This is a genomic window from Microbacterium sp. Soil_N32 (assembly GCF_057655505.1).
On record NZ_JBDGME010000019.1, the window covers coordinates 55,949 to 112,474 of the forward strand.

The 56,526-nt window shown below is 68.9% G+C and carries 54 protein-coding genes (2 of these 54 only partly in view); 41 read left to right on the forward strand and 13 right to left on the reverse strand.

The features are described from left to right. Both AC3A3J_RS08315 and AC3A3J_RS08320 read left to right on the forward strand, forming a co-directional pair. Positions 1–133 carry the 3' portion of a MinD/ParA family ATP-binding protein gene (locus tag AC3A3J_RS08315; protein WP_487671833.1) on the forward strand. Its footprint begins 1,883 nt before the window's first position, so 133 of the gene's 2,016 nt are visible here — the last part of the coding sequence; its start codon lies off the left edge, out of view; the stop codon is at positions 131–133. Further along, the gene (locus AC3A3J_RS08320; RefSeq protein WP_487671834.1) at positions 130–621 is read left to right on the forward strand and encodes a peptide deformylase; all 492 of its coding nucleotides are present in this window, start codon (positions 130–132) and stop codon (positions 619–621) included. Before AC3A3J_RS08315 ends, AC3A3J_RS08320 begins: the two co-directional genes overlap by 4 nt. 63 nt (positions 622–684) lie before the next feature. Here AC3A3J_RS08320 and AC3A3J_RS08325 read toward each other — a convergent pair whose 3' ends face one another. Beyond that, positions 685–2,517 carry an AMP-dependent synthetase/ligase gene (locus AC3A3J_RS08325; protein WP_487671835.1) on the reverse strand — a complete coding sequence of 611 codons (1,833 nt, stop codon included), beginning with the start codon at positions 2,515–2,517 and terminating at the stop codon, positions 685–687. A gap of 150 nt (positions 2,518–2,667) precedes the next feature. On the opposite strand from AC3A3J_RS08325, the gene AC3A3J_RS08330 reads away from it, so the two are divergent. From AC3A3J_RS08330 to AC3A3J_RS08340, 3 genes are all read left to right on the forward strand, one after another. After that, positions 2,668–3,366, forward strand: coding sequence for a lysophospholipid acyltransferase family protein (locus tag AC3A3J_RS08330; protein ID WP_487671836.1), 699 nt, complete (start codon positions 2,668–2,670; stop codon positions 3,364–3,366). 37 nt (positions 3,367–3,403) lie between these two features. Further along, positions 3,404–4,744: a class II 3-deoxy-7-phosphoheptulonate synthase gene (locus AC3A3J_RS08335; protein WP_487671837.1), complete on the forward strand. Its 1,341-nt coding sequence runs from the start codon at positions 3,404–3,406 to the stop codon at positions 4,742–4,744. A 580-nt stretch (positions 4,745–5,324) separates the two neighbouring features. Next, complete coding sequence (locus tag AC3A3J_RS08340; RefSeq protein WP_487671838.1) at positions 5,325–5,693, forward strand: hypothetical protein; 369 nt, start codon at positions 5,325–5,327, stop codon at positions 5,691–5,693. A 71-nt stretch (positions 5,694–5,764) separates the two neighbouring features. Here AC3A3J_RS08340 and pknB read toward each other — a convergent pair whose 3' ends face one another. Next, a complete protein-coding gene (gene pknB / locus AC3A3J_RS08345) occupies positions 5,765–7,714 on the reverse strand; it encodes a Stk1 family PASTA domain-containing Ser/Thr kinase (RefSeq protein WP_487671839.1) in 1,950 nt (649 codons plus the stop codon). A gap of 79 nt (positions 7,715–7,793) precedes the next feature. Beyond that, a complete protein-coding gene (locus AC3A3J_RS08350; RefSeq protein ID WP_487671840.1) occupies positions 7,794–8,996 on the reverse strand; it encodes a LysM peptidoglycan-binding domain-containing protein in 1,203 nt (400 codons plus the stop codon). Positions 8,997–9,137: 141 nt separating this feature from the next. Between AC3A3J_RS08350 and AC3A3J_RS08355 the strand changes: the two genes are divergently transcribed. After that, positions 9,138–9,488: an Rv2175c family DNA-binding protein gene (locus AC3A3J_RS08355; protein WP_487671841.1), complete on the forward strand. Its 351-nt coding sequence runs from the start codon at positions 9,138–9,140 to the stop codon at positions 9,486–9,488. A 26-nt stretch (positions 9,489–9,514) separates the two neighbouring features. Here the strand turns inward: AC3A3J_RS08355 and AC3A3J_RS08360 are convergent, their stop codons facing one another. Then, positions 9,515–10,615 carry a polyprenyl synthetase family protein gene (locus AC3A3J_RS08360; RefSeq protein WP_487671842.1) on the reverse strand — a complete coding sequence of 367 codons (1,101 nt, stop codon included), beginning with the start codon at positions 10,613–10,615 and terminating at the stop codon, positions 9,515–9,517. An 85-nt stretch (positions 10,616–10,700) separates the two neighbouring features. Between AC3A3J_RS08360 and AC3A3J_RS08365 the strand changes: the two genes are divergently transcribed. The 25 genes from AC3A3J_RS08365 (at position 10,701) to AC3A3J_RS08485 (ending at position 37,310) form a co-directional block, all read left to right on the forward strand. Beyond that, the gene (locus tag AC3A3J_RS08365) at positions 10,701–11,081 is read left to right on the forward strand and encodes a DUF3040 domain-containing protein (RefSeq protein ID WP_487671843.1); all 381 of its coding nucleotides are present in this window, start codon (positions 10,701–10,703) and stop codon (positions 11,079–11,081) included. A 299-nt stretch (positions 11,082–11,380) separates the two neighbouring features. Next, positions 11,381–11,812 (forward strand): division/cell wall cluster transcriptional repressor MraZ, encoded by a 432-nt coding sequence (gene mraZ, locus AC3A3J_RS08370; RefSeq protein WP_091234647.1) that lies wholly within the window; start codon positions 11,381–11,383, stop codon positions 11,810–11,812. 101 nt (positions 11,813–11,913) lie between these two features. Continuing rightward, positions 11,914–12,852 (forward strand): 16S rRNA (cytosine(1402)-N(4))-methyltransferase RsmH, encoded by a 939-nt coding sequence (rsmH, locus tag AC3A3J_RS08375; protein WP_487671844.1) that lies wholly within the window; start codon positions 11,914–11,916, stop codon positions 12,850–12,852. Further along, a complete protein-coding gene (gene ftsL / locus AC3A3J_RS08380; RefSeq protein ID WP_487671845.1) occupies positions 12,849–13,412 on the forward strand; it encodes a cell division protein FtsL in 564 nt (187 codons plus the stop codon). The genes rsmH and ftsL overlap by 4 nt, the downstream gene beginning before the upstream one ends. Before the next feature lie 32 nt (positions 13,413–13,444). Further along, the gene (locus tag AC3A3J_RS08385; protein ID WP_487671846.1) at positions 13,445–15,211 is read left to right on the forward strand and encodes a peptidoglycan D,D-transpeptidase FtsI family protein; all 1,767 of its coding nucleotides are present in this window, start codon (positions 13,445–13,447) and stop codon (positions 15,209–15,211) included. Between the two features lie 27 nt (positions 15,212–15,238). Next, positions 15,239–16,651, forward strand: a complete 1,413-nt coding sequence (locus AC3A3J_RS08390; protein ID WP_487671847.1) for a UDP-N-acetylmuramoyl-tripeptide--D-alanyl-D-alanine ligase — start codon at positions 15,239–15,241, stop codon at positions 16,649–16,651. Continuing rightward, on the forward strand, positions 16,648–17,754 hold the full coding sequence (mraY, locus tag AC3A3J_RS08395; protein WP_487671848.1) for a phospho-N-acetylmuramoyl-pentapeptide-transferase: 1,107 nt from the start codon (positions 16,648–16,650) through the stop codon (positions 17,752–17,754). The genes AC3A3J_RS08390 and mraY overlap by 4 nt, the downstream gene beginning before the upstream one ends. After that, positions 17,744–19,282 carry a UDP-N-acetylmuramoyl-L-alanine--D-glutamate ligase gene (gene murD, locus AC3A3J_RS08400; RefSeq protein WP_487671849.1) on the forward strand — a complete coding sequence of 513 codons (1,539 nt, stop codon included), beginning with the start codon at positions 17,744–17,746 and terminating at the stop codon, positions 19,280–19,282. The genes mraY and murD overlap by 11 nt, the downstream gene beginning before the upstream one ends. Next, positions 19,251–20,480, forward strand: a complete 1,230-nt coding sequence (gene ftsW / locus AC3A3J_RS08405) for a putative lipid II flippase FtsW (RefSeq protein ID WP_487671850.1) — start codon at positions 19,251–19,253, stop codon at positions 20,478–20,480. Before murD ends, ftsW begins: the two co-directional genes overlap by 32 nt. Continuing rightward, on the forward strand, positions 20,477–21,556 hold the full coding sequence (locus AC3A3J_RS08410; protein WP_487671851.1) for a UDP-N-acetylglucosamine--N-acetylmuramyl-(pentapeptide) pyrophosphoryl-undecaprenol N-acetylglucosamine transferase: 1,080 nt from the start codon (positions 20,477–20,479) through the stop codon (positions 21,554–21,556). The genes ftsW and AC3A3J_RS08410 overlap by 4 nt, the downstream gene beginning before the upstream one ends. Before the next feature lie 12 nt (positions 21,557–21,568). Continuing rightward, positions 21,569–22,969, forward strand: a complete 1,401-nt coding sequence (gene murC / locus AC3A3J_RS08415; RefSeq protein ID WP_487671852.1) for a UDP-N-acetylmuramate--L-alanine ligase — start codon at positions 21,569–21,571, stop codon at positions 22,967–22,969. Between the two features lie 3 nt (positions 22,970–22,972). Further along, complete coding sequence (locus AC3A3J_RS08420) at positions 22,973–23,887, forward strand: cell division protein FtsQ/DivIB (protein WP_487671853.1); 915 nt, start codon at positions 22,973–22,975, stop codon at positions 23,885–23,887. 160 nt (positions 23,888–24,047) lie between these two features. Continuing rightward, positions 24,048–25,202: a cell division protein FtsZ gene (gene ftsZ / locus AC3A3J_RS08425; protein ID WP_487671854.1), complete on the forward strand. Its 1,155-nt coding sequence runs from the start codon at positions 24,048–24,050 to the stop codon at positions 25,200–25,202. Further along, positions 25,199–25,879, forward strand: a complete 681-nt coding sequence (locus tag AC3A3J_RS08430) for a YggS family pyridoxal phosphate-dependent enzyme (protein WP_487671855.1) — start codon at positions 25,199–25,201, stop codon at positions 25,877–25,879. Before ftsZ ends, AC3A3J_RS08430 begins: the two co-directional genes overlap by 4 nt. 43 nt (positions 25,880–25,922) lie before the next feature. Continuing rightward, the gene (locus AC3A3J_RS08435) at positions 25,923–26,399 is read left to right on the forward strand and encodes a cell division protein SepF (RefSeq protein ID WP_487671856.1); all 477 of its coding nucleotides are present in this window, start codon (positions 25,923–25,925) and stop codon (positions 26,397–26,399) included. Positions 26,400–26,405: 6 nt separating this feature from the next. After that, the gene (locus AC3A3J_RS08440) at positions 26,406–26,702 is read left to right on the forward strand and encodes a YggT family protein (protein WP_487671857.1); all 297 of its coding nucleotides are present in this window, start codon (positions 26,406–26,408) and stop codon (positions 26,700–26,702) included. Positions 26,703–26,853: 151 nt separating this feature from the next. Continuing rightward, entirely contained in the window at positions 26,854–27,450 is a 597-nt protein-coding gene (locus AC3A3J_RS08445) for a DivIVA domain-containing protein (protein ID WP_487671858.1), read from the forward strand. 10 nt (positions 27,451–27,460) lie between these two features. Further along, complete coding sequence (lspA, locus tag AC3A3J_RS08450) at positions 27,461–28,048, forward strand: signal peptidase II (protein WP_487671859.1); 588 nt, start codon at positions 27,461–27,463, stop codon at positions 28,046–28,048. Position 28,049: 1 nt separating this feature from the next. Further along, positions 28,050–28,973, forward strand: coding sequence for an RluA family pseudouridine synthase (locus AC3A3J_RS08455; protein ID WP_487671860.1), 924 nt, complete (start codon positions 28,050–28,052; stop codon positions 28,971–28,973). Between the two features lie 66 nt (positions 28,974–29,039). Next, entirely contained in the window at positions 29,040–29,612 is a 573-nt protein-coding gene (locus AC3A3J_RS08460) for an N-acetyltransferase family protein (RefSeq protein WP_487671861.1), read from the forward strand. A 43-nt stretch (positions 29,613–29,655) separates the two neighbouring features. Continuing rightward, positions 29,656–33,174 carry a DNA polymerase III subunit alpha gene (dnaE, locus tag AC3A3J_RS08465; protein ID WP_487671862.1) on the forward strand — a complete coding sequence of 1,173 codons (3,519 nt, stop codon included), beginning with the start codon at positions 29,656–29,658 and terminating at the stop codon, positions 33,172–33,174. A 65-nt stretch (positions 33,175–33,239) separates the two neighbouring features. Next, entirely contained in the window at positions 33,240–34,490 is a 1,251-nt protein-coding gene (locus AC3A3J_RS08470) for a hypothetical protein (protein WP_487671863.1), read from the forward strand. After that, positions 34,490–35,797 carry a histidinol dehydrogenase gene (gene hisD / locus AC3A3J_RS08475; RefSeq protein WP_487671864.1) on the forward strand — a complete coding sequence of 436 codons (1,308 nt, stop codon included), beginning with the start codon at positions 34,490–34,492 and terminating at the stop codon, positions 35,795–35,797. Before AC3A3J_RS08470 ends, hisD begins: the two co-directional genes overlap by 1 nt. A 9-nt stretch (positions 35,798–35,806) precedes the next feature. Continuing rightward, positions 35,807–36,277, forward strand: coding sequence for a transcriptional regulator NrdR (gene nrdR, locus AC3A3J_RS08480; RefSeq protein WP_487671865.1), 471 nt, complete (start codon positions 35,807–35,809; stop codon positions 36,275–36,277). 10 nt (positions 36,278–36,287) lie between these two features. After that, entirely contained in the window at positions 36,288–37,310 is a 1,023-nt protein-coding gene (locus tag AC3A3J_RS08485) for a quinone-dependent dihydroorotate dehydrogenase (RefSeq protein ID WP_487671866.1), read from the forward strand. A gap of 71 nt (positions 37,311–37,381) precedes the next feature. Here the strand turns inward: AC3A3J_RS08485 and AC3A3J_RS08490 are convergent, their stop codons facing one another. Continuing rightward, positions 37,382–37,948, reverse strand: a complete 567-nt coding sequence (locus AC3A3J_RS08490; RefSeq protein WP_487671867.1) for a DUF3043 domain-containing protein — start codon at positions 37,946–37,948, stop codon at positions 37,382–37,384. 47 nt (positions 37,949–37,995) lie between these two features. On the opposite strand from AC3A3J_RS08490, the gene AC3A3J_RS08495 reads away from it, so the two are divergent. From AC3A3J_RS08495 to AC3A3J_RS08515, 5 genes are all read left to right on the forward strand, one after another. Continuing rightward, a complete protein-coding gene (locus tag AC3A3J_RS08495; protein WP_487671868.1) occupies positions 37,996–39,405 on the forward strand; it encodes a M20/M25/M40 family metallo-hydrolase in 1,410 nt (469 codons plus the stop codon). Between the two features lie 109 nt (positions 39,406–39,514). Next, complete coding sequence (gene erpA, locus AC3A3J_RS08500) at positions 39,515–39,877, forward strand: iron-sulfur cluster insertion protein ErpA (RefSeq protein ID WP_314648012.1); 363 nt, start codon at positions 39,515–39,517, stop codon at positions 39,875–39,877. A gap of 97 nt (positions 39,878–39,974) precedes the next feature. Further along, positions 39,975–40,871, forward strand: coding sequence for an aa3-type cytochrome oxidase subunit II (gene ctaC, locus AC3A3J_RS08505; protein WP_487671869.1), 897 nt, complete (start codon positions 39,975–39,977; stop codon positions 40,869–40,871). A gap of 3 nt (positions 40,872–40,874) precedes the next feature. Then, positions 40,875–42,608, forward strand: a complete 1,734-nt coding sequence (ctaD, locus tag AC3A3J_RS08510) for an aa3-type cytochrome oxidase subunit I (protein WP_314648008.1) — start codon at positions 40,875–40,877, stop codon at positions 42,606–42,608. Positions 42,609–42,611: 3 nt separating this feature from the next. After that, a complete protein-coding gene (locus AC3A3J_RS08515) occupies positions 42,612–43,046 on the forward strand; it encodes a cytochrome c oxidase subunit 4 (protein WP_314648007.1) in 435 nt (144 codons plus the stop codon). Between the two features lie 67 nt (positions 43,047–43,113). Here the strand turns inward: AC3A3J_RS08515 and AC3A3J_RS08520 are convergent, their stop codons facing one another. The 7 genes from AC3A3J_RS08520 to ctaE all read right to left on the reverse strand — a co-directional run bounded on the left by AC3A3J_RS08520 (position 43,114) and on the right by ctaE (position 49,012). Next, entirely contained in the window at positions 43,114–43,533 is a 420-nt protein-coding gene (locus AC3A3J_RS08520; protein WP_487671870.1) for a rhodanese-like domain-containing protein, read from the reverse strand. 81 nt (positions 43,534–43,614) lie between these two features. Next, entirely contained in the window at positions 43,615–44,118 is a 504-nt protein-coding gene (locus tag AC3A3J_RS08525; RefSeq protein ID WP_487671871.1) for a GNAT family N-acetyltransferase, read from the reverse strand. Further along, positions 44,115–44,537, reverse strand: coding sequence for a RidA family protein (locus tag AC3A3J_RS08530; protein ID WP_487671872.1), 423 nt, complete (start codon positions 44,535–44,537; stop codon positions 44,115–44,117). Before AC3A3J_RS08530 ends, AC3A3J_RS08525 begins: the two co-directional genes overlap by 4 nt. A 76-nt stretch (positions 44,538–44,613) precedes the next feature. Then, entirely contained in the window at positions 44,614–46,428 is a 1,815-nt protein-coding gene (gene qcrB, locus AC3A3J_RS08535; RefSeq protein WP_487671873.1) for a cytochrome bc1 complex cytochrome b subunit, read from the reverse strand. Next, positions 46,425–47,501, reverse strand: a complete 1,077-nt coding sequence (gene qcrA / locus AC3A3J_RS08540) for a cytochrome bc1 complex Rieske iron-sulfur subunit (protein ID WP_487671874.1) — start codon at positions 47,499–47,501, stop codon at positions 46,425–46,427. The genes qcrB and qcrA overlap by 4 nt, the downstream gene beginning before the upstream one ends. A gap of 36 nt (positions 47,502–47,537) precedes the next feature. Then, positions 47,538–48,338: a cytochrome bc1 complex diheme cytochrome c subunit gene (gene qcrC / locus AC3A3J_RS08545; protein WP_487671875.1), complete on the reverse strand. Its 801-nt coding sequence runs from the start codon at positions 48,336–48,338 to the stop codon at positions 47,538–47,540. A 20-nt stretch (positions 48,339–48,358) separates the two neighbouring features. Beyond that, positions 48,359–49,012: an aa3-type cytochrome oxidase subunit III gene (ctaE, locus tag AC3A3J_RS08550; protein ID WP_487671876.1), complete on the reverse strand. Its 654-nt coding sequence runs from the start codon at positions 49,010–49,012 to the stop codon at positions 48,359–48,361. A gap of 191 nt (positions 49,013–49,203) precedes the next feature. Between ctaE and trpD the strand changes: the two genes are divergently transcribed. Together trpD and AC3A3J_RS08560 are read left to right on the forward strand one after the other, a co-directional pair. Further along, complete coding sequence (trpD, locus tag AC3A3J_RS08555; protein WP_487671877.1) at positions 49,204–50,268, forward strand: anthranilate phosphoribosyltransferase; 1,065 nt, start codon at positions 49,204–49,206, stop codon at positions 50,266–50,268. A gap of 7 nt (positions 50,269–50,275) precedes the next feature. Beyond that, a complete protein-coding gene (locus AC3A3J_RS08560; RefSeq protein ID WP_487671878.1) occupies positions 50,276–51,262 on the forward strand; it encodes a PHP domain-containing protein in 987 nt (328 codons plus the stop codon). Positions 51,263–51,269: 7 nt separating this feature from the next. On the opposite strand, the gene AC3A3J_RS08565 is transcribed toward AC3A3J_RS08560, so the two are convergent. Continuing rightward, entirely contained in the window at positions 51,270–52,202 is a 933-nt protein-coding gene (locus AC3A3J_RS08565) for a 5'-3' exonuclease (RefSeq protein WP_487671879.1), read from the reverse strand. 207 nt (positions 52,203–52,409) lie between these two features. Here AC3A3J_RS08565 and rpsA point away from each other — a divergent pair, with 207 nt between their 5' ends. The 3 genes from rpsA to uvrB all read left to right on the forward strand — a co-directional run. Next, positions 52,410–53,864: a 30S ribosomal protein S1 gene (rpsA, locus tag AC3A3J_RS08570; RefSeq protein WP_314647997.1), complete on the forward strand. Its 1,455-nt coding sequence runs from the start codon at positions 52,410–52,412 to the stop codon at positions 53,862–53,864. 79 nt (positions 53,865–53,943) lie between these two features. After that, positions 53,944–54,543 (forward strand): dephospho-CoA kinase, encoded by a 600-nt coding sequence (gene coaE, locus AC3A3J_RS08575; protein WP_487671880.1) that lies wholly within the window; start codon positions 53,944–53,946, stop codon positions 54,541–54,543. 64 nt (positions 54,544–54,607) lie between these two features. Then, positions 54,608–56,526 carry the 5' portion of an excinuclease ABC subunit UvrB gene (gene uvrB / locus AC3A3J_RS08580; protein ID WP_487671881.1) on the forward strand. 154 nt of this gene lie beyond the right edge of the window, so 1,919 of the gene's 2,073 nt are visible here — the first part of the coding sequence; its start codon is at positions 54,608–54,610; its stop codon lies off the right edge, out of view.

Below are 56,526 nucleotides of genomic sequence, written 5' to 3' on the forward strand. Positions count from 1 at the left end.
GATGCCGTACGACGCGCAGATCGCGGCCGGCGGACCGATCGTGTTCGCCCAGCTGCAGCCCGCGACCCGCGCCGCCGCGCGCGCACTGGCCGCTCTCGTCGTCGAGGGCCTGCGGTCGGAGGCATCCGCATGACCGTTCGTGAGATCCGCGTCTTCGGCGACCCGGTGCTCCGCACCGCGTGCGCACCGATCGAACACATCGACGACGGCGTCCGCGCCCTGGTCGCCGACCTCCTCGACACGGTGGAGGTGCCGGGGCGCGCCGGCGTCGCCGCACCGCAGATCGGCGTCGCGGTGCGGGCTTTCAGCTACAACGTCGACGGCGAGATCGGCTACGTGCTGAACCCCGTGCTCACCGAGGTGCGGGGCGACCCCGTACCGACGGGGGAGGGCTGCCTGTCCGTGCCCGGGCTCTGGCACGACGCGCTGCGCCACCCGTGGGCGCGCGTCGAGGGCATCGACCTCGACGGCGAGCCGGTGGTGCTGGAGGGCGACGGACTGCTCGCCCAGGCGCTGCAGCACGAGACCGATCATCTCGACGGCATGCTGTACCTGTCCCGCCTCGACCCCGAGACGCGTCGCGTGGCGATGCGCGAGGTGCGGGAGAGCAGCTGGTTCTGACCGCATGAACGCCGCAGCCCCCGTCCCGCCGATGCTGCACGGGGCGGGGGCTGCGGCGTCGAGTCAGCCGGTGATCGACACGTTGGTGGTGGCCACCGGCTCGTCGTAGATCGCGGCGATCTCGTCGGCGAAGTCGGCCATGATGACGTTCCGCTTGATCGACAGCTTGGGCGTCAGGTGGCCGGACGCCTCGGTCCACTCCGTCTCGAGGATCGTGAACTTGCGGATCGACTCGGCCCGAGAGACGCGCGTATTGGCGGCGTCGACCGCGCGCTGCACCTCGGCGCGGACGGCGTCGTTGCTCGCGGCCTCGCGCAGCGGCATGTCGGACGGGAGGCCGTTGTTCGCGAGCCATGTCGGCAGCATCTCGGAATCGAGGGTCACGAGCGCCGAGATGAACGGCTTCTGGTCTCCGACCACCACGACCTGACCGACGATCGGGTTCGCGCGGATTGGGTCCTCGAGCGCGGCGGGGGCGACGTTCTTGCCACCCGCCGTGACGATGATCTCCTTCTTCCGTCCGGTGATGGTGAGGAAGCCCTCGCTGTCGAAGCTGCCGATGTCCCCGGTGCGGAACCAGCCGCCCTCGCTGAACGCCGCGGCGGTCGCCTCGGGGTTGTTCCAGTACTCGCGGAAGACGTTGATGCCCCGGACCTCGATCTCTCCGTCGTCCGCCAGTCGCACACCCACACCGGGCAGCGCCGGCCCGACGGTGCCGATCTTCGACTTGTCGGCGAGGTTCACGGTCGCGGGAGCGGTGGTCTCGGTGAGGCCGTAGCCCTCGAGGATGACGACGCCGAGACTGTGGAAGAAGTGCCCGAGGCGCGAGCCGAGCGGCGCGGAGCCCGACACGGCGTGTGCGACGTTCCCGCCCATGGCCGCGCGGAGCTTGCTGTAGACGAGCTTGTTGAAGAGGGCGAACTTCAGCTTCATGCCGAACGGGATCTTCTCGCCGGCCTCAAGGCGCTTCGAGTGCTCGATCGCGACGTCGGCGGCGGCGCGGAAGATCTTGCCCTTGCCGCCCGCCTCGGCCTTCTGCTCGGCGGAGTTGTAGACCTTCTCGAACACGCGGGGCACGGCGAGGAGGAAGGTGGGCTTGAAGGAGCCGAGCGCGGGGAGCAGCTGACGGGTGTCGGGCTGGTGTCCCGTGCGGACGCCCGCGTGGATGTTGAGGATGGAGATGAAGCGGGCGAAGACGTGCGCCGTGGTGATGAACAGCAGCGTCGAGGCTCCGGGCGTCTGCACGACCGCGTCCAGGGCCTTCGCGGAGTTGCGGGACAGTTCGACGAAGTTGCTGTGCGTGAGCACGCATCCCTTCGGGCGCCCGGTCGAGCCGGAGGTGTAGATGAGGGTCGCGATGTCGGAGCCGACGGCGAGACCGCGGCGGCGCTCGATCTCGGCGTCGTCGACTCCGGCACCCTGTGCCGAAAGCGTGGCGATCGCGCCGAGGTGGAGCTGCCACACCTCGCGGAGGAGCGGCAGGTCGCCGCGGATCTCGTCGACCCGCGCGAAGTGGTCGGGCGACTCGACGAGCAGCGCGATGGCGCCGGAGTCCTCCATGATCCACTGGATCTGCGAGGGCGAACTCGTCTCGTAGATCGGGACCATCACGGCGCCGGCGTAGAACAGCGCGAAGTCGACGAGCGTCCAGTCGTACGTCGTGCGGGCGAGGAAGCCCACCTTGTCGCCGGGCTGGATGCCCGCCGCGGCGAAGCCCTTCGCAAGGGCGACGACGGCCTTCTCGAAGTCGGCGGCCGAGATGTCGCGCCAACCGTCGCGTTCGGGGACCGAGAACAAGGGGCGATCGGGAGTCGCGCGCACGCGCTCGACCAGGAGGTCGGTGACGTTCGCGTCAGGGTCGGCGGGGACGACGGCGGGAACTTCAAACTGGACCACGGCAGCTCCTTCGGTACCGGTCGGGCACGGGTTGCCCCCGAGTCTAGAGCATGGCACCCGGTCGCATGCGAGGTGATACTGGGTCGCGCGCGCGGCCATGTCCATCGGATGTTCCCGAAGCGGCGGCGTCGCGGCGATAGACTCGCCTCGATGTTCTACTGGCTGATGAAGTACGTGGTGATCGGCCCCGTGGTCAAGGCGGTCTTCCGCCCCTGGATCGTGGGGCGCGCGAACGTGCCCCGGACCGGTGCCGCCATCCTCGCCAGCAACCACCTCTCGTTCGCCGACTCGATCTTCCTGCCGCTGATGATCGACCGCTCGATGTCGTTCCTCGCCAAGAGCGACTACTTCACCGGCCGCGGCCTCAAGGGGTGGTCGACCAAGTTCTTCATGAAGGCCACCGGCCAGCTGCCCATCGACCGCTCGGGCGGCAAGGCATCCGAAGCGTCGCTCAACACGGGGCTGCAGGTGCTCGGCGGGGGAGACCTCCTCGGCATCTACCCCGAGGGCACGCGCAGCCCCGACGGCAAGCTCTACCGCGGTCGCACCGGTATCGCCCGCATGGCGCTCGAGGCCAAGGTGCCCGTCATCCCCGTGGTGATGGTCGACACCGACACCGCGATGCCGATCGGCCAGCGCATCCCGCGGGTCACCCGCGTCGGCATCGTGATCGGCGAGCCGCTGGACTTCTCGCGGTACGCGGGCATGGAGAACGACCGTTACATCCTCCGATCGGTCACCGACGAGATCATGGTCGCGCTGCAGCGGCTCGGTGCGCAGGAGTACGAAGACGTCTACGCGTCGTCGGTGAAGGACCGCCTTCCGGCCCGCGTCACACGACGCCGCTGAGGCCGGGCGCGCGGTGCGCGACCACTAGGCTGGGGGCATGCTCCCGCACGACATCGACGCCCTGGATGCCTGGCGTTCCCTTCCCATCAAGCAGCAGCCGCAGTGGCCGGACGCCGAGCGCGTGGCCGAGGTCTCGCGCCAGATCGCCGCGCTGCCCCCGCTGGTGTTCGCCGGCGAGGTGGACAACCTCCGCGACCGTCTGGCCCGGGCCGCCTCCGGCCAGGCTTTCCTGCTGCAGGGTGGAGACTGCGCCGAGACGTTCGCCGGCGCGACGGCCGAGCAGATCCGCAACCGGATCAAGACCGTGCTCCAGATGGCCGTCGTGCTCACGTACGGTGCGTCGATGCCGGTCGTCAAGATGGGGCGTATGGCCGGGCAGTTCGCCAAGCCGCGGTCGAGCGACAGCGAGACGCGCGGGGATGTCACGCTCCCGGCTTACCGGGGCGACATCGTCAACGGCTACGACTTCACCGAGGCCTCGCGCCAGGCGGATCCCGGTCGCCTGCTGCAGGGGTACCACACGGCCGCGTCGACGCTGAACCTCATCCGCGCGTTCACGCAGGGAGGGTTCGCCGATCTGCGCGAGGTGCACTCCTGGAACAAGGGCTTCGCGCAGAACCCGGCCAATCAGCGCTACGAGCGCATGGCCGCCGAGATCGACCGCGCCATCAAGTTCATGGAGGCGGCGGGCGCCGACTTCGACGAGCTCAAGCGCGTGGAGTTCTTCACCGGGCACGAGGGTCTGCTCATGGACTACGAGCGGCCCATGACCCGCATCGACTCGCGCACCGACACTCCGTACAACACGTCGGCGCACTTCCTGTGGATCGGTGAGCGCACCCGCGAGCTCGACGGCGCTCACGTCGACTACTTCTCGCGCATCCGCAACCCCATCGGCGTCAAGCTCGGGCCGACCACCACGCCCGAGACCGCGCTGGAGTTGATCGACAAGCTCGACCCGAACCGCGAGCCCGGTCGCCTGACGTTCATCACGCGCATGGGTGCCGGCAAGATCCGCGACGCTCTGCCGCCGCTGCTCGAGGCGGTGCGCGATTCCGGCGCCACCCCCCTGTGGGTGACGGATCCGATGCACGGCAACGGCATCACCACGCCCACCGGCTACAAGACCCGTCGCTTCGACGACGTCGTCGACGAGGTGCGCGGCTTCTTCGAGGCGCACCGCGCGGTGGGCACGTTCCCCGGAGGCATCCATGTCGAACTCACCGGCGACGACGTGACCGAATGCCTGGGCGGATCGGAGCAGATCGACGAGGCGGCGCTGGCCACGCGCTACGAGAGCCTGTGCGACCCCCGTCTGAACCACATGCAGTCGCTCGAACTGGCGTTTCTCGTGGCTGAGGAGCTCGAGAAGCGCTGACCCTGCATCCCTCGAAGGCCGCGCCCCGCATCCGGGGCGCGGCCTTCGTCGTCGATGCCCGTTGTCGGCCCGCTATGCCGCGGGCGATCCACTCCACCGACGTGACGCGCGCGAAGCATACCAGAACACTCGAATCTTTGTGCGAAAATCGTTGACCTCCTAGACCTGCATTGTTAGCCTCGGCGGACCAGCTCACTGGGGTAGGGGGACACGGGTGGCATTCTTCAGCCGTCGCCAGCGCTCGGCCGAAGCGGAAGTCCCGCGGCGCGAGCCGGGAATCGCAGACACGTCGTCGGAGGATGCTCTCCGCGCCTTCGAAGACCTCTTCTCTCCGGCTCCGGCCGTTCCAGATGGGTCCGTGCGCGCTACGCGTCATGTCGCGATCAGCGCAGGCGAGATCGGTCTTCCGGAGTGGGGCGACCGCAGCACGTCGCCCGAACGCCAACGGAGACACGCCCCGCACCTCGGTTTCGTGGACTCCGAACCCACGAGCATCCCGACCACACCAGCCCCGGAGAGTCCGGACCCCGAGCGAGGGCCATCGCTCAGCCCGACCGGCACCGTAGAAGAAAGAGTAAGAATGGCAAATCTGGATCAATCCGTGCAGGAACTCCTTGCGATCGACGGCGCGACCGCCGCCTCGCTGGTCGACGCCGCATCCGGCATGGCGCTGGCGCAGGGCGGTCACCCGGGCTTCGACTTGGGGATCGCGGCTGCAGGAAACTCCAACGTCGTACGGGCGAAGCTGCAGACCATGAAGGAGTTGGGCCTCAGCGGAAAGATCGACGACATCCTCATCACGCTCGACGATCAGTATCACCTGATCAACGTGCTCGACGGCGATTACACCGGGGGCCTGTTCGTCTACCTCGTCCTCGACCGCGCGCGGGCGAACCTGGCACTCGCGCGACACAAGCTGTCGGCCATCGCGGGGCGCATCGACATCTGAATGGAGTGCCGGGGCGGCGGCGAGTCGATGCGCGACTCGTCGCCGCCCCAGTGCTGCTGACCCACCGCGGCCTAGAAGGCGCTGCTCTTGATCTGCACGGTCACCTGCACGCCACGCTGCCGCTGCGAACCGGGACCGGGGTCGGTGCCGGACACCTCGGTGAAGTCGTTCGGGAAGGCGTTCCAGATCGCGTTCCACACGGGCTCGAATCCGGCGTCGCGGATCTTCTTCGCGGCCTCGTCCCGCGTGAGACCCGTGACGTCGGGCACGGGGAAGAGCTCGGGGCCCTTCGAGACGATCAGCTGCACGTTGTCGCCCGGGCGCCAGTTGCCCTCCTCGGCACGGTCGGCGACGCCGATCACGCGGTCCTTCTCGACCTCGGTGCTGAAGACGTACTGCGGCTCGTCGGTGACACCGAGCCCCTTGGCCGCGAGCGTGTCGGTGGCCTGACCGACCGACAGGCCCGAGACGTCGGGGAACTCACCCGCCGAGACGTAGAGGTCGACCGTGTCGTCCTCGAAGAGATCACAGCCCTCAGCGCAGGCATATGACTCCGCGCCGCTACGCGGAGTGACGAAGGCGTTGATGACGACCCCTTCGGCGGCGTCGGAGAAGAGCAGCAGGGGTTCGTCGCCGACGTTGACCGAGATCGCGGAGAGGTATTCGCGGGCCTCGTCCTCGGTCTTCCCGTTCAACGCCTCGACGGTGTGGGGCGCCGGGCCGGCTGAGACGATCACGGTCACGGCGGCGCCCTGGTCGAGGCGCGCTCCCTCCCGCGGGTCGGTCTCGATGACCGTGCCGGCGGGGATGTCGATCGCGAACCGCTCCTGCTGCGACGGTTGGAAGCCGTCCTCGGTAAGGGCTGCCGCGGCCTCCTCATAGGTCAGACCCTCGACGCCGGGGACGGCCACGAGCGACCCGGGTCCGGACCCGAACCACCAGCCGACGCCGCCGGCGACGGTCGCGAGGAGCAGCACGATGGTCAGCAGGAGGGCGCCGCGCGCGCGACGGCGGGCGGCGCGTCGCCGCAGGAGCGTCGCGTTGTCGAGCGTGACGGCGGCCGGATCGGCGACCTCGGGCGACGGCATGGTCGACGGCATCGGGAGCACCTTGGTGAGCTCACCGGATTCCGCGAGCACCCGGGTGTGAGCCGCGGTGGCCGCCGCAGGGGTCACGTCGATCTCGCGCTCGATGGCACGCAGCCGTTCGAGCATCTGCTGCGCGTCGTCCGGCCGTTCGTCTGGCGACTTCTCCGTCGCCCACAGCACCAGCTCGTCGAGCTGCTCGGGGATGGCGGGATTGCGGATGCTCGGACGCGGCACCGACTCCGTCGCGTGCTGGAAGGCGATCTGCATCGGCTGCTCGCCCTTGTAGGGCTGCTCGCCGACGAGCATCTCGTACAGCATGATGCCGAGGGCGTAGATGTCGCTGCGGGCATCGGCGGTCCCGCGGGTGACGAGCTCCGGCGCGAGGTAGGCGATGGTGCCGAGCAGCTGCTGCCCCGTGGCGGTGTTCGCCGTGGTCGCGCGGGCGAGGCCGAAGTCGCCGATCTTGATGCGTCCGTCCTCGGCGAGCAGGACGTTCTCGGGCTTCACATCCCGGTGCACGATCCCGGCGCGATGCGCGGCGGCGAGCCCCGCGAGGATCGCGTCCATGATGGTGATCGTCTGGGTGATGGTGAGGCGCTTCTGCTCGCGGAGCAGCTCGCGCAGGGTGATCCCCGGGAGGTACTCCATCACCAGGTAGGCGAGCTCGCCGTCCTGCCCCTGGTCGAACACATTGACGACGTGCGGGTCGGCGAGTCGGGCCGCCGAGCGTGCCTCCTGGATGAAGCGGCTCTGGAACGCCGAGTCGTCGCTGAGGTGCGCGTGCATGACCTTGAGCGCGATGCGGCGCTCGAGGCGGAGGTCGGTGGCGACGTACACGGTGGCCATGCCGCCGCGCGCGATGCGGGCACGCACCCGGTACCGGCCGTCGACAAGCCGCCCGATGAGCGGGTCGGCTTGCTGGTGGGACGTCACGACAGAATTCTAGAGAGAACTGCCTGGGAGGCCCGGGAGCGCCTCACCTCTGCGGAGAAGTCGAATACGGAGGTTCGCCTCATCGGTGCAGCTCGAGCCACCGGTGGGCGGCGGTCTCCCACTGCCCGTAGCGGTCGGGGAAGGCCGAGATCTGCACGGCCTGCGCCGCCTGGGTGAACGGCATGTCGTGCCACCCGGGGATGTCGAGCAGTCCGCGCGTCGTCGACCCGTTGGGATCGTTCGGGCCGCCGTAGAAGGCGCGAGCGGCGCGCTCCGCGTCCTGCACCTGTTCGGCGGAGCCCCAGCCGGTGCTCGGCCGCTGCTGGAAGAGTCCGAGGGAGTCGCGGTCGCCCCAGGTCACGTTGCGCAGGCCCGACTCGACCATGGCGGTGGCGAGGGCGATCGCGATTCCGCGGTCGGGCACGCCGAGTTCGGTGCCGACCCGGATGATGAGAGCGGCGTTCCCGGCCTGCTCCGCCGAGAGGTCGGCCGAGAGCTGGGTGTTCGCCGAGGTCGGCGCCGCGGGCGCGGGCGGAGGGGTCGCCGCCGCCGGCGCTCCGGGCAGACGCAGCGCCTGACCCGGATAGATGATGGATGCACGGTCGAGGCCGTTCGCCGCGAGCAGGGCCTCGAGGCTGGTGCCGTGAGCGCGGGCGATGGCGAACAGGGTGTCGCCCGCAACGACGGTGTGGGTCCCGACGGCCGGAGCGGGGGAGGGAGCGGCAGGCGCCGGCGCCGCCGCCGCGGCGGGGGCGGAGGCGGACAGTGCGAGTGTCTGTCCCGGGTAGATGATCGATGAGCGGTTCAGTCCGTTCGCGGCCAACAGGGCCTCGAGGGACGTGCCGTGGGCGGCAGCGATCGCGAAGAGCGTGTCGCCGGCGGCGACGGTGTGGGTGGACGCCGGCGCGGGAGCCGGCGCGGCCGGAGTCGCCGGTGCGGCCGACGGTGTCGCGCCGACGAGGCGCAGCGTGTCGCCGGGCCGGATGATCGAGGCGGGGGTCAGCCCGCTCCACGCGAGCACGTCGGCGGTGCGGAGCCCGAACCGCCGCGCGACGTCGTACACCGTGTCGCCCTCGACCACGGTGTAGCTCTCGGGCGGCACAGGGGCCTGCGTGGGCACGACCCGCAAACCCGACGCGGTCGCCCGGTCGTGGAGCGCGGGCGTCGCCGCGACCGCGGACGGCGCGGGCGACGCGAGCGATCCCGCGAGGGCGCCCAGGACGGCGGCGGGGAGGGCCAGCGGCGCGAGACGGCGACGGCGCTCGGATGTTCTCGGAGTCATGGCGGGGGCCCCTTTCGAGTCCTGCCACGCTGACACGGCATGGGAGAGATGTCAACAGAAGTGACGCATGTGACTGATGAGGCGACCGAGCGCACCGAGGGGAGCACCCCGGGGGACCGAGGGGCATGGGATAGTGGCTAGGTGTCTGAGAACGTTGCAGCAACCCCCGCCGCCGACTGGCTGACCATGCCCGACCTCGTCGAGGTGCTGGGTGAGCCGCTGAATCGCGTCCGCCGCCTCATCGACGAGCACTACCTCGTCGGGTCGCGCCGTTCCGGCGTTTTCGCCGTGCCGTCGATCTTCATCGTCGACGGCCGTCCGCTGAGCTCCCTGCGCGGCACGATCATCGTGCTGCAGGACGCCGGCTTCAGCGACGACGAGCTCATCGACTGGCTGCTCGAAGAGGAGGAGACGATGGGTCGTGCGCCGATCGCCGCCCTTCGCGAAGGCCACAAGAGCGAGGTGCGCCGGATCGCCCGCACGCTCGCCTGAGCCCCGCCCGGTCGCGGCGAGTCGGCTCAGGCCGTGCGCACCGTCGCGGCGCGGGCCAGGTCGCGGAGACCCGTGATCGCCGTGGTGTCGAGCCGGGCGCCCGACAGGGCGTTCTCGGCCTCGTCCGCGTAAGAGGAGATGAGTTCTTCGAGCCGGGAGAGTGCGCCCGTCTCCTCCATCGTCGAGCGCACCGACGCCACGCGCGACTCGTCGAGAAGCGGATCCCCCAGCAGGGCGTCGAGCGCGCGTCGCTCGTCCGCCGTCAGACGTTCGCGGGTGAAAGCGACGAGCACGGTCCGCTTCCCCTCCCGCAGGTCGTCGCCCGCGGGCTTACCCGTCGTCGCCGCGTCTCCGAACACGCCGAGGACGTCGTCCCGCAGCTGGAACGCCATGCCGACCGGATGCCCGAAACGACGCAACGCGTCGAGCTGGTCGTCGTCGGCGCCGGCGAGGGCCGCGCCCAGCACGAGGGGCTGCACGATGCTGTACCTCGCGGACTTCAGAGAGGCGACCCGCAGTGCGCGCTCGGCGTGCGCGGCGTCGTCGGCGACGCTCCACGCGGACTCCTCGGCGATGTCGAGGAACTGCCCGACGGTGACGTCGCGGCGCATCCGGGCGTATTCGGCACGGACCCGGGCCGCGTGGGGGTGGGCGGCGAGAGCCGACTCGAGAAGGTCGTCGCTCCAGGCCACCAGCAGATCGCCGAGCAGGATGGCGGCGGATCGTCCGAAGCGCTCCGCGTCTCCGCTCCATCCCGACTCCCGGTGCGACGCCTCCAGCGCGCGGTGGGAGGCGGGGCGCCCGCGGCGCGTATCGGAGTTGTCGATCACGTCGTCGTGCACCAGAGCGGCCGACTGGAAGATCTCGAGGGCGGCGCACAGATCCCAGAGCGCGACGTCCTCCGACGCGTCCGGATCCGTCGTCGCCGCGACGGCGGCCCATCCCGCGTGGCAGAAGCGGGCGCGCAAGCGCTTCCCGCCGACGAGGGTGTCGGCGGCGGCGTCCACCATCGCGACGGCATCCGGGCCGTACTCCGTCGACTCCGCCCGCATCCGGCGCAGGAACTCCTGCAGGCGAGCGGCGACGGCATCGGGAACGGCGGCAGGGGAGAGCACGACTCCCAGCATACGTATAGGAAGGTGAGCCCCAATCGCTAGCCTCCGACGCATGCGCGCGCGTAGAATGGAATGCACGACACCCGAGGGGGACGAAATGCCACTCTCCGAACAGGAGCAGCGTCTGCTCGACGAGATGGAACGCCATCTCCTGCACAATGACGCCGATGTTGTCAGTGCGCCTTCGGGCGACCGAGCGCTGAGCTATCGCAACCTCGTCTACGGCGCCCTCCTCGTCCTCGCCGGTGTCGGTGGGCTGGTGGTCGGCGTCATCCTCGGCGACGTGTGGGGCATCGTCGTCGGAGTGATCGGATTCGCCGCCATGCTCGCCGGTGTCATGCTGGCGGTCACCCCGGTTCGACGGACGTCGACGGCAGCACCGGCACGTGCGCCTCGCGCCGCGGCGCCGCCCAAGGGTTCCGCATCGTTCATGGATCGCATGAACGATCGGTGGGATCGTCGCCACGAGGGGCAGTAACCCCTTCCCCTCCGTCTTCTGAGAAGGCCCGGATGCTTCGAGCATCCGGGCCTTTTTCGTGCGCGTTCCCCGCTCCCGCCGCGCCTTCCCGCCGTTCGGCTCTCCACGCTTCCTCCCTCTCCCTCCACCGGCCCTCCACCGTCCTCCACCCCGCTGTCACCGCGGAATCTCGGGCCTGAATCCGGCAGGACCCCGAAAGACGGCCCGTTTCAGGCAACTTTGCCGTAGGAAAGTGGAGGGAAGTGGAGTAAAGTGGGGCGCACCTCGAGTTTGGCCGGACGGAGAGGGGGTGATGGCTGATGCTGCTGGGGACGCATTCTCCGAAGCTGGACGACAAAGGGCGGGTCATTCTGCCCGCCAAGTTCCGCGAAGACCTCGGCGGCGGCATCGTCGTCACCCGGGGGCAGGAGCGCTGCCTCTACGTCTTCAGCACGGCCGAGTTCGAGGCGATGCACGAACGCATCCGTCAGGCACCTCTCGCCAACAAGCAGGCGCGCGACTTCATGCGCCTGTTCCTCTCCGGCGCCAGCGCGGAGATGCCCGACAGCCAGAACCGCATCACCATCCCCGCGCACCTGCGTCAGTACGCGGGACTGCAGAAGGAGCTCATCGTCACCGGTGTCGGCGCGCACGCCGAGATCTGGGACGCCGAGAGCTGGAACGCCTACCTCGCCGCCGGCGAGGAGACATACGCCGATCTGGAGCAGGAGGTGATTCCGGGCCTGTTCTGACCACGGCTGTGATGCCCCGCCGCTCCCGCCCCGACACACTTCCCCGGTGCCGGGTCGCGAAGCGGAGGGGGATCAGAGCCGAAGGTCACCCGAAAGAGATCATGAACCTCCGAGACATCCACACCCCCGTCCTGCTCGAACGCTGCGTCGAGCTGCTCGCCCCCGCCCTCCAGGGCGACGGGGCGGTGCTCGTCGATGCCACACTCGGCATGGGCGGCCACGCCGAGGCCTTCCTCGAGCGCTTCGACAACATCCGACTCATCGGTCTCGACCGCGACACCGATGCGCTGCGCATCGCCGGCCAGCGGCTGGAGCGGTTCGCGGATCGCGTGACGCTCGTGCACACCGTCTACGACGAGATCGGCCTGCACGCGCAGGGGGCGTCGGGCATCCTGTTCGACCTGGGCGTCTCCTCCCTGCAGCTCGACGAAGCCGAACGCGGCTTCGCCTACTCGAAGGACGCGCCTCTCGACATGCGCATGGATCAGACCAAGGGTCTGACGGCGGCCGAAGTGGTGGCGACGTACAGCGAAGGCAACCTCCGCCGCATCTTCGAGCGCTACGGCGAAGAGAAGCTGGCCGGCCGCTACGCCCGCTTCATCGTCGAGGCCCGCCAGAAGAAGCCGATCACCCGCTCCGCCGAGCTCGTCGAGATCCTCGTCGCGGCGACCCCCGCGGCGGCGCAGCGCGCCGGCCACCCGGCGAAGCGCGTCTTCCAGGCGCTGCGCATCGAAGTGAACTCCGAACTCACCGTTCTCGCCGACGCCATCCCGCCGGCGATGGACGCGCTGAACATCGGTGGCCGCATCGTCGTCATGTCGTACCAGTCGCTCGAGGACCGCCTCGTGAAGCAGGCGTTCGCCGCGGCATCCGCCTCGACCGCACCCGCCGGTCTGCCGGTGGAGCTGCCGGAGCACGCGCCGCGCTTCCGCGTGCTGACCAAGGGCGCCGAACTCGCCGACGAGGCGGAACGCGCCCGAAACCCCCGTGCCATCCCCGTTCGCCTGCGAGCGGCCGAGAAGATCCGAGAGTCCGCATGAGCGCACCCGCCGTCGTCCGTCGCCCGGCGCAGCCGAGCGCGCCCCGCGTCACTCCGCAGCGCCGTCTGCAGCCGGTGGCGCAGCCCGCGGCCCGCCGCCGTCCGAAGCTCGTCTACGCGCTCGTCGCCTTCCTCGGGGCCATGGTGATCGGGGGAGTGCAGGTGGCCCTCTCGCTCGCGATCACGCAGGACTCCTTCGCTCTCGCGGGTCTCACCTCGCAGCAGCGCGAGCTCGACCTGCGCGCCGAGGCGCTGCAGGAGGAACTCACCGGCCTGAGCTCGCCCCAGGTGCTGGCCGCCAGCGCCTCCGGTCTCGGCATGGTCGTCGCGGGCTCGCCCTCGTACCTCCGTCTGAGCGACGGGGCCGTGTTCGGCACCGGCGCCGGCGCCGACTGGACGTCCACCGTCGACCCGGCGGGTGCGGGAGCCGTGGCCAACTCCCTGATCGCGCCTCCTGCCGCGCCGGATGCCACCGCCGAGGCCGCCGAGACGGGCGGCGCTCCCGCCGACGACCTGCCGCTGTCGATCGCCGACGGCCTGCCCAGCCCCACCACCCGCTGACCGCACTCGCTCACCACGGACGGAGAGAAGACATGACGACACGCGCGACACGCGGTCCACGACGACGTACGGTCGTGGCCCTCGCGGTCATCCTCTGCGTCCTCTGCACGTTCGTGATCCGCCTCGTCGACATCCAGGTCGTCAGCGCCAACGAGCACATCGCCGACTCCGAAGGCGTGATCGGCGAGGGCGACACGATCGCGGGCCAGCGCGGGAAGATCGTCGACACGGAGGGCACGGTGCTCGCCTCGAGCGTGCTGGTCTACGACGCGCAGCTGAGCCCGCTCGTGATCACGCAGCTCGAGGAGAAGGACCCCGAGCTGCCGTGGGCCGAGGCGTCCGAGAAGATCGCGGCCATCACGGGGCAGACGGGCGACGAGGTGCGCGCGCTCGTCGCCGACAAGCTCGCGGTCGACCCCACCAGCCAGTACGTCGAACTGAAGACCTCGCTCACCACCGAGCAGTACATCGAGCTGCGCGACCTCAAGCTCGCCTACCTGCACATGGATGCGCGCGAGACGCGGGTCTACCCGAACGGCGCCGTCGCCGGCAACATCGTCGGCTTCCTCAACGGCAGCGGCGAGGCGCAGTCCGGCATCGAGAAGCTCGACCAGCAGTGCCTCGCGCCCACCGACGGCGAGATCTCGTACCGCAAGGGCAAGGACGGCGTCGTCATCCCCGGGAGCGAGCACGTGGTGGACGCCGTCGACGGCGGCACCGTGCAGCTCACTCTCAACAGCGACCTCAACTGGTACATGCAGCAGATGATCGCCGAGGAGGCGCAGAAGCAGGGCGCCAAGGGCGGCACGGTCACGGTCGTCGAGGTCGAGACGGGCAAGATCCGCGCGGCGGCCGAGTGGCCGGCCGTCGACCCCAACGATCTCGCGAACGCTCCCGCCTCCGCGTGGAGCAGCCAGATCTTCCACCGCGACTTCGAGCCGGGCTCGACGTTCAAGGCCATCACCGCTGCCGCCGTGATGGAGGGCGCGGGGGTGACGCCTCTCAGCACCGTGAGCGCGGCCTCGCGCGAGACGTTCCCCAACGGAGCGGTCATCAACGACGCATTCAGCCACCCGGCGTACAACTACACCCTCGCGGGCGGACTGATCGACTCGTCCAATGTGGCGCTGTCGAAGTTCGGCACGATGGTGAGCCCCGACGTGCGCTACGACTACCTGCAGCGCTTCGGCGTCGGGAAGGACACGATCGGCTTCCCCAGCGAGGTCTCCGGCACCCTGCACCCCGTCAGTGAATGGGACAGCCAGTCGCTGTACACCACGACGTTCGGCCAGTACTTCACGGTTACGGCGGCGCAGGTCGCCGGTGCCTACCAGGCCATCGCGAACGGCGGCGAGAAGATCGACCTGTCGCTCGTCGAGTCCTGCACGCAGGCCGACGGCACCGTCGTCGACGCCGCCGCTCCCGCCCACGAGCAGATCATCACGGAGCAGACCGCCGCCGACCTGACGCGGATGCTCGAGAACGTGGCCGTGCAGGGCGGCAACGCCGAGCGCATCCAGGTGCCGGGCTACCGGGTCACCAGCAAGACCGGTACCGCACAGGTGCCGGACGGCAACGGCGGGTACAAGCAGGGCGTGTACTTCACGAGCATGGTCGGCTTCGCCCCGGTCGACGACCCGAAGTACGTCGTCATGGTCACCCTCGACGAGCCGACTAAGGTTGTATCGTCCGCAGCGACCGCATCCGCCTTCCAGAAGGCGATGACGCAGGTCATGAAGACCTATCGCGTGATGCCGTCCTCCACCCCGATGGACGAGTTGCTGCCCAAGTTCGAGTAGTCGGCGAGAGCCGCGCCTGGAGATGTCATGATCGCCCTGTCGCTCGCTGAAATCGCCGAAGCCGTCGGCGGTGAGCTGCGCCTGTCCGGAGCGGACACGGCCGAGACCGTCGTCGACGGGATCGTCGACACCGATTCGCGCACCCTGGGGGAGCGCTCGGTGTTCATCGCGAAGCCCGGAGCCGAGACCGACGGACATCGGTTCGTCGGCGCTGCCCGCGCGGCGGGCGCGACCCTCGCGATCGTCGAGCACGCCGTCGACGAACCCGTGAGCCAGATCGTCGTCGACGATGCCGTGGTCGCCCTCGGGGCCCTGGCGCGCGAGGTGGTGCGGCGGGTCCGTGCGCTCGGTGAGCTGCGCATCGTGGGCATCACCGGCTCGAACGGCAAGACCACGACCAAGAACTTCCTCGCCCGCATCCTCTCCGACGAGGGCGAGACGGTGGCGCCGATCAAGTCGTTCAACAACGAGGTCGGCGCGCCCGTCACGATGCTGCGCGTGACGGAGAGCACGAAGTACCTGGTGAGCGAGTTCGGCGCCGCGGGGCCGGGCAGCATCGCTCGCCTCGCCGGCCTCGTCGAGCCCGATGTCGTGATCGAGCTCATGGTCGGTCTCGCGCATGCCGGCGGGTTCGGCGGCATCGAGGCGACGGCGAAGGCCAAGGCCGAACTCATCGCGGCCGCGTCCGCGACGGGCACCGCGGTGCTCAACCTCGACGACGCGCGCGTCGCAGCGATGGCCGAGCTCGCGCAGGCCCGGGGGATGACGGTCGTCGGTTTCGGTCAGACTCCGGCGGCCGACGTGCGCGCGCGCGACATCGAGGTCTCGGCATCCGGTACCTCGTGCGTGATCGAGGCCGCGGGGGAGAGCATCCCGCTCCGCCTGCGCGTGCTCGGTGCGCACCACGTCACGAACGCCCTGGCCGCGATCACGGCCGCGGGCGTGCTCGGCGTGCCGGCCGCGGATGCGGTGGCGCGCCTCGAGACGGTCGAGATCGCCGAGCGCTGGCGCATGCAGCCTCTCGGCAACGACCGTGTGCGCATCATCAACGACGCCTACAACGCCAGCCCCGACTCGATGGCCGCGGCTCTGCGCACCCTCGCGCAGATCACCGGGCCGGACGAGCGCACGGTCGCGGTGCTGGGAGCGATGAGCGAGCTCGGGGACAGCGCGGGAGAGGAGCACGACCGCATCGGTCTGCTCGCGGTGCGCCTGAACATCCGCCGTATCGTCGTCGTCGGCCCCGAGGCCCGTCGTCTGTATCTCTCCGCCGTCGGCGAGGGGTCGTGGGACAGCGAGGCGGTGCACCTCCCCGATCAGGATGCCGCGTTCGAGTACCTGCGCTCCGAGCTGCGCGACGGCGACCGCGTCCTCGTGAAGTCATCCAATTCCGTGGGCCTCCGGCATCTCGGCGATCGTCTGGGAGAATTGTTCTCGTGAGGTCACTCATCATGGCGGCGGCCATCTCGCTCGCCTTCACCCTCTTCCTGACCCCGGTCTTCCTGCGGCTGTTCCGCAAGTGGGGCTGGGGACAGGTCATCCGCACCCCCGAGGCGATGGAGAACCCCAGCCACGAGGCGAAGCGCGGAACCCCCACCATGGGCGGCGTCATCTTCATCGTCGGCTCGATCGTGGGCTACTTCACCGGCATGTGGGTCGGGGGCAGCGTCGTCGAGCCGTCGGCACTGCTCGTGATCTGGCTGATGGTCGGTTTCGGCGCCGTCGGGTTCATCGACGACTACATGAAAGTGCGCAGCCAGCGCAGCCTCGGCCTCTCGGGCTGGCGCAAGATCGTCGGACAGCTCATCGTGGTCATCCCGTTCGGGATCGTGGCGCTGAACTTCCCGAACAGCTTCGACCAGACCCCGGCCAGCGGTTCGATCTCGCTGTTCCGCGACATCACCTGGCTCAACCTCTTCGCCTTCGGCGTCGTCGCGGGCTGGGTGCTCTACCTGCTCTGGATCTCGATCATCGGCGTCGCGACCTCCAACAGCGTCAACCTCACCGACGGCCTCGACGGCCTGGCCGCGGGCGCCGGTGTGATGGTGGTGGGCGCCTACAGCCTCATCGCGTTCTGGCAGTCGAAGCAGTCGTGCATCGACGTCGAGCTCGACGCGATCGCCGGATGCTACGAGGTGAGAGACCCGTTCAATCTGGCGATCATCGCCGCGTCATTCACCGGTGCCCTGGTGGGCTTCCTGTGGTGGAACGCCCCCAAGGCGAAGGTGTTCATGGGCGACGTGGGATCGATGGCCATCGGCGGTGTCATCACGGCGCTCGCGATCCTCACGCGCACCGAGCTGCTGCTGCTCGTCATCGCCGGCATCTTCGTGCTGTCGTCGGGCTCGGTGATCCTGCAGCGCGCCTACTTCAAGCTCACCCGCGGCAAGCGGCTGTTCCTCATGAGCCCGTTCCATCATCACCTCGAGATGCGGGGCTGGGCCGAGGTGACGATCGTCGTGCGACTGTGGATCATCGCGGGGCTCCTCGCCGTCTCGGCGGTGGGTCTGTTCTACGTGGAGTGGCTGACCCGTGTCGGCTGACCTGCGTCTGGCCGGGCTCACCAGCTGGTACGCGGACTGGAAGGGCCTGCGGGTCGCGGTGCTCGGGCTGTCGATGACCGGTTTCTCGGTCGCCGACACCCTCACCGAACTCGGCGCGGACGTGCTCGTGCTGTCCGAGTCGGCCACGGACGAGTACGAACGCCTCGTGCCGGTCATCGGCGCGCGCCTGGAACTCGGCGCTCTCGACGACGTGCCGGCGGTCCTCCGCGAGTTCGCCCCGGAGGTCGTGATCGCATCGCCGGGGTTCCCGCCCGCGCATCCGGTCATCCGCTGGGTGCAGGAATCCGGGATCGCGCTGTGGGGCGACGTGGAACTCGCGTGGCGGGTGCGCGACAAGGTGCGCCGAGCCGACGGTTCGACGGCGGACTGGGTGCTCATCACGGGCACGAACGGCAAGACGACGACGACCCAGCTGACCGCCACACTCCTGGCCGAGGGCGGCCTAGGGGCCGCACCGTGCGGCAACATCGGCGTGCCGGTTCTCGATGCGGTGCGCGACCCCGAGGGTTTCGACGTGCTCGTCGTCGAGCTCTCCAGCCACCAGCTCTGGTATCTCGGCCTCGCCGAGCCGGAGGGGCAGCCCTTCCCCTACGCCGCGGTCTGCCTCAATCTGGCCGACGACCACCTCGTGTGGCACGGCGGGGCGGACGCCTACCGCGACGCCAAGGCGATCGTCTATCGCAACACCCGCGTCGCGTGCGTGTACAACAAGGCCGACGAGGCGACTCGCCGCATGGTCGAGGACGCCGACGTGGTCGAGGGCGCGCGCGCGATCGGGTTCGACCTGGGCACGCCCGGGCCCAGCGACCTGGGCGTCGTGGAGGGGCTGCTCGTGGACCGGGCGTTCCTCGACGACCGCGCGCGCAGTGCGCTCGAGCTGACCACGGTCGCCGATCTCGACCGCGCCGGCCTCGCCGCGCCCCACATCGTGCAGAACATCCTCGCCGCGGCTGCGCTCGCGCGCTCTCTCGGCGTCGAGCCGGAGGCCATTCACGCGGCGCTGCAGTCGTTCCGTCTCGACGCGCACCGCATCCAGATCGTCGCGCGGCACGCCGGCGTCACCTGGATCGACGACTCGAAGGCGACCAATCCCCATGCCGCCGCGTCGTCGCTGCGTGCGTATCCCGGCGCGGTCTGGGTCGTCGGCGGTGACCTGAAGGGCGTCGACATCGCCGACCTGGTCGCCGAGGTCGGCGGAACGGCCAGGGCGGCCGTCGTCATCGGTGTCGATCGGGGAGGAGTCGTCGCGGCATTCGAACGACACGCCTCGACGGTCCCGGTGTTCGAGGTGGATGCTGGCGACACTGGACAGGTCATGAATCGCGTCGTGGAGATCGCGGCGGGGATCGTCGACGGCGAGGGCACCGTGCTTCTGGCTCCCGCGGCGGCATCCTTCGACCAGTTCTCCAGCTACGCGGATCGCGGCAACCGCTTCGCCGAGGCGGTGCGCGAGTGGATCGAGCGGGGGAGTGCCGATGACGCAGGTGGCTCGCCCTCCGGGCTCTGAGTCGGGCGGTCTCGCGACCAGGGTCTCGCTCGGACGCCGGTTCACGCCGGTATCGACCGAGTTCCTCCTGATCGCGTCGACCGCTCTGCTGCTCACGATCTTCGGCCTCGTCATGGTGCTCTCCGCCACCAGCGCCACGGCCGTCGCGAGCGGGGCCAACCCGATGACCGATGCCCTCCGGCAGGGGATCTTCGCGGTGCTCGGCATCCCGCTGATGTTCCTCATCAGTCGGCTGCCGATCCGCTTCCTGAAGCGCATGGCCTGGCCATCGCTGTTCGGCGCGGTCGCCCTGCAGCTGCTCGTCTTCACGCCTCTCGGCATCGCCGACGGCGGAAACCGGAACTGGATCAAGCTCGCCGGGTTCCAGATGCAGCCCTCCGAGTTCCTGAAGCTCGCGCTCGCGCTCTGGATCGGCTTCGTGCTGCTGCGCAAGCAGGCGATGCTCGGAACGTGGCACCACGTCTTCATCCCCGTGGTGCCGGTCGGCGCTCTGGCGATCGGCACCGTGCTCGGCGGCAAGGACCTGGGTACGGCGATGGTGCTCGTGCTCATCCTGCTCGGATGCCTGTTCTTCTCGGGTGTGAAGCTGCGGCTCTTCATCATCCCCGTGGTTCTCGGAGTGCTCGCCGTGCTCGCGTACGCGCTCTCCAGTGCCGACCGGATGCGCCGGATCACGGCCAACTGCGACGACATGGCGCTCTACCACACCGACTGCTACCAATCGATCCACGGGATCTGGGGCATGGCGAACGGCGGCATCTTCGGGCTCGGCCTCGGCAACTCCCAGGAGAAGTACGGCTGGCTCCCGGCACCGGGCAACGACTTCATCTTCGCGATCGTCGGTGAGGAGCTCGGGCTGATCGGCTGCATCGTGGTGCTCGCCCTGTTCACCTTCTTCACGGTCGGCGCCTTCCACATCATCCGCAAGACCGACGACCCCTTCATCCGGGTGGCCGCCGGCGGGATCACGGTCTGGATCACCGGCCAGGCCGTGCTCAACATCGGCGTCGTGGTCGGCCTGTTCCCCGTGATGGGCGTGCCGCTGCCCTTCATGTCGCAGGGCGGCACGGCGCTGCTCGCGGTGCTGCTCGCGTGCGGTGTGCTGCTGGCGTTCGCCCGAACCATCCCCGCGGTGGAGAAGGCGCCCGCGGGCGCACGGGCGAGCTCCCGGCCGGGTCGGGGTAGGGTCTCCCGGTGACCTCGTACCTTCTCGCCGGCGGTGGCACTGCCGGCCATGTGAACCCCCTGCTCGCCGTCGCCGACGGGCTGGTCGCTCGCGACCCCGCTGCGCAGGTGCGCGTGCTCGGCACGGCCGAGGGGCTGGAGTCCCGGCTCGTGCCGGAGCGCGGCTACGAGCTGCTCGTCGTCGACAAGGTGCCCTTCCCCCGGCGGCCGGATCGCCAGGCTCTGGGGTTCCCGCAGCGCTTCCGCCGGGCGATCGCCCAGGTGCGTGGCCACATCCGCACGCACGCGGTCGACGTGGTGGTGGGGTTCGGGGGGTACGCGGCCGCCCCGGCCTATGTCGCGGCTCGGCGCGAGGGCATCCCGTTCGTCGTGCACGAGGCGAACACGAAGCCGGGACTGGCGAACGTGCTCGGTGCCCGCGCAGCCACCGCGGTGGGCGTCGCGTTCCGCGGTACCCCGCTGCGTCGGGGTGAAGTCGTCGGGATGCCGCTGCGCCGCGAGATCGTCGAGCTCGACCGGGCCGCTCTGCACGGCGAGGCCGCCGCGCATTTCGGTCTCGACCCCGACCGTCCCGTTCTGCTGGCCTTCGGCGGTTCGCTGGGCGCACAACGGTTGAACGATGCTCTGGCGGATTCGTGGCGCGACGTGCTCGCGGCGGGGTGGCAGTTGCTGCACGTGACGGGGGAGCGCAGCGACCTCGCAGACCCCGGTGTCGCGGGCTACGCGGTGCGCCGCTACGTCGACCGCATGGACCTCGCCTTCGCTCTCGCCGACCTGGTGCTCTCGCGCTCCGGGGCTGCCACCGTCAGCGAGGTGAGCGCACTCGGCATCCCCGCGCTGTACGTGCCCTACTCGGTCGGCAACGGGGAGCAGCGCCTGAACGCCGCTTCCGCGGTCGCGGACGGGGCCGCCCGCCTCCTCGACGATGCGTCGTTCGATGGCGACGCCGTGCGCCGCGAGGTGGTGCCGCTGCTCTCGGACCGTGATCGGCTCGCGGCGATGGCCGCGGCGGCCCAGGGCGCCGGCAGCCGGACCGGCACCGAGGACCTCATCGCCCTCGTCGATCGCGCGCGCCGCGCCCGGAACTAGACTGAGCAGGACATGATCAGACCCGACCTCTCCCTCCCGATCCCCGAGACGATCACCTCCGCGCACTTCATCGGAATCGGCGGTTCCGGCATGAGCGGCCTCGCTCACATGTTCCTCGACGCCGGCATCCGCGTCTCGGGTTCCGACCGCGCCGACAGCGAGAACCTCCGAGCCCTCGCGGCGGCCGGCGCGACCGTGCACGTCGGGCACGACGCCGCCCATCTCGGTGACGCCGACACCGTCGTGCACACCGGCGCCATCTGGCCCGAGAACCCCGAGTTCGTGACGGCCAAGGAACGCGGGCTGCACGTCATCCACCGTTCCCAGGCGCTGCACTGGCTGGTCGGCTCCCGTCGGCTGGTGTCGGTCGCCGGTGCGCACGGCAAGACGACGTCCACCGGCATGATCGTCACCGCGCTGCGAGCGCTCGGCGACGACCCCCACTTCGTCAACGGCGGGGTCATCGAGCAGCTCGGCACATCGAGCGCGACCGGCTCGGGCGACCTCTTCGTCATCGAGGCCGACGAGTCGGACGGCACGTTCCTGCTCTACGACACGGCCGTCGCCCTCATCACCAACGTCGACCCCGATCACCTCGATCACTACGGGTCGGACGAGGCGTTCCACGACGCGTTCGTGCGATTCGCGGATGCCGCGACCGAGGCGGTCGTGATCTCCAGCGACGACCCCGGCGCCCTGCGCGTCGGTGCGGGGCTCTCCCACCCGAACGTGCTCACGTTCGGCGAGGCCCCGGGGGCCGACCTGCGCGTCTCCGACATCGTCACCGATGGCCCTGTCGCTGCGACACTCACGCTCGACGGCCGCAGCGAACGGATGCAGCTGGCCGTGCTCGGCGCGCACAACGCGATCAACGCCGCCGGCGCGGTGGCGGTGCTCCACGCCCTGGGGCGCCCCTTCGTCGACGCCGTGCGAGCGGTCGAGGGCTTCGCCGGCACGGTGCGTCGGCTGGAGCAGCACGGCGTCGCAGCCGGGGTCAGCGTGTACGACGACTACTCCCACCATCCGACGGAGGTGCGTGCGGCGCTCGAGGCCATGCGCAGCATCGCCGGAGGCGGGCGCGTCATCGCGATCCAGCAGCCGCACACGTACTCGCGCACGCAGCACATGTACCAGGAGTTCGCCGACGTGCTCGAGGAACTGGCCGATCACACGGTCATGCTCGACGTGTACGGCGCCCGGGAGGACCCGGTTCCGGGCGTCACGGGCGAGCTGGTGAGCGGCGCCTTCCGTGATCCCGCCAAGGTGCACTACGTGCCGGATTGGCAGGAGGCGAGCGAGTACACCGCGCGGATCGCCCGCGAGGGCGACGTCGTCGTGACGCTCGGCTGCGGCAACGTCTACCAGATGATCCCGCAGGTGCTGGAGGCGCTGCGCCGGACCGCCGGAGCGTAGTCCGTGCGTCGTCCTGCACCGCCGCCCGTCTCGCGCGCGGATTCGCGCGTCGAGGAGCGGGTGCTCCGGAGCGAGCGCGCGCGGCACGTCGACGACGCCTCGGCGGGGGAGACCGTCGACGACACCGTCTCCGGGGCGACCGTCGAGCCGCAGGAGAACGTCCCCACGTCGACGCGCGACGTGTGGCGTGCGGCGCGCGCACGACGGAAGGCCCTGCGGGCCGAGATCCGTCGTTTCACGCAGCGCTCCCGTCGCCGTCGCATCATCGGGTGGAGCGCGGTGGGAGTCGCCGTCGCCCTCGTCGGTGGAAGCATCGCCGCGGCGTACAGCCCTCTCTTCGCCGTCGAGCGCATCACGGTCGTGGGCGCGTCGACGCTCGATCCGGCCACCCTCGAGACCGCCCTCGCCGGGCAGATCGGCACTCCGCTCGCGCTCGTCGACAGCAGCGAGGTGAAGGCCGCCCTGCTGGCGTTCCCCCTCATCGAGACGTACTCGGTCGAGGCGCGTCCGCCGCACGAGCTGGCCGTGCGCATCGTCGAGCGCACCCCGGTCGGCGTGCTCGCATCGGATGCCGGATACACGCTGGTCGATGCGGCCGGCGTGGCGCTGTCGACGACGGCCGAGCAGCCGGCGGGGCAACCGCTGCTCGAGATCGACGGGGGCCCCGGTTCGCCGGCATTCGAGAGCGCCGGGCTCGTCGTGCGTTCATTGCCCGCCGACGTCCGACAGCAGCTCACCGCGGTTCGGGCGACCACCGCGGACGACGTCACGCTCACGCTCGGCTCCGGCCTGACGGTGGTCTGGGGGAGCGAGGAGGAGTCGGCGAAGAAGGGTGTGCTGTTGTCGCGCGTGCTCGCGGCCAACCCCGATGCGTCGACCATCGACGTCTCCTCGCCTCGCACCGCGGTCGTCGGCTGATCGATTCGTCGCCGAAACGGGCGACACGCCCGTGTCGCTGCGGCGCGCGGCCTGTGCGCCGCATACCTTCGAACAAGAGAACGCAATACCGGGAAATACTTTATACCTCTACTTGAGGTTTAAGGTTCCCCTTCAGGCTCGAACAATTCGGAGGCCGGCCATGAGCCAGAACCAGAACTACCTCGCCGTGATCAAGGTCGTCGGCGTCGGCGGTGGCGGCGTCAACGCCGTCAACCGCATGATCGAGCTCGGCCTCCGCGGAGTCGAGTTCATCGCCGTCAACACCGACGCGCAGGCGCTGCTGATGAGCGACGCCGACGTCAAGCTCGACGTCGGGCGCGAGCTCACCCGCGGGCTCGGTGCCGGCGCCGACCCGGAGGTCGGTCGTCGTGCTGCCGAAGACCACGCCGAAGAGATCGAGCAGGCCCTGACCGGCGCCGACATGGTCTTCGTCACGGCAGGCGAGGGCGGCGGGACCGGCACCGGCGGCGCCCCCGTGGTGGCCCGCATCGCCAAGTCGATCGGCGCGCTCACCATCGGTGTCGTCACCAAGCCGTTCTCCTTCGAGGGTCGTCGTCGCCAGAGCCAGGCCGAGGCGGGCGTCGCGAAGCTCAAGGAAGAGGTCGACACCCTCATCGTCGTGCCGAACGACCGGCTGCTCGAGATCAGCGACCGCGGCATCTCGATGATCGAGGCGTTCGCCACCGCCGACCAGGTGCTCCTCGCCGGTGTGCAGGGCATCACCGACCTCATCACGACCCCGGGTCTCATCAACCTCGACTTCGCCGACGTGAAGTCGGTCATGCAGGGTGCGGGTTCCGCCCTCATGGGCATCGGATCCGCTCGCGGAGCGGATCGCGCCATCAAGGCCGCAGAGCTGGCCGTCGAGTCGCCGCTGCTGGAGGCCTCGATCGAGGGTGCGCACGGTGTGCTGCTCTCGATCCAGGGTGGGTCGAACCTCGGTATCTTCGAGATCCACGACGCTGCCGATCTGGTCAAGGAGGCTGCGCACCCCGAGGCCAACATCATCTTCGGTACCGTCATCGACGACACGCTCGGCGACGAGGTGCGGGTGACCGTGATCGCGGCCGGTTTCGACGGCGGCGAGCCGTCGCTGCGCCTCGACCCGATGGTCGTCTCCCGCCCGGCCGCGGCCACGGCGCTGCCCGAGGTGGCGCTGTCGGAGGATGCCGAAAAGGCGCCGGAGTCCGAGGAGCCGGTGCGCGAGGAGAAGCCCGCGACGCGCGTGCAGACCACGAGCATCGAGCCGGCCTTCGCCGACGACGACATCGACATCCCCGAATTCCTGAAGTGACCGAGCTGGGCGCGCGGCTGTCGGCGGTCGACGAGCGCATCGCCGACGCCGCCCGCCGAGCCGGTCGCCGGCCGGAGGAGATCACGCGCATCGTCGTGACCAAGTTCCACCCGGCATCCCTCGTGCGCGAGCTGCACGCCCTCGGCGTGCGCGACGTCGGAGAGAATCGCCAACAGGAACTCTCGGTGAAAGCCGCCGAGCTCGTCGACCTCGACCTCCGGTGGCACTTCATCGGCCAGGCGCAGACCAACAAGGCGGGCGCCATCCGTCGCGATGCGGATGCCGTCCACTCGGTGGACCGTCCTCGACTCGCCGACGCGCTCCACCGTGCCGCCGAGGGCGACGACGTGCTCAACGTCCTCGTGCAGGTCAACCTCACCGACGACCCCGGCCGCGGCGGCGTGGTGCCACAGGATGCTCTCGGCCTGGCCGAGCACGTCCTGGGCCTGTCGTCCCTGCGCCTGCGGGGCGTGATGGCCGTCGCGCCTCTCGATGAGGAGCCCGCATCCGCCTTCGCGCGCCTGCGCGACACCGCCGACCGAATCCGTTCGGCGGCCCCCGACGCGGACTGGATGTCCGCCGGGATGACGGGCGACTTCGTCGAGGCGATCGCGGCAGGTGCGACACACCTGCGGATCGGCTCGGCAATCACCGGCCCGCGCCCCGACCGGGGTTAACCTCTACACAGACCAGCCCGTATCGTTCGAACCGGAGGACACGATGGGTAACCCGCTGAAGAAGACCATGGTGTACCTCGGACTCGCCGACGAGGAAGAAGCCTATGAAGAAGAGCAGCAGGCTCCCGCACGCGCCCAGCGCGAGCGCGAGCGAGACCGTGAGCGCGAAGAGCCGGCTCCGGCTCCCGTCACGCCGCTGCGCCGCCCCGTCGCCGTCCGTCAGCCCTCGGTGGGTGCCGTGAACGAGATCCTGACGGTGCACCCCAAGCAGTACCGCGACGCCCAGCTCATCGCCGAGAGCTTCCGCGAGGGCGTCCCCGTGATCATCAACCTCTCGCAGATGAGCGACGCCGACGCGCGACGCCTCATCGACTTCGCGAGCGGACTGTCGCTCGGCCTGTACGGCCGCATCGAGCGCGTGACCTCGAAGGTCTTCCTGCTCTCGCCCGAGAACATCAATGTCTCGGGCCAGGGCGGTATCGCGCACGCGGATGCGGAGTCCGCGGGCTTCGATCAGTAGGAAGCCGTGCAGCTGGTCCAGATCCTCGCGAGCATCGTCCATTTGGTGCTCCTGCTGTACATCTTCGTGCTGTTCGCGCGTCTGATCCTCGACTACATCCCGCTGTTCAACCGCGAATGGCGACCGAAGGGGTTCGGACTCGTTCTCGCCGAAGCCGTCTACACGGTGACGGATCCGCCGATCCGGTTCTTCCGGCGGATCATCCCGCCGCTCCGCCTCGGCGGGCTGTCGCTCGACTTCGGCTTCGCGCTGACGATGATCGTCGTGCTCATCCTGATGAACATCGTCCGTCTCTTCGCCTGACCCCGCGATGGCCGCTGTCCGAGTGTCGTGACATCGCGGCTCCAAGGTGCGGGGGCTATGCTGGCTCCCAGGTGCGCGCCCCGGGTTCGCGCCACATCACGACCGCGCCATATCGAAACTGGCAACCGAACTCATCGAAAGAGGAGCCATCATGGCACTTACCCCGGATGACGTCGTCACCAAGCAGTTCCAGCACGTCCGCTTCAAGGACGGCTTCGACCCGGACGAGGTCGACGACTTCCTCGACGAGATCGTCATCGAGTGGCGCAAGGCCCTCGAAGAGAACGTCGAGCTGAAGGCCAAGCTGGCCGCATACGAGTCGGGTGCGACTCCGGCGGCCGAGACCGCGGCTCCCGCCCCGGCGGTCGAGACCCCGGCGCCTGCCGCCCCGGCGGCCCCGGCCGAGTCCGCGTCCGGCTCCGCCACCGCGACCGCCGGCATCATCGAGCTGGCCCAGCGCCTGCACGACGAGCACGTCGCCGAGGGTGAGGCGAAGCGCGACCAGCTGATCCACGACGCCGAGGCCGAGGTCACGCGCATCCGTACCGAGGCCGAGGCCAAGCAGCGCGAGGAGACCTCGCGTCTCGAGCGCGAGCGCAACGCCCTCGAGGCGCGCATCACCGAGCTCCGCAACTTCGAGCGCGACTACCGTTCGCAGCTCCGCGGGTACATCGAGGGCCAGCTCCGCGACCTCGACGAGAAGTCGGCATCCACGGACTCCACGCCCGTCTCCGCGATCGGACTGTAGGTCGTAGGTCTTGAACCGACGTCTCCCGATTCGTCGGTCGGCGGCCGGTGCGATCGTTGCGATTCTCGCAGCGGTCGTGCTGGCCGCCGATCAGTTTGTGAAGCACCTCACGGTGCAGAACCTGCCAGAGCAGAAGCCGGTCCCCGTGCTCGGCGACTTCCTGCAGCTCTATTACGTGCGCAACCCCGGAGCAGCGTTCTCCCTCGGGTCCGACGTCACCTGGCTCTTCACCATCGCGCTGGCCGTCGTGGCCGGCGTGATCGTGTGGAAGGCGTTCGGCCTGCGGTCGCGTCTCTGGGCCGTCGTCCTCGGTTGCCTGCTCGGCGGTGTCCTCGGCAACCTCGGTGACCGCCTCTTCCGCGAGCCGGGCTTCCCGGTCGGTCACGTCGTCGACATGATCTCGATGCCCTGGATGATGCCCGCGATCTTCAACGTCGCCGACATCTTCATCGTGACCGGGATGATCTCGGTCGCTCTCCTCGTGGTCTTCGGCCTGCGCTTCGACGGCTCCCGCGAACGCGACCACGAGGCCGTCGAGACGGATGCCGAGGCCGATGCTCTCGCCGCCGAGCGTGCCACGGCGGACGGCGAGCGCTGAGGTGGAGTCGCGTTCCCTCCCGGTTCCCGACGGGCTCGACGGCGCACGCGTCGACGCCGCTCTCGCGAAGATGCTGGGCTTCTCCCGCACGTTCGCGGCCGACGTCGCCGCCGCGGGCGGCGTCCGACTCGACGGCGTCGTACTCGACAAGTCGGACCGTCTGCGCGGCGGGGGCTGGCTCGACGTCGAGTGGCAGCCCAAGGAGGGCCCGCGGATCGTCCCCCTCGCGGTGCCGGAGCTGGGGATCGTCCACGACGACGACGACATCGTCGTCGTCGACAAACCGACCGGCGTGGCCGCGCATCCCTCGCTGGGGTGGGAGGGACCGACGGTGGTGGGGGCTCTCGCGGCGGCCGGATTCCGCATCGCCACGAGCGGGGCGCCGGAGCGCCAGGGTGTGGTGCACCGCCTCGACGTGGGCACGAGCGGTCTCATGGTGGTCGCCAAGAGCGAGACGGCGTACACGGCTCTGAAGCGGGCGTTCAAGGAGCGCACGGTCGAGAAGATCTACCACGCGGTGGTGCAGGGGCATCCCGATCCGCTCGCGGGGACCATCGACGCGCCCATCGGGCGTCATCCGAATCACTCGTGGAAGTTCGCCGTGACCCCGGACGGCAAGCCCTCGGTGACGCACTACGAGACGCTCGAGGCCTTCCCCGGAGCGTCTCTGCTCGAGATCCATCTCGAGACGGGGCGGACGCATCAGATCCGCGTGCACATGGCCGCCCACCGGCATCCGTGCGTCGGCGACCCGCTCTACGGGGCCGACCCGACGCTCTCGGCGCGACTCGGTCTCACGCGGCAGTGGCTCCACGCCCATCAGCTCGCGTTCTCGCACCCTGGCACGGGGGAGTGGGTCCAGTTCGAGTCGCCGTACCCCGCCGACTTCCAGCACGCTCTCGCGGTTCTCCGCGGCGACGCGTGACGATGAGGCGGCCCACCACGGTCTGCATCGTGCACGGATGTCGGATGCCGGCGCGGTACTGAGGCGATGGACATCGAGGTTCGCCCCGCGACGGTCTTCGACGACGTCGCCGCGCTCGTCGGCCCCCGCAAGCCGACGTCGAACGTGTGCTTCTGCCTCAGCTATCGGGTGGGCAACAAGGAGAACGTCTCGCTCCGCGGCCCCGCACGGGCCGACCGGGTGCGTGAGCTGTGCCGTCACGATCCGCCCCCGGGGGTCATCGCTTATCGCGACGGCGAGCCCGTCGGGTGGGCCGCGCTCCATCCGCGCCGAGACACGAGCTTCGCGCGCAATCGCCTGATCCCGCACGTCGACGACCTCGATGTCTGGTCGCTGTGGTGCATCCGCATCCGACCCGGGTTCCGCAAGCAGGGGATCTCGCACGCGCTCGTCGCGGGCGCGGTCGGCTACGCGCGGGATCGGGGTGCCCCGGCGGTCGAGGCCTACCCCGTCGACAATCGCGGCGCGCGGGTGAATCAGACCATGGCCTACGTCGGAACGCGCAGCCTCTTCGAGGCCGCGGGATTCCGCAAGGTGGCGGACACGGGGTCGGTTCTCGACGGCTTCCCCCGGGTGCTGATGAGGCTCGACCTGGGCTGAGCACGGAGCCCGGATGTCGGATGCCGAAAGTAGACTCGAACCCATGGCATCCGACTCTTTCGTCCACCTGCACGTGCACAGCGAGTACTCCATGCTCGACGGTGCGGCGAAGATCAACGCGATGACCCAGGCGGCCGCCGACTACGGCATGCCGGCCATCGCGGTGACCGACCACGGCAACACCTTCGCCGCCTTCGAGTTCTACAACGCCGCGAAGAACGCCGACGTCAAGCCGATCGTCGGCCTCGAGGCCTACGTCACGCCGGGCACTCACCGCAGCGACAAGACCCGCGTGCAGTGGGGCACCGCCGACCAGAAGAGCGACGACGTCTCGGGGTCGGGCGCCTACACCCACATGACGATGTGGAGCCAGAGCACCGAGGGCATGCACAACCTGTTCCGACTGAGTTCGCGGTCGAGCATGGAGGGCTACTACTTCAAGCCGCGCATGGACCGCGAGCTGCTGCAGACCTATCGCAAGGGTCTCATCGCCACCACCGGCTGCCCCTCCGGCGAGGTGCAGACGCGCCTGCGCCTCGGGCAGTACGAGGCCGCGCGCGCGGCCGCGGCCGAGTTCCAGGACATCTTCGGCAAGGAGAACTACTTCGCCGAGATCATGGATCACGGTCTCTCCATCGAGCGCCGCGTCATGACCGATCTCCTCCGTCTTGCGAAAGACCTGAACATCCCGCTCGTCGCCACGAACGACTCGCACTACACCCACCAGCACGAGGCCGATGCGCACGCCGCCCTGCTGTGCGTGCAGTCGGGGTCGACGCTCGACGACCCGAACCGGTTCAAGTTCGACGGCGACGGGTACTACATCAAGACCGCCGCCGAGATGCGGCAGTTGTTCCGCGACCACCCCGAGGCCTGCGACAACACGCTCCTCATCGCCGAACGGTGCGAGGTCGAGTTCAACACCTCCGCCAACTACATGCCGCGCTTCCCGGTGCCCGACGGCGAGACCGAAGACAGCTGGCTCATCAAAGAGGTCGAGAACGGCCTGCAGTACCGCTACCCCCAGGGCATCCCCGACAAGGTGCGCAAGCAGGCCGAGTACGAGACCGGCATCATCCTCCAGATGGGGTTCCCCGGCTACTTCCTCGTCGTCGCCGACTTCATCAACTGGGCGAAGGACAACGGCATCCGCGTCGGTCCGGGCCGCGGTTCCGGTGCCGGCTCGATGGTCGCCTACGCGATGAGGATCACCGACCTCGACCCGCTCGAGCACGGCCTCATCTTCGAGCGCTTCCTGAACCCCGACCGCGTCTCGATGCCCGACTTCGACGTCGACTTCGACGACCGTCGTCGTGGCGAGGTCATCGACTACGTCACGGCGAAGTACGGTTCCGAGCGCGTCGCTCAGATCGTCACCTACGGCACCATCAAGTCGAAGCAGGCGCTCAAGGACGCCGGGCGTGTGCTGGGCTTCCCCTTCAGCATGGGCGAGCGCCTCACCAAGGCGATGCCGCCGCCCGTCATGGGCAAGGACATGCCGCTCGACGGCATGTTCGACTCCGCGCACCCGCGGTACAAGGAGGCCAGCGAGTTCCGCGCCCTCATCGAGACCGATCCCGAGGCCAAGACCGTCTTCGACCGCGCACTCGGCCTCGAGGGGCTGAAGCGCCAGTGGGGCGTGCACGCCGCCGGTGTGATCATGTCGTCCGAGCCGCTGCTCGACATCATCCCGATCATGCGACGCGAGCAGGACGGCCAGATCGTCACGCAGTTCGACTACCCCTCGTGCGAGACGCTCGGTCTGATCAAGATGGACTTCCTGGGGCTGCGCAACCTCACGATCATCTCCGACGCGCTCGACAACATCCGCCTGAACCGGGGCGAGGAACTCGACCTCGAGCACCTCGAGCTCGACGACCGCGGCGCGTACGAGCTGCTGTCTCGCGGAGACACCCTGGGCGTCTTCCAGCTCGACGGCGGCCCCATGCGCTCGCTGCTGCGCCTGATGAAGCCCGACAACTTCGAGGACATCTCGGCCGTCATCGCGCTGTACCGCCCCGGTCCCATGGGGGCGAACTCGCACACGAACTATGCGCTGCGCAAGAACGGGCAGCAACCGATCACCCCCATCCACCCGGAGCTCGAGGAGCCGCTGCGCGACATCCTCGACACGACCTACGGCCTGATCATCTACCAGGAGCAGGTCATGGCGATCGCGCAGAAGGTCGCCGGGTTCAGCCTCGGCCAGGCCGACATCCTGCGGCGGGCGATGGGCAAGAAGAAGAAGTCAGAGCTCGACAAGCAGTACGAGGGCTTCGCCGGGGGCATGAAGGAGCGCGGGTTCGGCGAGGGGGCCGTGAAGGCCCTGTGGGACATCCTGCTGCCGTTCTCCGACTACGCCTTCAACAAAGCGCACTCCGCCGCTTACGGCCTCGTCTCGTACTGGACGGCGTACCTCAAGGCGCATTACCCCGCCGAGTACATGGCCGCGCTGCTCACGAGCGTCGGCGACTCGAAGGACAAGATGGCGCTGTACCTCAACGAGTGCCGACGCATGGGCATCAAGGTGCTGCCGCCCGACGTGTCCGAGTCGATCAACTTCTTCGCGGCCGTCGGCGACGACATCCGCTTCGGACTGGGCGCGGTGCGCAACGTCGGCAGCAACGTGGTCGACGGCATCGTCCAGGCCCGCAAGGACGAGCGGTTCACGTCGTTCCACCACTTCCTCGACAAGGTGCCGCTGCACGTCGCCAACAAGCGCACGGTCGAGTCGCTGATCAAGGCCGGCGCGTTCGACTCGATGGGCGACACCCGGCGTGCCCTCGTCGAGATCCATGAAGACGCGGTCGAGGCCGCGGTCGACCGCAAGCGGAACGAGGCGCAGGGGGCCATCGGCTTCGACTTCGATAGCCTCTACGACGGCATGGAGGAGTCCGCCCCCGCCAAGGTGCCGGCGCGTCCCGAATGGATCAAGAAGGACAAGCTCGCGTTCGAGCGCGAGATGCTGGGTCTCTACGTCTCGGATCACCCGCTCGCCGGCCTCGAGGTGCCGCTCGCCAAGCACGCGTCGATCTCGATCCACGACCTCAACAACTCCGAGGACCTGCAGGACGGCGACCAGGTCACGGTGGCGGGGCTGGTCACCAGCGTGCAGCACCGGGTCGCCAAGGCCAGCGGCAACCCGTACGGCATGATCACCGTCGAGGACTTCAACGGCGAGGTGACGGTCATGTTCATGGGTAAGACCTACACCGAGTTCCAGCACATCCTGCAGCAGGACTCGATTCTCGCCGTGCGCGGGCGCGTCTCGCGGCGCGATGACGGACTGAACCTGCACGCGCAGTCCGCCTTCGCGCCCGACGTCGGATCGTTCGACGCCGCGGGGCCGCTCGCGCTGGTGCTCCCGGAACAGCGGGCGACGGAGCGCGTCATGACCGACCTCGCCGAGGTGCTGCGACGCCACGCCGGCGAGACCGAGGTCATGCTGCGGGTCCATCGCGGCGGCACCGCGAAGGTCTTCGAGGTGCCCATGCCGGTGAAGGTCTCGGCCGACCTGTTCGGCGACCTGAAGTCACTGCTCGGACCGAGCTGTCTGGGGTGAGCGGGTAGGATCGGGACGCGTCGGAAGCGCATCCCCCTCTGCGCGTCATGACGAAAGGATCATCCATGAGCACCGACTTTCCGGAGAGTGCGGACGTCGAGAACGACGAGTTCCTCGACGACGACGGCGTCCTCTACGACGACGAGGTGACGCCCGAGCCGGGCATCCTCGGTTTCACCCTGCGCGAGCTGCTGATCGTCTCGGTCTGGTTCGTCGCGTTCGTCGTCTCGTTCTTCCCTCTCGCCGCAGGCGAGCCCGTCTGGGGTCTGGGCATCCAGTGGATCCTGCCGATCGGTGTTCCGACGGCCGCGGTGTTCCTCATCGTGCTCCGTCGGTTCTCGCCGGACGGCATCCGCCGGGTCGGGTCCCTCGGTATCGACCAATTCGCCTCCGTCGCCTTCTCGGTCGCTGCGGTGACCTGGCTGAGTGCGCTGTGGGCGGCGGTCGCGAGCACGATCGAGTTCGACATCTGGACGTTGAACTGGGTCGGGATCATCCAGCTGCTGGCGAGCATCGCGCTGGTGGTGCTCACCGTGTTCGCGCCGCTGATCCCCGGGCTCAAGGAGGACTTCCACGGCCGCCTGGTGACTCTCGCGCATCGCAACGCGAACCCCGTCCGCCCTGTCGTGGCGCGCCCGCGACCGGAGCGGGACGACTCTCCGGCCGCGACGAATGTCGTGGCGACGAATTCCGTCGACGCGGAGGAGACCGCGACGCAGACGCCGGTTGCGAACGAGCCCAATGCGGACGAACCGGATGCCGTCGAGGAGACCCCTACCCGCGCCGTGCCGACCGACGACGCCGTGACGTCGCGGTTCGCGACCGACGAGGTCGCCCGCCTCGACCTCCCGGGGCAGGTCCCGCTCGCCGCGCACGCATCCGGAGGCGGTACCGGGACAGCACCGGACGCCGGCCAGGACGCCACCACCGACGACGGATACGTCCCTGCGTACTCGCGGCGCTCCCGGAACGACGAGATCTACTCGACCACCAGCGAGATCGAGTCGTTTCTGGAGGAGGTCGCGGTCGACGTCCCGGACGAGCGCACCCCCGCGCCGTCGGCGGATGAGGGCGAGGGAAGCCCCACGTCGGCGGCCCGCGTCTCGAACGCGGTCGACGACGCCTCCGCGCAGCCGTTCTGGATTCTCGCTCCCACCGAGCGCGCCGTCTACGACGAACGGGGGGAGCCGCTGTTCCTCATCGGTCCCTCGGCGTGGTCGCTCGTGATCGAGGACCGCGGCGGAGCGTTCGTCGTTCGTCACGACGATGGGCGCATCGGCTATCTCCACGACATCTCGGACATCACGAAGGGCTGATGGTGCGAACGATCGATCTGCGAGGGCGCGAGCTCTCGTCCGCAGACATGCTCGCGGCCGTGCCCCGGGCGACCCAGGCTCGCGCCGAAGCCCTCGACACCGCGGCGCGTCTCGTCGACGAGGTGCGCACCCAGGGCGAGGCGGCGCTGCGCGACCAGGCCGAGCGATTCGACCGGGTCACCGGCCACGACGTGCGGGTACCGTCGACGCACCTCCGCGAGGCGCTCGACTCCCTCGCGCCCGAGATCCGCGCGGCGCTCGAAGAGGCGATCCGCCGGGTGCGCCAGGCATCCGCCGCGCAGGTGCCGGCCGACCGTCTCACCGAGATCGGCCCCGGCGCTCGCATCCTCCAGCGCTGGCAGCCCGTCACCCGTGTGGGCGTCTACATCCCGGGCGGCAAGGCCGTCTACCCGTCGAGCGTCATCATGAACGTCGTCCCCGCGCAGGTCGCCGGGGTGCAGCAGATCGCGCTCGCATCGCCGCCCCAGCACGATCAGGACGGCCGCATCCACCCGACGATCCTCGCGGCCGCTGCGCTGCTGGGCGTCGACGAGGTGTACGCCATGGGCGGCGCGGGGGCCATCGGTGCGTTCGCGTTCGGTGTCGACGGGATCGGACTCGACCCCGTCGACGTCGTCTCCGGGCCCGGCAACAACTACGTCGCCTCGGCGAAGCGCGCGGTGGCCGGCGTGGTCGGCACGGATTCCGAGGCGGGAGCCACGGAGATCCTCGTCGTGGCGGATTCCACCGCGGACCCGCGCCTGGTGGCGGCCGACCTGGTCAGCCAGGCCGAGCACGACGAGCAGGCCTCTGCGGTACTGGTGACCGATTCGGAGGACCTCGCAGATCGCGTGGCCACCGCCGTCGCCGATCTGCAGCAGAAGACGCGGCACAGCGAGCGAGTCGCCGCTGCCCTCGCAGGCCCGCAGTCGGCGATCGTGCTCGTGGACGACCGCGCGATGGCGGTCGCGTTCAGTAACGCCTACGCCCCGGAGCACCTCGAGCTGCACCTCTCGGACGCCGACGACGCAGCATCCGCCTTCACCAGCGCGGGCGCTGTCTTCGTCGGGGATCACACGCCGGTGAGCCTCGGCGATTACATGGCCGGCAGCAACCACGTTCTTCCGACCGGCGGCCAGGCACGGTACGCACCCGGCCTCGGCGCCTACACCTTCCTCCGCCCGCAGCAGGTGGTGTCTTACGATCGCGAAGCCCTCGCCGAGGTGCGTCGAGGGGTCGTCGCCCTGGCGGAGAGCGAGGTGCTCCCCGCCCACGGCGAGGCGATCGAGGCCCGTTTCACGGAGTAGGTTGGACGGATGCACTGCCCCTTCTGCCGTCATCCGGACTCCCGCGTGATCGACTCCCGCACCAGCGACGACGGACTCTCGATCCGCCGCCGTCGTCAGTGCCCGGAATGCGGCGGGCGGTTCACGACGACCGAGACGGCGAGCCTCAACGTCATCAAGCGTTCGGGCGTCATGGAGCCGTTCAGTCGCGAGAAGGTCATCTCCGGCGTGCGGAAGGCCTGCCAGGGGCGGCCGGTGACCGAGGCCGACCTGGCGATCCTCGCGCAGCGCGTCGAGGAGGCCGTTCGACAGACCGGCGTCTCGCAGCTCGATGCGAACGAGATCGGGCTGGCGATCCTCGGTCCGCTGCGGGAACTCGACGAGGTGGCCTTCCTGCGGTTCGCGAGTGTCTACCAGGCGTTCGACTCGCTCGAGGACTTCGAGTCCGCGATCTCCGATCTGCGTGCGGATCACGCGGGAGCCGACACCGCCGACCGGTAACCTGGCAGGGATGTATCCGCTGCTCTTCCGCGCTGTTCTCTCGCGCTTCGATCCCGAGTTCGCCCATCACGCCGGCATGGCGGTGATCCGCGTGCTCGGCGCCCCGCCGTTCGCCCGGGTCACCCGCAGTCTCACCCGGCCCGACCCCGCGCTGCGTGTCGAGGCGTTGGGGCTGTCGTTCCCGTCGCCGTTCGGCATGGCGGCGGGTTTCGACAAGAACGCCGTCGGGGTGCGCGGACTCGCCGCCCTCGGATTCGGTCACGTCGAGGTGGGCACGATCACCGCCGTCCCGCAGGAGGGCAACCCGAGGCCGCGCTTGTTCCGCCTCGTGCCCGACCGTGCAGTGGTCAACCGCATGGGCTTCAACAACCGCGGGGCGGATGCCGCAGCTCGACGCCTGGCCCGGCTGCGTCGCGGAGCGCCCGACGCGGTGGTCGGCGTCAACATCGGAAAGAGCCGGATCGTCGATGTCGACGATGCCACTGCCGACTACGTCGCCTCCGCGACACGGCTGGCCCCACTCGCCGACTACCTCGCCGTCAACGTGTCGTCGCCGAACACGCCGGGACTTCGCGGTCTGCAGGCGGTCGAGACCCTCGCGCCGTTGCTGCGCATGGTGCGCGACGCCGCGGGTCGCACGCCGCTGCTGGTCAAGATCGCCCCCGATCTGCCTGATGACGAGATCGACGCCATCGCGCGGCTCGCCGTCGCGGAGGGACTGGCGGGGATCATCGCCACGAACACCACCATCTCGCGCGATGGGCTGCGCACCGATGCCTCGGTCGTCGAAGCGGCGGGCGCGGGCGGGTTGTCGGGCGCTCCGCTCAAGGAACGGGCCCTGCAGGTGCTCCGCGTCGTCCGCCGGGCCGTGCCCGAGGACTTCTGCGTGATCGCGGTCGGGGGAGTGGAGACCGCGGCCGATGTGCAGGAGCGGCTCGCCGCGGGCGCGACCCTCGTGCAGGGCTACACGGCGTTCCTGTATCGCGGACCCTTCTGGGCGCGGCAGATCAACCGGGGTCTCGTCGGCCGCTGAGCCGACGGCCCGTACGAGAAAGCGCCTCACCTCCGACGGGAGATGAGGCGCTTTCTCGAATCGCTGATCGATCAGGCGGGGTACTGTCCGCGCTTGACCTGCGGCTTCGGCAGACGCATGAACCGCATCTGGAGCGAGCGCATCGCGGCGTACCACGCGAGGCCGCGCTCGCGCCGTTCCTCGCCGAAGCGGGCGGCGACCTTGCGCTTGACCCGGATGCCGAGGATCACCATACCCGCGATCGAGATGACGATGTACGCCATCATGCCGAGGTACGCATAGAACGACACCGCGGGGATCGGCACGAGGGAGGCGATGATGACGAGCACCATGATGGCCATGACGAACTCGGCCGGATGCCAGCCGGCGTCGACGTAGTCGCGCACCCAGCGGCGCTGCGGTCCCTTGTCACGGGCGGGGAGGTACTTCTCCTCTCCGGCGGCCATGCCCGCCTGTGCCCGGGCGCGCCGTGCGTTCATCTCGGCGCGTGCGGCCGCGCGCGCCTCCTTGGTGTTCGCGACGAGAGGGCGGCGGCGTGCGGCCTCCTGCTCCGCGCGCGTCGGCGTGCGGCGTCCCTTGCCGACAGCCGTCTCGGAGGCGTCGTCGTTCGTGGGAGGGGATGCGGGGGTGGTGGCCACGGGGTTCCTCGGTTCGGGGAGAAAGGGTTCGCCTTAAGATTACTCGCATGACCTCTGATGCGATCCCCCCTGTGCTCGAGTCCTCTCTGCTGGATGCCGTGGCGACCGGTCACCCGGCTGCTCTGGCCGACCTCGGGAGCCTCGTCCGGATCCCCGGGATGGCGTGGCCCGCGTTCGACCAGACGCAGCTCGAGCGCAGTGCCGAGGCGGTCGCCGCACTCGCGACGGACACCGGAGTCTTCGACGAGGTCCGCGTGCTGCGAGCGGCGATCCCCGGTACCGACGAATACGGTCAGCCGGCGGTTCTCGCCACGCGCGCTCCGCGCAACGGACGCCCGAGCATCCTGCTCTACGCCCACCACGACGTGCAGCCTCCGGGAGACGACGCCCTGTGGGAGACCCCGCCGTTCGAGCCGACCGTCCGCGACGGGCGTCTCTACGGGCGCGGTGCCGCCGACGACAAGGCCGGCGTGATGGCGCACATCGCGTCGATCCGTGCGGTGTCCGAGGTGCTGGGCGACGACCTCGATCTCGGGATCGCGCTGTTCATCGAGGGGGAGGAGGAGTACGGGTCGCGTTCGTTCGCGCAGTTCCTCTCCGACAACAAAGAGGCTCTTCGCGCCGATGCCATCGTCGTCGCCGACTCGGGCAACTGGGATTCGACGACTCCGGGCCTCACGGTGTCGCTGCGAGGCAACGCGCGCTTCACTCTCCGCGTCCGTACGCTCGATCACGCGTCGCACTCCGGCATGTTCGGGGGCGCCGTGCCCGACGCGATGATGGCCACGGTCCAGCTGCTCGCCACGCTGTGGAACGACGACGGCTCCGTGGCCGTCGACGGCATGGCGGAGCGGGACGCCGCAACGCCCGAGTACTCGGAAGAGACGCTGCGCGACGAGGCCGGGCTGCTGCCGGGTACCCGGCCGATCGGCGGGGGCACGATCCTGAGCCGGATCTGGAACAAGCCGTCGGTCACGGTGATCGGGATCGACGCGACGAGCGTCGCGGCCGCGTCGAACACCCTGCTCCCCGAAGTCACCGTCGTGATCAGTGCGCGTGTCGCACCGGGGCAGAGCGGCGCCGACGCCTACGCGGCGCTGGAGGCGCACCTGCGCGCCCACGCGCCGCATGGCGCCGAACTCGAGTTCAGCGACGTCGATCTCGGCGACGGATTCCTGGTCGACACGTCGGGGTGGGCCGTCGAGCTCGCTCGCGACGCGATGCGCGATGGGTACGGCGTCGCGCCGATCGATCTCGGCGTCGGCGGGTCGATTCCCTTCATCGCCGATCTGGTGCGCGAGTTCCCGCAGGCGCAGATCCTGGTCACCGGCGTGGAGGACCCGCATTCCCGCGCCCACAGCCCGAACGAGTCGCTGCACATCGACACCTTCCGTCACGCCGTCTCGACCGAGGCGCTGCTGCTCGCCAGGATGAACGCGCGCACGTCGCCGCGCTGATCGTCTCCGTCGCGGTGCCCCGCCGATCCGCCCGCACCGCCTCGCGCGGTGCGGGCGGCGGTAGAATCGGGAGAGCACGCCGCGATGGCGGCCCGTCACAAGGAGCGACATGAGCGACACCACCCTGAGCACCGAGACCACCCGCGCGCACGGCATCACGTTGACGTCGGCCGCTGCCACCAAGGTGAAGAACCTCCTCGAGCAGGAGGGCCGCGACGACCTGCGTCTGCGCGTCGCCGTGCAGCCCGGCGGATGCTCCGGCCTCATCTACCAGCTGTACTTCGACGAGCGCTACCTCGACGGCGACGAGACCGTCGACTTCGACGGCGTGGAGGTCATCGTCGACAACATGAGCGTGCCCTACCTCGACGGCGCGTCGATCGATTTCAAGGACACGATCTCGGAGCAGGGCTTCACGATCGACAACCCCAACGCAGCCGGAAGCTGCGCCTGCGGCGACAGCTTCCACTGACCCGTACCACCCTCGCCAACCTGCGTGGTTGGCATGAATCGGGTGTGAGGTTGCCCTAGACTTGGGGGTGCCCTATCCGCAATCTGAAAGGTGCATCGTGCCCCCGAAACGCCGCCTTCGTTGGGCCGCACTCCCTCTGGGAGTTGTGGCAGCCGTCGTCCTGGCGGGATGTACCACCGCCGAGCTGAACGGCTACCTCCCGGGTTTCGAGGAGGGTGCCGAGGCCACCACCAACCAGACCGAGCGCGTCTCCTCGCTCTGGGTCAACTCGTGGATCGTGCTTCTCGCAGTGGGCATCATCACCTGGGCGCTCATGGCCTGGGCGGCCATCGCCTACCGCCGTCGCAAGGGCCAGACCGGCCTGCCGGTGCAGATGCGCTACAACATGCCGATCGAGATCTTCTACACGATCGTGCCGCTCATGCTGGTCCTCGGCATGTTCTTCTTCACGGCCCGCGACCAGGCTGCGATCGAGACGAAGTGGGACGACCCCGACGTCGAGATCACCGCGATCGCCAAGCAGTGGGCGTGGGACTTCCAGTACGACGCGGAGTCCGACGACGACACGGTCTGGACGATGGGCATCCAGGCGCAGCCCGACGCCGCAGGCAACATCGATCAGGATCAGCTGCCGACGCTCGTCCTCCCGGTCGACCAGAAGGTCACGATCAACCTGCAGTCGCGCGACGTCATCCACTCCTTCTGGATCATCGACTTCCTCTACAAGAAGGACATGTACATCGGTAAGGACAACTCGTGGTCCTTCATCCCCACCCGGGTGGGCGAGTACAAGGGCAAGTGCGCCGAGCTCTGCGGCGAGTACCACTCGATGATGCTCTTCAACGTCAAGGTCGTCGAGCAGGACGAGTACGACGCATACCTGAACGACCTCAAGGACCAGGGCAACACGGGCGACATCACCGACGCCTACGACCGTCTGGGCAACCTTCCCGGCACCACCGGAAACAACGACTCCGAGGAAGGAGAGGAGTAAGCCATGTCGACCACTGAAGCACCCCGCACCGACGAGGCGCACCGCTCCCGCCCCACCACTCTGCCGCCGCGCCAGGCCGCTCTCATGAGCACCACCCGCGTGGAGCAGAAGGGCAACGTCGTGGTCAAGTGGATCACCTCCACCGACCACAAGACGATCGGCTACATGTACCTGATCGCCTCGGTGCTGTTCTTCCTCCTCGGAGGCGTGATGGCGCTGGTCATCCGCGCCGAGCTCTTCTCGCCCGGCATGCAGATCGTGCCGACGAAGGAGCAGTACAACCAGCTGTTCACGATGCACGGCACGATCATGCTGCTGATGTTCGCGACCCCGCTGTTCGCGGGCTTCGCGAACGCGATCCTGCCGCTGCAGATCGGTGCGCCGGATGTGGCGTTCCCGCGTCTGAACGCCTTCGCGTTCTGGCTCTTCCTCTTCGGCTCGACGATCGCCGTCGCCGGCTTCCTCACCCCGCAGGGTGCGGCATCGTTCGGATGGTTCGCCTACCAGCCGCTCGCGAGTGCATCGTTCTCTCCGGGTGCCGGTGGAAACCTCTGGATGCTCGGACTCGGCATCTCCGGATTCGGCACGATCCTCGGCGCGGTGAACTTCATCACCACGATCATCACGATGCGCGCCCCGGGTATGACGATGTGGCGCATGCCGATCTTCTCGTGGAACACGCTCGTCACGAGCCTCCTCATCCTGATGGCCTTCCCCGTGCTCGCCGCGGCGATCTTCGCAGCCGGCGCGGACCGCGTGCTCGGTGCTCACATCTACGACCCGCAGAACGGCGGAGTGCTCCTCTGGCAGCACCTCTTCTGGTTCTTCGGCCACCCCGAGGTCTACATCATCGCGCTGCCGTTCTTCGGCATCGTGTCGGAGATCTTCCCGGTGTTCAGCCGCAAGCCGATCTTCGGATACAAGACCCTCGTGTACGCGACCATCGCGATCGCCGCCCTCTCGGTGGCCGTGTGGGCGCACCACATGTACGTGACGGGTTCGGTCCTGCTTCCGTTCTTCGCGCTGATGACGATGCTGATCGCCGTTCCGACGGGCGTGAAGATCTTCAACTGGATCGGCACGATGTGGCGAGGATCCGTGACGTTCGAGACGCCCATGGTGTTCTCGCTCGGCTTCCTGGTTTCCTTCGTGTTCGGCGGTCTGACCGGTGTGATCCTCGCGGCTCCGCCGCTGGACTTCCACCTGAGCGACTCGTACTTCGTCGTCGCCCACTTCCACTACGTCGTGTTCGGCACGGTCGTGTTCGCGATGTTCGCCGGCTTCTACTTCTGGTGGCCGAAGTGGACGGGCCGCATGCTCAACGAGCGCCTCGGCTACGTGCACTTCTGGACCCTGTTCATCGGGTTCCACATGACGTTCCTCATCCAGCACTGGCTGGGTGTCGACGGAATGGTGCGTCGCTATGCCGACTACTCCGAGGCCGACGGCTGGACCTGGGGCAACCAGGTCTCCACCATCGGCGCGATCATCCTCGGTGCATCCATGCTGCCGTTCTTCCTGAACGTCTGGATCACCGCCCGCAAGGCGCCGAAGGTCACCGTCAACGACCCGTGGGGCTACGGCGCGTCGCTCGAATGGGCGACGTCCTGCCCGCCGCCGCGTCACAACTTCACGTCGATCCCGCGCATCCGTAGCGAGCGTCCGGCCTTCGACCTGAATCACCCCGAGGCCGCGGAGTTCGCCACCACGGCTCCCGGCGAGCGAGAGGTCCACTGATCCATGCGCGACAATGTCATCCTCTGGTGGATCCTGACGGCGTTCTTCGCCCTGATCGGAGTCGTCTACACGGGCTGGAACATCCTCGCCCACCCCACCCTGCCGCTCGTCAACCAGATCGAGTGGGTCGGAACCGTCGCGCTGTTCTTCGCGGCCGCGATGGGCGCGATGATCGCGTTCTACCTTGACCGTACGCACAACGCGCAGGGCGGTGAGCTGCCGGAGGACATCCTGACCTCCGACATCGACGACGGCGACCCCGAGCTCGGCGAGTTCAGCCCGTGGTCCTGGTGGCCGCTCGTTCTCGCGGCATCCGCGGCGGTTTTCGTCGTGGGTCTCGCCGTCGGCCAGTTCCTGCTGCCGATCGGTCTCGCGATCTTCGTGGTTGCGATCGTGGGTTGGGTCTACGAGTACTACCGGGGCAACTTCGCCCGCTGATCGGTACACGTAAAGAGGAAGGCCCCGGGGAACTCCCGGGGCCTTCCTCTTTTCGCGGATAGCGGGTTCAGGGCCGCGTCCGGATGCGCGGGATCCCCGTGAGCGGGTCGACGGGTCGGCGGTGCACACCGTCGGCATCCTCGACGGGGTAGCCCTCACGCGCCCAGTACTCGAACCCACCGATCATCTCCCGCACGCGGTAGCCCAGTCGCGCGAACGCCAGCGCTCCTCGCGCTCCGCCGTTGCATCCGGGACTCCAGCAATAGACGACGACATCCGCGTCGGCAGGGATCTCATGCGGGGCGCGGGCAGCGATCTCGCTGTGGTGCATCGAGAGGGCTCCGGGGAGGCGTCCCTGCGTCCACGCCTCGCGCGACCGCACGTCGACGATCACGGGGCTCCTCTCGCCTGCGCGATCCTCGAACAGGTCGCTCGGGTCGGTTTCGTACGCGAGCTTCGCCGCGAAGTAGTCGGTGCGTTCCATCATGGTCCGAGCCTAGAGACCAGGACGTGAGCGCGCGTTCGGCATCCGGTCGTCTACCGTACGAAATCTGCCACGGTGCGGCTGTCAGAGCAGGGCGGTCATCTGCACCCGCCGGCCCCAGCGCTCGAGCCCCATACCGCCTTCGACGTCGAGCAGCGAGCGCAGGAAGGCGCCTTCGGGGACGCTCTCCGAGAAGCCGCAGCGCGAGTAGAAAGGCGCGTTCCACGGCACCTCGGCATAGGTGCGGAGCGTGATGCGGGAGTAACCGCGTGCTCTCGCCTCTTGCATCGCCGCCTCGACGAGAGCTCGACCGATGCCCCGACGTCCGTGCCGCGGAAGCACCGACAGTTGCTCCAGATGCGCGTGCCCGTCTGCGTCGAGGACGTGCACGAAACCGACGGGGGAGTGGTCGTCCCCGTCGACAGCGACCAGCGTGAAACCGGGGGTGGAGAGCCGCGTGGACCCCTGCTCCGCTGGCGGCCAGTCGGCCGCTCCGAGGAGATCGCGCAGCAGGACGTCGGCGGCATTCTCGATCGCTTCGATGTACTCGGCGTCCGACGGTCGCGCCGCCCGCAGGGAGAAGGTCACGCCGGGCCGTCCAGGTCCGCAGCGACGGCCGCGACGGCCTCGATCTCGACCAACTGGTCGTCGTAGCCGAGCGCTGCGACGCCGAGCAGGGTGCTGGGCACGTCGTGCGAGCCGAACGCGGCGTGGACGACGTCCCATGCAGCGACGAGGTCCTCCTGCCGACCCGAGGCGACGAGCACCCGCGTACTGATGACATCCGTGAGGGTCGCACCGGCGGCCCGCAGCGCTTCCCGCAGCGTCTGCACACAACGAGCCGCCTGAGCGGCGTAGTCGCCCGGCGCGGTCGTCGAGCCGTCGTCCTCGAGGGGACATGCGCCAGCCAGGAAGATGAGTCGCGCATTCGCGGGCGCCGTCGCCGCGTAGGCATAGGGGGCGGCGGCGAGCGACTCGGAGCGGATCAAGCGGACCACGGATGTCATGTGCTCCATCCTTCCAGAGCATGCAGAGAGGGCCCTGTCCGATGCGGACAGGGCCCTCTCTGACGGCGGGAACGACCTACTTGTCGTCGTCCGCCTTCTTCTTGCGAGGCTTCTTCACGGGCTCGGTGGCAATCACCGTGCTGGGCGTGTTCGGCGTCTCGTCGACGTGGTCCTCCGTCGCTTCGAGCGGGGCGTCCGGGAACCCGGCGCGCTCGTGAGCGCCCTGGATCTCGGCGGTCTCCGCGGCGGCCTCCTGCTCGATGACGTGATGCTGGTGAGCATCCGCCGCTGCGACCTCGGCCTGCGTGAGCGGGGCGAGACGGTCCTCGAAGAACCAGCGCGACAGCGAGGAGCGGAAGTTCTCCGTCCACGGGATGCGTCCCTTGGCGTTGGGGCGCACCACCAGGGGCTCGTACCCGTCGACGTCGATGAGCTTCCAGCGGTCGTACTTGTCGACCGGCTGGTGGACCTCGATGAACTCGCCGCCGGGAAGGCGCACGATACGGCCGGACTCGAAGCCGTGAAGCACGATCTCGCGGTCCTTCTTCTGCAGTGCGAGGCAGATGCGCTTCGTGACGAAGTAGCTGAGGATCGGTCCGATGAACAGCAGGGCCTGGAGCGTGTGGATCACGCCCTCCATCGTCAGCATGAAGTGCGTCGCGATGAGGTCGGACGACGCGGCCGCCCACAGCACGGCGTAGAACACGACGCCGGCGACGCCGATCGCGGTGCGTGTCGCGGCGTTCCGCGGGCGCTGAGCGATGTGGTGCTCGCGCTTGTCGCCGGTGATCCACGCCTCGATGAAGGGATAGATCGCGACGACGACGATGAAGAGACCGAGCACGGCGACCGGCAGCAGGATTCCGAACGACCAGGTGTGGTCGAGGAAGACGATGTCGAGGTTCGACGGGGCCAGACGCAGGGCACCGTCGGCGAAGCCGATGTACCAGTCCGGCTGGGTGCCGGCGGAGACGGGCGACGGGTCGTAGGGGCCGTAGTTCCAGATCGGGTTGATCTGGAAGAACGTCGCGATCAGCACGATCGTGCCGAAGACGATGAACAGGTAGCCGCCCATCTTCGACATGTACACGGGCATCATCGGGTAGCCCACGACGTTGTCGTTCGTGCGGCCGGGGCCGGCGAACTGCGTGTGCTTGTTGATGATCATGAGCATCAGGTGCAGCGCGATGAAGGCGATCACCATCATCGGCAGCAGCAGGATGTGCAGGGTGTACAGGCGCCCGACGATGTCGGTGCCGGGGAACTCGCCGCCGAAGAGGAGGAACGAGGTCCAGGTGCCGATCAGGGGGAGACCCTTGATCATTCCGTCGATGATGCGGAGGCCGTTACCCGAGAGCAGGTCGTCGGGGAGGGAGTAGCCGGTGAAGCCCTCGGCCATCGCGAGGATGAAGAGGACGAAGCCGATGACCCAGTTGAGCTCGCGCGGCTTGCGGAACGCGCCGGTGAAGAACACGCGGAGCATGTGCACGCCGATGCCGGCGATGAAGACCAGTGCCGCCCAGTGGTGGATCTGGCGGACCAGCAGGCCGCCGCGCAGATCGAACGAGATGTGCAGCGTCGACTCGAGCGCCGCCGACATCTCGATGCCGCGCATGGGAGCGTAGGCACCCGTGTAGTGCGTCTCGACCATCGATGCCTGGAAGAAGAACGTCAGGAAGGTCCCCGAGAGAAACACGACCACGAAGCTCCACAGCGCGATCTCGCCGAGCATGAACGACCAGTGGTCGGGGAAGATCTTGCGGCCGAGCTCCTTGACGATGCCCGACATGCTCGTGCGCTCATCGAGGTAGTTCGATGCGGCGCCGACGAATCGTCCGCCCAGGGGCGCCTTGGTGTCCTTGTCCTCTTTGGACAGCGTTGCGGTGCTCAATGGCGCTCCCAGAAGCTCGGGCCGACGGGCTCGGTGAAGTCACTCCGCGCGACGAGGTAGCCCTCGTCGTCGACGGTGATGGGCAGCTGCGGCAGCGGACGGGCGGCCGGTCCGAAGATGACCTTGGCGTGATCCGTGACGTCGAACTGCGACTGGTGGCAGGGGCAGAGGAGGTGGTGCGTCTGCTGCTCGTAGAGAGCCACGGGGCATCCCACGTGGGTGCAGACCTTCGAGTACGCGACGATGCCGTCGTACGACCAGTCCTTGCGGTCCTCGGCCTCTTTCAGCTGCTCGGGGCGCAGGCGCATCATCAGCACGATGGCCTTCGCCTTCTCCTCGAGGTAGCCGTCGTGGTGGCTGAGCTCGGCGAGGTCTGCGGGGATGACGTGGAAGGCCGAGCCGAGGGTGACCTCGGCGGCGCGGATCGGGGTGCCGTCCGGGTCGCGGACGAGACGCATGCCCTCTTCCCACATCGTGTGCTTGAGCAGGTGCACCGGGTCGCCGGCGTGCGGGTCTTCGGGGGTGGCGTGCGGGGCCAGTCCGCGGAAGAGCGTGACACCAGGGATGATCGAGGCGACCACGGCTGCGAACAGCGAGTTGCGGATCATCGCACGGCGTCCGAAGCCGGACTCCTCGTTCGCTGCGGCGAAGGCGGCGATCGCGCCCTCGCGGGTGGCGTCCTTGCCGCGGGTCGGGTGACGGAGCTCGATGTGCTCCTTGTCGGCCATGAGCGCCTTGGCCCAGTGGATCGCTCCGAGACCGAGCGACAGCAGGGCGAGGCCGATACCGAGACCGATGAACAGGTTGTTCTGTCGGATGTCGATGAGCGCGCCGCTCTCGATCGGGAACAGCATGTACGCCGCGACGGCCCAGATGCTTCCCGCGAGCGAGAGGTAGAACAGGGTGTAGACCGTGCGGACCGCCGTCTTCTCGACGCGCGGGTCCTTGTCGGTCATCCGCTCCCGGTGCGGCGGCAGCCCCGGGTTCTCCACGGGGTCGCTGACTGCGACACCCAGCCCCGGCGAGGGCTGGTAGGCCCTGTCCAGAGCCTTCGAGTCGTCGTCGTGTGCCATGGTGCTCCTCGTACGTTCCTCTTCGATGAATAAGCGTCAGTTGGACTTCGCCGTGATCCACACGGTCACGGCGACCAGAGCGCCGATGCCGAAGATCCAGGCGAACAGTCCCTCGGAGACGGGGCCGAGGGAGCCGAGCGAGAAGCCGCCGGGCTGCACGGACTGCTGCTGGTAGAGCAGTGCGGAGATGATGTCGCGCTTGTCCTCGTCCGACAGGTTCATGTCGCCGAAGACGGGCATGTTCTGCGGGCCGGTGACCATCGCGGCGTAGATGTGCAGCGCGCTGGTGCTGGTGATCGGCGGCGCGTACTTGCCCTCGGTGAGCGCACCGCCGGCGGCGGCCACGTTGTGGCACATCGCGCAGTTGACGCGGAACAGCTCGGCACCGTGCGCGACGTCGCCCTCGCCGTCGATGATCTCGTCCTCGGGGAACGTGGGGCCGGGGGCCTCCTCCTGGACGTACTCCGCCATGGCGAGGATCTGCGGCTCGGTGAACTGCGGGTGCTTCTGCGGGGCCTGCGGACCCTGCATCTGCAGAGGCATGCGACCGGTCGAGACCTGGAACTCGACCGCGAGCTCGCCGACGCCGTAGAGGCTCGGGCCGTTGGGCGTGCCCTGCAGGTCGAGACCGTGGCAGGTGGCGCAGTTCGCCTGGAACAGCTTCTCGCCGTCTTCGACCGTGAGTTCGGTCGACGCGGTCGGTGCATCGGTCGCGGCGAAGGCCGCGGACGCTCCGGCGTACACGGCGCCGGTGATCATGAGTCCTGCTCCGATGAGGGCCGCGGCAGCCAGGGGACTGCGGCGACCGCCAGAACGGCGCTTCTTCTCTCGTGCCATCTCGGGGATCAGCTCCGCTCTTATTTCAGGAAGTAGATAACGAAGAACAGCACGATCCAGACGACGTCGACGAAGTGCCAGTAGTAGGACACCACGATCGAGGAGGTCGCCTCCTTGTGCCGGAAGTTCTTGACGGCGTATGCGCGGCCGATGACCAGCAGGAACGCGATGAGTCCGCCGGTGACGTGCAGGGCGTGGAAGCCGGTGGTCAGGTAGAAGGCGGAGGCGTAGGCATCGGCCTGGATCGGCATGCCCTCGGCGACGAGCTGCGCGTACTCCCACACCTGACCGGAGACGAAGACCGCTCCGAGGGCGAAGGTGAGGAAGAACCACTCGACCATGCCCCAGCCGAAGAGGCGGCGGCGACCGGCGGCGTTCTTCTGCCCCTTGGCGATGCGGTAGGGCTGCAGGTCCTCCGCAGCGAACACGCCCATCTGGCACGTGAAGGAGGAGAGGACGAGGATGGCCGTGTTGACCGCTGCGAACGGGACGTTGAGCAGGTCGGTGCGGTCGGCCCACAGCTCGGGTGAAGTGCTGCGGAGGGTGAAGTAGATCGCGAAGAGTCCCGCGAAGAACATCACCTCGCTGCCGAGCCACACAATGGTGCCGACAGCTACCGGGTTGGGCCGCTTGATGGTTCTCGCCGCCGGGGCATACGTCGCTGAGGTCGTCACCCTTCCATTATGGCCGATCCGCGGGGGTGATTCTCCCACCGGCGGCCACCGATCCGCCCGTGTTGCACTTAGGGGACCCTAAGAAAACACTGCGAATCGACGGTGATTCCGCAGGAAACCGCAGTTCTGAAGGCTTCTGCCCCCGCGCACCGCCGCGGTGCACGTTTTCTCGCGCCGATAGGATCGCACACATGGCTGAAACGCTCACCTGGTCCGACCTGCTCACCACGCTCCTCGAGCGGCGGGATCTGAGCGTGTGGGAGTCGACCTGGGCGATGCGGCGCATCATGCGCGGCGAGGTGTCGGAGGCTCAGCTGGCCGGCTTCCTCGTCGCGCTCCGTGCGAAGGGCGAGACCATCGACGAGATCGTCGGGTTCCGCGACGCGATCCTCGAGGCCGCCGTCCCGCTGCCCGTCTCACCCGATGTGCTCGACATCGTCGGTACCGGTGGCGACCGGGTGGGCACGGTGAACGTGTCGACGACGGCGGCGGTGATCATCGGCTCCCTGGGCATCCCCGTGGTCAAACACGGCAATCGCGCCGCGAGTTCCTCCTCCGGGTCGTCCGACGTGCTGGGCGCCCTGGGTCTCGAGCTGTCCCTCGATCCGTCAGCCGTCGCCTCGATCCTCGACCGCACCGGCATCACGTTCGCGTGGGCAGGGGCGTTCCACCCCGGGTTCCGGCACGCCGGGGCCGTGCGATCCCAGCTCGGGGTTCCCACGGTCTTCAACATGCTCGGTCCCCTCTGCAACCCGGCTCGCGCCGAGGCCAACGCCGTCGGGGTCGCGCAGCTCGAGCGTGTTCCGCTCATCACCGGGGTCTTCCGCACCCGCGGCGCGACGGCCCTCGTCTTCCGCGGCGACGACGGCCTCGACGAACTCACCACCACAGGGCACAGCCGCATCTGGGAGGTCACGCGCGGTGACGTGCACGAGCATGACCTCGACCCGCGCGATCTGGGGATCCCCCTCGCCGAGCTCGACGATCTGCTCGGCGGGACCCCCGATCACAACGCAGAGATCCTGCGCCGCACGCTGGCCGGCGAAACGGGGGCCGTGCGGGACATCGTCCTCCTCAACGCCGCTGCGGGCATCGTCGCGTACGAGCTGAGCCAGGACGCGTCCCAGGTGCAGTACCCGATCCTCGAGCGTCTGCGCAGCGGCTTCGATCGCGCCGCCGCCGCGGTGGACGACGGACGCGCCTCCGCCAAGCTGGACGCCTGGATCGGCGCCAGCCGGGAGCTCGCGGAGGTCTGAGGCGGACATGGATCCGGTCGACGCGCTCCTCGAGATCGCCTCCCTCCTCGAGCGGGAGCGGGCGTCGCGCTATCGGGCCAAGGCCTTCCGTCATGCGGCGGCGACCTACGCGGGACTCTCCGACGACGTGCGTACCGACCCGACCGCACTGTGCGCGAGCCGCGGGATCGGCGAGTCGACGTTCGCGGTGATCCGGGAAGCGCAGAAGGGAGAAGTGCCGGCGTATCTCATCGAGCTCCGCGGTGAGGTGGAACCACCGCGCGCCTCGGCTCTCCGAGCTCGCCTGCGCGGCGACCTGCACGCGCACACCGACTGGTCCGACGGTACGACGTCGATCGCCGACATGGCGGCGGCGGCGCGGGCCCAGGGGCACGAGTACCAGGCCATCACGGACCACTCGCCGCGACTGCGCGTCGCGCGCGGGCTCTCGCCGGAGCGTCTGCGCGAGCAGATCCCGCTCGTCCGAGCCGAGTCACGCGACGGGTTCACGCTCCTCGCCGGCATCGAGGTCGACATCCTCGAGGACGGTTCCCTCGACCAGGAGGACGGCCTCCTCGCGGAGCTCGACATCGTCGTCGCGTCGGTGCACTCGAAACTGCGGATGGATGCGCGCTCCATGACGAAGCGCATGCTCCGGGCGGTCGCCGATCCGCGGGTCGACGTGCTCGGCCACTGCACCGGGCGGCTCGTGCAGGGGGAGCGGGGCACACGACCGCCCTCCGAGTTCGACGCGGCAGCGGTGTTCGCCGCCTGCGCCGAGAACGGCGTCGCGGTGGAGATCAATTCCCGCCCGGAGCGACAGGATCCGCCGGACGAACTCATCGCGATCGCGCTGGAGGCGGGCTGTCTGTTCTCCATCGACTCGGATGCGCACGCGCCGGGGCAGCTTTCGCTGCTCGACCACGGGGCCGAGCGGGCCGAGCGCGCTGGCGTGCCCGCCGCGCGGATCGTCACCACCTGGGGACTGGAGCGGCTGCGCGCCTGGGCGGAGTGACCGCCGTTCAGTGCGTTGCGGCGGCGTCGATCGCCGCGATCGCCCTCTCCATGGACGAGCCGAGGTTCCAGCGCTCGGCCAGGGCCGCCGCGTCGGCGCGTGCGGCCGGATCGAGGGCCCGCAGCGGGGTCTCGGGAACGCGGATGTCGAGATCCGTTGCGACGGCCACGACGGTGGGGGCGACGTCGAGGTACGCGGCGGCGGCCAGGATCTTCGCCCGAAGACCCGCGCTCATCCCGTCGCCGGCTTCGGCGGCGGAACGGATGCCCTGCAGGTCGCTGTGCGCCTGCAGCAGGGTCGCGGCCGTCTTCTCGCCGACTCCGGCCACCCCGGGCAGACCGTCGGACGCGTCGCCGCGGAGTGTGGCGAAGTCGGCGTACTGCCCGGGGAGCACCCGGTACTTCGCGACGACCGTGGCGTCCGTGACGACCTCGAGGTTGCTCATGCCCCGCGCGGTGTAGACGACACGCACCCCGCGGGCGTCGTCGACGAGCTGGAACAGGTCGCGGTCGCCCGTGACGATGTCGACCGGCATCGGCGACAGCGTGGCGAGGGTGCCGATGACGTCGTCGGCCTCGTGCTCGGCCACACCGACGATCGGGATGCCGAGCGCGGCGAGCTCCTCGCGGATGAGGGGGATCTGCGCCTCGAGCGGATCCGGGACCTCCTCGACGTCCGGACCCGCGGCCACGGTCGCGACGACGCGATGCTGCTTGTAGCTGGGGATGAGGTCGACGCGCCACTGCGGACGCCAGTCGTCGTCCCAGCATGCGACGACGTGGCTCGGCTCGTACAGGGAGACGAGCTTCGCGATCATGTCGAGGAGTCCGCGGGCCGCGTTGATCGGCGAGCCGTCGGGGGCGGTCACCTTGTCGGGGACCCCGTAGAACGCGCGGAAGTAGAGGCTGGCGGTGTCGAGGAGCATGAGGCGACCGGTCACGGGGGACAGTCTCGCACGGGGCTCCGACGATGCGCGGGACCGCGGTTCCCCTGGGCTCGCGGGTCTGATAATCTGAAGTGTCACTCGTGGCGTGCACCTGCATGCGCTGGTGACGTCTCACTCAAATCCACTTGCCGCAGAGCATCCGCCGGTCCATGCCGGTCGCTTGTGCGGCCCGAGTTCCCATTCACAAGGACAACCCACTACATGACTACCGCAACGACCGCCCCGGCCACCAAGCAGGTCGCCATCAACGACATCGGATCTGCTGAGGACTTCCTGGCCGCGGTCGAGAAGACCCTGAAGTTCTTCAACGATGGCGACATCATCGAGGGCACGATCGTCAAGATCGACCGCGACGAGGTCCTCCTCGACGTGGGCTACAAGACCGAGGGCGTCATCCCCTCGCGCGAGCTCTCCATCAAGCACGACGTCGACCCCAACGAGGTCGTCGCCGTCGGCGACCAGGTCGAGGCCCTGGTCCTCCAGAAGGAGGACAAGGAAGGCCGCCTGATCCTCTCCAAGAAGCGTGCTCAGTACGAGCGCGCCTGGGGAGATGTCGAGAAGATCAAGGAGAACGACGGCGTCGTCACCGGTACCGTCATCGAGGTCGTCAAGGGTGGCCTCATCGTCGACATCGGACTCCGCGGCTTCCTTCCTGCGTCGCTCATCGAGCTGCGTCGCGTCCGCGACCTCACGCCGTACCTCGGCCAGGAGATCGAGGCGAAGATCCTCGAGCTCGACAAGAACCGCAACAACGTCGTCCTGAGCCGCCGCGCGCTGCTCGAGCAGACGCAGTCGGAGTCGCGCACGACGTTCCTCAACAACCTGCACAAGGGTCAGGTCCGCAAGGGCGTCGTCTCGTCGATCGTCAACTTCGGTGCGTTCGTCGACCTGGGCGGCGTGGACGGTCTCGTGCACGTCTCCGAGCTCTCCTGGAAGCACATCGAGCACGCCTCCGAGGTCGTCGAGGTGGGCCAGGAGGTCACCGTCGAGATCCTCGAGGTCGACCTCGACCGCGAGCGCGTCTCGCTGTCGCTGAAGGCGACGCAGGAGGACCCGTGGCAGGTCTTCGCCCGCACCCACGCGATCGGTCAGGTCACGCCGGGTAAGGTCACGAAGCTCGTCCCGTTCGGTGCGTTCGTGCGCGTCGCAGACGGCATCGAGGGCCTCGTCCACATCTCCGAGCTCTCCAGCAAGCACGTCGAACTGGCCGAGCAGGTCGTCTCGGTGGGCGAAGAGGTCTTCGTCAAGGTCATCGACATCGACCTCGAGCGTCGTCGCATCTCGCTCTCGCTCAAGCAGGCCAACGAGTCGGTCGACCCCAACGGCACCGAGTTCGACCCGGCCCTCTACGGCATGGTCGCGGAGTACGACGAGAACGGCGAGTACAAGTACCCGGAGGGCTTCGACGCCGAGACGGGTGCCTGGAAGGAGGGCTTCGACGCCCAGCGCGAGGCATGGGAGCAGGAGTACGCCGCTGCCCAGGCTCGCTGGGAGGCCCACAAGGCTCAGGTCACGAAGGCCGCCGAGGCCGAGGCTGCGGCCGGCGACGACTTCGGTGGTCAGTCGTTCTCGAGCGAGTCGGCCGGTGCCGGCACCCTCGCCGACGACGAGGCTCTCGCCGCACTGCGCGAGAAGCTCTCGGGCGGCAACGCGTAAGCGTCCGACGCTGAAGGAACGGGTCGTCACCTCCGGGTGGCGGCCCGTTCCGCGTATGTGGCCGTGGAAGGATGGAGGCATGCCCCTCATCGCCCTCACCGGTGGCATCGCCTCCGGAAAGTCGACCATCGCGCGGCGGCTGGGTTCCCGCGGCGCGGTGATCGTGGATGCCGACCAGATCGTGCGCGACGTGCAGGCGCCCGGGTCGCCCGTGCTGCAGCGGATCGCGCAGACCTTCGGTGCCGAGGTGCTGAACACCGACGGATCTCTCGACCGCGCCGCTCTCGGCAGCCGCGTCTTCGGTGATCCGAAGCGGCTCGCGGCGCTCAACGCGATCGTGCATCCGGCGGTGCGGGCTGAGTCGGCGCGGCGGTTCTCCGAGGCGTTCGCGCAGGACGCCGACGCGGTGGTGGTCTACGACGTGCCGCTCCTCGTCGAGGCGCGGGTGGACGACCCCTGGGATCTGATCGTCGTGGCCCATGCTCCCGCCGCCGAGCGTCGTCGACGGCTGATCGAGCTGCGGGGGATGGACGAACGCGCGGCGCAGGAGCGCATCGATGCGCAGGTCTCGGACGAGCAGCGGCTCGCCATCGCCGACGAGGTGATTCGCACCGGTGGGTCCCTCGCCGAGACCGAGGCGCAGACGGACGCTCTGTGGGAGCGCATCTCCGCGCGCTGATCGCACGCGTTCGCTCGCAGGGAAGCGCGACCCCGATGTCGGTGGCCACGCCTACGCTGGAAGTATGCAGACCACCCGCAGCGTCCGTCCTTTCGAGGTCATCAGCGAATACGCCCCCGCCGGTGACCAGCCGCAGGCGATCGCCGAGCTCGCGTCGCGCATCAATGCCGGCGAGACGGACGTCGTGCTGCTCGGTGCGACCGGCACGGGGAAGTCCGCGACCACGGCCTGGCTGGTCGAGCAGGTGCAGCGCCCCACGCTCGTCCTCGCGCACAACAAGACGCTGGCCGCGCAGCTCGCCAACGAGTTCCGCGAGCTCATGCCCAACAACGCCGTCGAGTACTTCGTGTCGTACTACGACTACTACCAGCCCGAGGCATACGTCCCGCAGACCGATACGTTCATCGAGAAGGACTCGTCGATCAACGCCGAGGTCGAGCGCCTCCGGCACTCGACGACCAACTCGCTGCTGAGCCGCCGCGACGTGGTCGTCGTGTCGACCGTGTCCTGCATCTACGGCCTCGGGGCACCAGAGGAGTACCTCCGCGCGATGGTGGCTCTGCAGGTGGGGGAGCGGTACGACCGCGATGCGCTCATCCGCCAGTTCATCGCCATGCAGTACAACCGCAACGACGTCGATTTCTCGCGCGGCAACTTCCGGGTGCGCGGCGACACGATCGAGATCATCCCGGTCTACGAGGAGCACGCGATCCGCATCGAGCTCTTCGGCGACGAGATCGAGGCGCTGTACTCGCTGCACCCGCTCACGGGAGAGGTGATCGAGAAGCTCGACTCCGTGCCGATCTTCCCCGCGTCGCATTACGTGGCGGGTACCGACGTCATTCAGCGCTCCATCGGCACGATCGAGCACGAGCTGGAGGAGCGGCTGGCCGAGTTCGAGCGGCAGGGCAAGCTGCTCGAGGCCCAGCGGCTGCGGATGCGCACGACGTTCGACCTCGAGATGCTGCAGCAGCTCGGATTCTGCTCCGGCATCGAGAACTACTCGCGTCATATGGACGGACGGATGCCCGGGGAGCCGCCGCACACGCTGCTGGACTTCTTCCCCGACGACTTCCTGCTCGTCATCGACGAGTCGCACGTCACCGTTCCTCAGATCGGCGCGATGTACGAGGGCGATGCGTCTCGCAAGCGCACGCTCGTCGACCACGGGTTCCGCCTCCCCAGTGCGATGGACAACCGGCCGCTGCGGTGGGACGAGTTCAAGAACCGCATCGGGCAGACCGTCTACCTCTCGGCGACGCCCGGCAAGTACGAGATGGGGATCGCCGACGGAGTGGTCGAGCAGATCATCCGTCCGACCGGTCTGGTCGATCCCGAGATCATCGTCAAGCCGTCGAAGGGGCAGATCGACGACCTCCTTGAGGAGATCCGCCTGCGCGTGGAGCGCGACGAGCGCGTGCTGGTGACGACACTGACGAAGAAGATGGCCGAGGAGCTCACCGACTTCCTCGGCGAGCACGGCGTTCGCGTGCGGTACCTGCACTCCGACGTCGACACTCTGCGGCGCGTCGAGCTGCTCAGCGAACTGCGATCGGGCGTGTACGACGTGCTCGTCGGTATCAACCTCTTGCGCGAGGGGCTCGACCTGCCCGAGGTGTCGCTCGTGGCGATCCTCGACGCCGACAAGGAGGGCTTCCTCCGCTCGGGTACCTCACTCATCCAGACCATCGGTCGCGCGGCGCGAAACGTGTCGGGGCAGGTGCACATGTACGCCGACAAGATCACGGACTCGATGGCGAAGGCGATCGAAGAGACGGATCGGCGTCGCGAGAAGCAGATCGCCTACAACACCGAGCACGGCATCGATCCGCAGCCGCTGCGCAAGCGGATCGCCGACATCACCGAGGTGCTCGCGCGAGAGGGCGCCGATACGGCCGAGATGCTCTCGGGTCGCGGGAAGGGTTCGGGCAAGGGCAAGTCCCCGACGCCCAACCTCCGCCGCGAGGGGATCGCCGCCGAGGG

What these genes read in the sequence shown, in the direction of transcription:
- AC3A3J_RS08320 (WP_487671834.1), top strand. Translation starts at nt 130, where the DNA reads ATGACCGTTCGTGAGATCCGCGTCTTCGGCGACCCGGTGCTCCGCACC.
- AC3A3J_RS08330 (WP_487671836.1), top strand. Translation starts at nt 2,668, where the DNA reads ATGTTCTACTGGCTGATGAAGTACGTGGTGATCGGCCCCGTGGTCAAG.
- AC3A3J_RS08335 (WP_487671837.1), top strand. Translation starts at nt 3,404, where the DNA reads ATGCTCCCGCACGACATCGACGCCCTGGATGCCTGGCGTTCCCTTCCC.
- AC3A3J_RS08340 (WP_487671838.1), top strand. Translation starts at nt 5,325, where the DNA reads ATGGCAAATCTGGATCAATCCGTGCAGGAACTCCTTGCGATCGACGGC.
- AC3A3J_RS08350 (WP_487671840.1), bottom strand. Translation starts at nt 8,996, where the DNA reads ATGACTCCGAGAACATCCGAGCGCCGTCGCCGTCTCGCGCCGCTGGCC.
- AC3A3J_RS08360 (WP_487671842.1), bottom strand. Translation starts at nt 10,615, where the DNA reads ATGCTGGGAGTCGTGCTCTCCCCTGCCGCCGTTCCCGATGCCGTCGCC.
- AC3A3J_RS08365 (WP_487671843.1), top strand. Translation starts at nt 10,701, where the DNA reads ATGCCACTCTCCGAACAGGAGCAGCGTCTGCTCGACGAGATGGAACGC.
- mraZ (WP_091234647.1), top strand. Translation starts at nt 11,381, where the DNA reads ATGCTGCTGGGGACGCATTCTCCGAAGCTGGACGACAAAGGGCGGGTC.
- rsmH (WP_487671844.1), top strand. Translation starts at nt 11,914, where the DNA reads ATGAACCTCCGAGACATCCACACCCCCGTCCTGCTCGAACGCTGCGTC.
- ftsL (WP_487671845.1), top strand. Translation starts at nt 12,849, where the DNA reads ATGAGCGCACCCGCCGTCGTCCGTCGCCCGGCGCAGCCGAGCGCGCCC.
- AC3A3J_RS08385 (WP_487671846.1), top strand. Translation starts at nt 13,445, where the DNA reads ATGACGACACGCGCGACACGCGGTCCACGACGACGTACGGTCGTGGCC.
- AC3A3J_RS08390 (WP_487671847.1), top strand. Translation starts at nt 15,239, where the DNA reads ATGATCGCCCTGTCGCTCGCTGAAATCGCCGAAGCCGTCGGCGGTGAG.
- ftsW (WP_487671850.1), top strand. Translation starts at nt 19,251, where the DNA reads ATGACGCAGGTGGCTCGCCCTCCGGGCTCTGAGTCGGGCGGTCTCGCG.
- murC (WP_487671852.1), top strand. Translation starts at nt 21,569, where the DNA reads ATGATCAGACCCGACCTCTCCCTCCCGATCCCCGAGACGATCACCTCC.
- ftsZ (WP_487671854.1), top strand. Translation starts at nt 24,048, where the DNA reads ATGAGCCAGAACCAGAACTACCTCGCCGTGATCAAGGTCGTCGGCGTC.
- AC3A3J_RS08435 (WP_487671856.1), top strand. Translation starts at nt 25,923, where the DNA reads ATGGGTAACCCGCTGAAGAAGACCATGGTGTACCTCGGACTCGCCGAC.
- AC3A3J_RS08445 (WP_487671858.1), top strand. Translation starts at nt 26,854, where the DNA reads ATGGCACTTACCCCGGATGACGTCGTCACCAAGCAGTTCCAGCACGTC.
- AC3A3J_RS08460 (WP_487671861.1), top strand. Translation starts at nt 29,040, where the DNA reads ATGGACATCGAGGTTCGCCCCGCGACGGTCTTCGACGACGTCGCCGCG.
- dnaE (WP_487671862.1), top strand. Translation starts at nt 29,656, where the DNA reads ATGGCATCCGACTCTTTCGTCCACCTGCACGTGCACAGCGAGTACTCC.
- AC3A3J_RS08470 (WP_487671863.1), top strand. Translation starts at nt 33,240, where the DNA reads ATGAGCACCGACTTTCCGGAGAGTGCGGACGTCGAGAACGACGAGTTC.
- hisD (WP_487671864.1), top strand. Translation starts at nt 34,490, where the DNA reads ATGGTGCGAACGATCGATCTGCGAGGGCGCGAGCTCTCGTCCGCAGAC.
- nrdR (WP_487671865.1), top strand. Translation starts at nt 35,807, where the DNA reads ATGCACTGCCCCTTCTGCCGTCATCCGGACTCCCGCGTGATCGACTCC.
- AC3A3J_RS08485 (WP_487671866.1), top strand. Translation starts at nt 36,288, where the DNA reads ATGTATCCGCTGCTCTTCCGCGCTGTTCTCTCGCGCTTCGATCCCGAG.
- AC3A3J_RS08495 (WP_487671868.1), top strand. Translation starts at nt 37,996, where the DNA reads ATGACCTCTGATGCGATCCCCCCTGTGCTCGAGTCCTCTCTGCTGGAT.
- erpA (WP_314648012.1), top strand. Translation starts at nt 39,515, where the DNA reads ATGAGCGACACCACCCTGAGCACCGAGACCACCCGCGCGCACGGCATC.
- ctaD (WP_314648008.1), top strand. Translation starts at nt 40,875, where the DNA reads ATGTCGACCACTGAAGCACCCCGCACCGACGAGGCGCACCGCTCCCGC.
- AC3A3J_RS08515 (WP_314648007.1), top strand. Translation starts at nt 42,612, where the DNA reads ATGCGCGACAATGTCATCCTCTGGTGGATCCTGACGGCGTTCTTCGCC.
- AC3A3J_RS08520 (WP_487671870.1), bottom strand. Translation starts at nt 43,533, where the DNA reads ATGATGGAACGCACCGACTACTTCGCGGCGAAGCTCGCGTACGAAACC.
- AC3A3J_RS08530 (WP_487671872.1), bottom strand. Translation starts at nt 44,537, where the DNA reads ATGACATCCGTGGTCCGCTTGATCCGCTCCGAGTCGCTCGCCGCCGCC.
- qcrA (WP_487671874.1), bottom strand. Translation starts at nt 47,501, where the DNA reads ATGGCACACGACGACGACTCGAAGGCTCTGGACAGGGCCTACCAGCCC.
- qcrC (WP_487671875.1), bottom strand. Translation starts at nt 48,338, where the DNA reads ATGGCACGAGAGAAGAAGCGCCGTTCTGGCGGTCGCCGCAGTCCCCTG.
- trpD (WP_487671877.1), top strand. Translation starts at nt 49,204, where the DNA reads ATGGCTGAAACGCTCACCTGGTCCGACCTGCTCACCACGCTCCTCGAG.
- AC3A3J_RS08560 (WP_487671878.1), top strand. Translation starts at nt 50,276, where the DNA reads ATGGATCCGGTCGACGCGCTCCTCGAGATCGCCTCCCTCCTCGAGCGG.
- rpsA (WP_314647997.1), top strand. Translation starts at nt 52,410, where the DNA reads ATGACTACCGCAACGACCGCCCCGGCCACCAAGCAGGTCGCCATCAAC.
- coaE (WP_487671880.1), top strand. Translation starts at nt 53,944, where the DNA reads ATGCCCCTCATCGCCCTCACCGGTGGCATCGCCTCCGGAAAGTCGACC.